The organism is Pectobacterium sp. A5351 (genome assembly GCF_028335745.1).
Taxonomy (GTDB): domain Bacteria; phylum Pseudomonadota; class Gammaproteobacteria; order Enterobacterales; family Enterobacteriaceae; genus Pectobacterium.
This window is the reverse complement of sequence record NZ_CP116477.1, coordinates 1-57,671: the sequence shown is the minus strand read 5'-3', so window position 1 is coordinate 57,671 and position 57,671 is coordinate 1. Positions and strand designations below refer to the sequence as shown.

Genomic DNA, 57,671 nt, shown 5'->3' with positions numbered 1-57,671 from the left:
ATATCACGTCGATTTCGATCACCTGTCGATTACCGATGATATCGGGCTGGTCTGCGTATCTCGCCCAACCAATCCGACCGGCAACGTGTTGACCGATGACGAGCTGATGCGTCTGGATAGTCTGGCGCAGCAGCACAAGGTTCCCTTGCTGATTGATAACGCCTATGGCGTGCCTTTCCCCGGCATCATCTTCAGTGATGCGACGCCGCTGTGGAACCCGAATATCATCCTATGCATGAGCCTGTCCAAACTGGGCCTGCCCGGTTCACGCTGCGGTATCGTGGTTGCGGATGAAAAGGTCATTTCCGCGATCGGCAACATGAACGGCATCATTAGCCTGTCTCCGGGAGCAGTTGGACCCGCTCTGGCACACGAGATGATTCAGCGTGGCGATCTGCTGCGCTTATCTAACGACATCATACGCCCGTTCTACCAGCAGCGCGTAACAGAGACTATCGCCATTATTCGCCGCTACCTGTCGCCCGAGCAGTGCCTGATTCATAAGCCGGAAGGCGCGATCTTCCTGTGGCTGTGGTTTAAGGATCTGCCTATCACGACGGAAACCCTGTACCAGCGCCTGAAAAAACGCGGTGTCCTCATGGTTCCAGGCCACTATTTCTTCCCCGGTCTGGATCAGGAATGGCCGCACGCCAACCAGTGCATGCGCATGAACTATGTGCCGGAGCCGGAGAAAATCGAACAGGGCATTGCGATTCTGGCGGAAGAAGTGGAAAAAGCGATGCAGGAAGCCTAATTCACCGCTATTGTCGCGGCAATATGGTGCTAACTAGCGGTGCAGCAGCGTTCAACCCTAGCCCCATTCACCTACGCTTGAACAGCGTAGGTGCATTGAAGGCAAACTAGGCGACAGCGGTACCCTGTTCGTCCTGATCGACAGCGAAGCAGGCGACCTGCTGTTCACCGTAGGTTTTCAGCTGTGGCTGGAACTGTGTGCAGGTGCTGAAGCAGCGCTGGCAGCGGGCGTTGAACGCGCAGCCTGGCGGTGGATTCAGCGGGCTGGGCAGCTCGCCCGTCAGCTTGATGCGCTCACGGCGTAAATCTGGATTCAGGCGCGGCGTCGCGGAAAGTAACGCCTGCGTATACGGGTGGCGCGGGTTGTTGAAAATGGCATCCTTACTGCCCTTCTCAACACAGCGGCCCAGATACATCACCATCACTTCATCAGCTATATGTTCGACGACGGACAGGTCATGAGAGATGAAGACATAAGACAGCCCCAAGTCCTGCTGTAAATCCATCATCAGGTTCAATACCTGCGCGCGCACCGATACGTCCAGCGCCGACACCGGTTCATCGGCAATCACCACGTCTGGGTCCAGCATTAACCCACGGGCGATAGCGATACGCTGACGCTGGCCACCGGAGAACATATGCGGATAGCGGTCATAATGTTCCGTTTTCAGCCCGACTTTCGCCATCATCGCCAGCGCTTTTTCACGGCGTTCGGCTTTTGACAGTTCCGTGTTGATCAGAAGCGGTTCTTCGAGGATCTGCCCAACTTTCTTACGCGGGTTCAGCGATCCATAAGGATTCTGGAACACGATCTGGATCTTCTGACGACGCAGTTTCTGCGCTTGCGGATCGGGCTTCAGCAGATCCTGCCCCTGATAGTAAAGCTCACCATCAGACGGAGTTTCGATCATCGTCAGCAGACGACCCAGTGTGGATTTCCCACAGCCAGACTCTCCCACCACCGCCAGCGTTTTACCGCGCTCCAGCGTAAAGGAAACACCGTCCAGCGCCTTCACCATCCGTTCTGGCGCAAAAAAGCCTTTCTTCACCGGGTAGTGTTTTTTCAAATCAATCGCATGCAGCAAATACGGCTGCGATGTGGCATTCAATTCACTCATAGGGTCGGTCTCCCCGCATCATCCAGCGGTGTATGACATTTCACCTGACGACCAGGAATATCGCGCAGTTCAGGTTCTTCCTGACGACAACGCGCCTGTGCATAAGGGCAGCGTGGGTTTAACAGACAGCCGTTCGGGCGATCGTATTTGCCCGGCACCACGCCCGGCAACGATGCCAACCGGGATTTGTCCGCCGCAAACTCTGGCAGCGCACGCAGCAGCGCCTGGGTATACGGATGGCGGGGCGCACTGAAAATGTCCGCCGCTTTACCTGATTCCACGACCTGCCCGGCATACATCACGATGATGTGATGTGCCGCTTCGGCCACCAGCGCCAAATCGTGCGTGATCAGGATCAGCGCCATGTTCTCGCGCTGCTGCAATTCAAGCAGCAATTCAATGATCTGCGCCTGAATGGTCACGTCGAGTGCGGTGGTGGGTTCATCGGCAATCAGCAGCTTCGGCCGACAGGCAATCGCCATCGCAATCATCACGCGCTGACTCATCCCGCCGGAAAGCTGGTGCGGATAGACATCGAGGCGCGAAGCCGGATCGGGAATCCCGACCAGCGTCAGTAGATCAATTGCACGCTGACGACGGGTTTTACGGTTACCGCCCTGATGCACCTTGATGGCTTCCATGATCTGGTAGCCCACGGTGTAGCACGGGTTCAGGCTGGTCATCGGGTCCTGGAAAATCATCGCGACTTCAGAACCCACCAGATTACGCCGTTCTTTCTCAGAAATTTTTGTTAAATCACGCTGGTTAAACTCCAGCTTGTCGGCCATCACTTTGCCGGGGTAATCAATCAGCCCCATAATCGCCAGCGAGCTGACGGACTTACCGGAGCCGGATTCCCCGACGATACCGACGACCTGACCTTGTTCAACCTGGTAGCTGATACGATCGACCGCACGAAACGGCAGATCCTCATCACCAAAGTGAACCGACAGTTTATCTACATTGAGCAACGCCATCTCTCTACCTCTACTACTGCTTGAGTTTGGGGTCGAGAGCGTCACGCAAACCGTCCCCCATCAGGTTAAACGCCAATACCGTCAGTAAGATTGCCAGACCGGGGAACGTCACCACCCACCAGGCGCTTTGCGCAAACTGCAAAACGTCCGACAGCATGGTGCCCCACTCTGGCGTTGGCGGCTGTGCGCCCATACCGAGGAAACCCAAAGCAGCCATATCGAGAATGGCATTAGAAAAGCCGAGAGAAGCCTGCACAATCAGCGGTGCCAGGCAGTTCGGAAGAATGTTAACGAACATCTGACGCGCCGAACTGGCTCCCGCCACGCGTGAGGCCGTGACGTAATCGCGATTGACTTCCACCAGCACCGCCGCGCGGGTTAAACGGACGTAGTGCGGCAATGCCACGAAGGTCAGCGCCAGCGAGGCATTCACAATCGAAGGCCCGAAGACGGCCACCAGCACCAGCGCCAGCAGCAGGCTTGGCAGCGCCAGCATGATATCGACGATACGCATGATGAGCGCATCGACCACACCGCCGAAATACCCGGCCAGCAGACCGAAGATCACCCCCAGCACCAGCGACAGGGCGACGACCAGACAGCCGACCAGCAGCGACAGGCGTGCGCCATACATCAGGCGGGACAGGACATCACGCCCGACATCATCGGTGCCCAGAATGAACTGCCAGCTCCCGCCCTCTTGCCAGACCGGCGGACGAAGCAGCGCATCGCGGAACTGCTCGGCAGGGGCATGTGGTGCCAACACGTTGGCGCCAATGGCGATAATCAGCATCAGCACGACATACACCATGCCAACGACCGCCCCTTTGTTACGTTTAAAATAGTGCCAGAATTCCTGTAGCGGGGTCATCGGCTTCGGTGCGCTATTTACAACAGGTTCAGTGACGTGTGTCATCTTAGCCTTCCCCTTATTTCTTGTGACGGATGCGTGGGTTAACCACGCCGTAGAGCACATCCACCAGCAGGTTCACCAGAATGATCATGGTTGCCACCAGCAGTACGCCGCCCTGAACCACCGGATAGTCACGACGCTGTAATGCATCGATCAACCACCGTCCCAGCCCCGGCCAGGAGAAAATGGTTTCCGTCAGGATCGCCCCGGCCAGCATGGTGCCGACCTGCAAACCAATGACTGTTACCACCGGCAGCATCGCATTACGCAACGCGTGCACAACAATCACACGCAGACGGCTCAGCCCTTTAGCGCGGGCGGTGCGGATGTAGTCCTCACCCAGCACTTCCAGCATGGCAGAGCGCGTCATACGCACAATCACCGCCAGTGGAATGGTGCCCAGCACGATGGCAGGCAGGATCATATGTTCAACCGCGTCGATAAAATCGCCTTCCTCGCCCCAGAACAGGGTATCGATCAGCATAAAACCGGTCAGCGGCATGCTGTCATCGAGGAAAATCGTGTCGCTGATACGCCCCGAAACGGGCGTAAGGTTGAGCTGAACGGAAACCAGCATGATCAGCATCATGCCCCACCAGAAGATAGGCATGGAGTAGCCCGTCAGCGCCAGGCCAACAGAGGTATGATCGAAAATAGAACCGCGTTTAACCGCAGCCAACACACCAACCGGGATCCCAACCGCGATAGCAAACAGCATCGCACAGATACCCAGTTCCAGCGTCGCTTTGAAGCGAGGCACGAATTCTTCCCACACGGGGATACGACTCTTGAGGGAGATTCCCAGATCGCCCTGCAACACACCGCCAATATAGTGGAGGTATTGCTGCCAAAGCGGCTTGTCCAGCCCCATTTCAGCCAGCAATTGCGCATGGCGCTCGGCGGAAATACCACGTTCCCCCGCCATGATCATCACCGGGTCGCCCGGAATCATGTGCACGAATGCGAAGGTCAACAGGGTGATACCAATAAACGTTGGGATAACGAGCCCCAAACGCCGGAGTATGAACTGCAACATATCCCGAACTCTCTATTTATGCCCGCTGGCTCGTTGACCATCGGGCTTCTCATTGCTCACAGCTAAAAAATCGCCAGGTGCGATTTTAAACGTCGTGTGCGACGGCCCGCAGGATAACGGGCAGGGAAGACAACCATAAATTTAACGGGCAAGAAACCCCGCCTACACGGCTCCTCTAACGAGAAACCGCAAGGTCGGGGTTTTCAATGTCCGTGAAAAACGAGTGGCTGACTTAATCCAACGTCACGTTGTTGAAGCTATGCACGCCACGCGGCTGAACCACATAACCTTTCACATTTTTACGTACTGGTTCATACACGGTGGAGTGCGCAACAATCAGTGCCGGAGCCTGATCGTGCATCACCACCTGTGCCTGCTTGTACAGCTCAATACGTTTTTCGTGATCGGAAACGGCGCGCGCTGGTTGGATCAAATCTTCAAACGGCTTGTAGCACCACTTGGAGTAGTTGGAACCATTTTTAGCCGCGTCGCAGCTGAACAGGGTCGCGAAGAAGTTATCTGGATCCCCATTGTCACCCGTCCAGCCCATCAGCACGGTCTGGTGCTCGCCATCTTTCGCACGCTTCAGATACTCGCCCCACTCGTAGGTGACAATCTTGGCTTTCACGCCAACTTTCGCCCAGTCGGACTGAATCATTTCCGCCATACGACGCGCGTTCGGGTTATACGGACGCTGTACCGGCATTGCCCACAGGTCGATAGAGAAACCGTCAGCCATACCCGCTTCTTTCAGCAGTGCTTTCGCTTTCTCAGGATCGTAGCTGTAGTCTTTAACGTCGTTGTTGTAGCCCCACATGGTCGGCGGGATCAGGTTAGTTGCGGCCTGGCCGGCTCCCTGATAGACCGCTTCGATAATGGCAGTCTTGTTAACCGCATAGTTCAGCGCCTGGCGAATCTTGACGTTATCCAGCGGTTTTTTCTCAACGTTGTAAGCCAGATAGCCAACGTTCAGGCCAGGCTGTTCCATCAACGTGATGTTCTTATCTTCTTTCATCTTCGCGAGATCGGCCGGATTTGGATACGGCATGATCTGGCATTCGTCTTTTTGCAGCTTGGCGTAACGCACAGACGCATCTGGCGTGATGGAGAAGACCAGACGGTCAACGCCCGGCTTAGTACCCCAGAAGCCTTCAAAGGCTTTGTACAGAATGCGGGAATCTTTCTGGTACTGCTGTAGCTGGAACGGGCCTGTACCGATTGGGTTCAGGTCGATTTTCTCCGGCGTACCGGCTTTCAGCATCTTATCAGCGTATTCCGCTGACAGGATGGAAGCAAAATCCATCGCCAAATCGGCAAGGAACGGCGCTTCAGGGCGAGTCAGCACAAAGCGGACGGTATAGTCATCGACTTTTTCAATTTTGCTGATCAGCTCTGGCATCCCCATACCCTGATAGTATTCATAGCTGCCGCCAGACACTTTGTGGTACGGATGGTTGGCATCCTGCTGACGCATGAAGGAGAAAATCACGTCATCGGCATTGAATTCACGGGAAGGTTTGAAATCTTTGCCGTCTTGCCATTTCACGCCTTTGCGCAGATGGAAAGTATAGGTTTTGCCGTCTTCGCTAATATCCCATTTTTCAGCCAGCGGTGTCCGTGGTGCCGTCTTTAAATTCCACTAGGCGGTTATAAATAGGAATAGAGCTGGCATCAAACGTCGTACCGGAGGTGAACAGCTGTGGGTTAAAACCTTCCGGGGAACCCTCTGAGCAGTAAACCAGCGTTTTTGCCTGAACGCCTGCGGCGACGGACAAAGCGAGCAAGCCAAGGCCTAACTTCAACACCCTTGATTTAACCAGGGATTTTTCCATTACTTGTGCTCCATTGTGGATGATGTTGTGTGCTATACCCGCCTTACTCCAAGCTGCACTCGCCTTAACACTGTTGCTAAAACACGATCGTTAAAAGCACAGTGGTTAACAGCGCTATATTCCGTCCTGCATCTCGAAATCAATTGGGTATGGTTGGCCAGACCTGTATTTTTACGAACTGTGGTCTGTACCCTGTCGCCCGAAGGCAAAATTAAAATAATGAGGGAGAAGAAAGGTGGTTACCAAAACCGATGGCCGTCACGCTGTTGGATAGAGTCATAATAACTACAACCTATACCTTGACGCGCCACAACCCGCTCACGGATGCTGGATGAAGACGTAGAATCATTCAGACAAGCCGCTGCTTTCCTCCTTATATCCCTATGACGCCCTCAATTTCTCAACAGATGGCGATGACGTCAATATAAGCTGTAAGGATTTACAAAATTTCCTTACATTTTCTTAAAAGAGAAAATACAAGCTCATCACCTTACAAAAGGTGGATGTTTTGTCTTTTTATGAAAAAACAGCGATAAAAACCGATACTTTGCAGACCTAAAGAAATTATCACCATTAAAAAAACTATAGTCATCTGGTCTTACATGTCCAAGATTTGAGCACTATTTTTTGTTAAAAACGTTAACGGCAGGTGAAAATCCTGATGGATAATAAGAAATTCTGATATTTACCACGGCACCATAAGTAGCCAAATGACTATCTACGCTACATAAAAAAACTCTATGCGGCATAAAAAGCGTTGTTTCCCCCCCTAATCCAACTTGCCGTTTCCTTCTTTGTTTACCTGTGGGGCAGAGATCGGTTGCTGGAGAGATTCGCTAGATAAAGCATAGATAAAAAGGCGGCTGGCGCAGAATTGATAACCCATTCTGTCCGCGGTTGCGTCATCAGGGCGATGACCCATGAGGCTATGATATTGCTCAATAATTAATTGGCTATTTTAGTTAAATAAATATTTTTACCAAAATAAAATCATGCTATTTACTTATTCCCATAAAGTGGTATTTTCACTCTGTGATTTACCTCACTCCCCTCTTTTAATTCCCCCAACACGCTAAATAAATTATTTTAATTACAAAAAAACAATATAAGTTATTTAAAATCGAGTTGCTGATAAGTTCACAAATACGTAATTAACGTATTATTTTTAACATTCCCTCATGCTAGATTACCCTCCAACATGATTCATTGTTAAATAACATCCATCATTCTTTATCTTTTTGTTACTAATTGATAAAAAACAAAAAAACGTATTTTTCTGCTTTTTGATAATACACATCCCGCCGCTATTGGCATTAGTAACGTTCGATAAGCACACAGATATCGAAGAGAAAATCGTCAATAATTCATGTCGATAACGATGCACTATCAATATCGCAACGGCATTACGCGGCAGGCATGTGATTTCTTTCTGTACCAACTGTCCTGGCAGGGTGAATATAATGAAAAAAATTGAAACTGATATTCTATGTGAGAACGATCTCACTCTGGAAAAACAGGCATCGTTTATCGGGGGCTTTTTCAAAAAGAAAATCGGCTCCGTTCCCGTTGCACTTTTTATGGCGATTGCCGCCATTGTCGCTATCGCTGCTTACGAGGGATATTTGCCTAAAAACATGATCGGTGGCTTCGCCGTCATCATGACGATGGGCTTTTTACTGGCGCACATTGGCAGCAATATCCCCGTGTTTAAAGATATCGGCGGCCCGGCAATTCTGTGCCTGATGGTGCCTTCCGTGATGGTGTATTTTAACCTGTTCAACGACAACACCATGAAAACCGTCCATCTGTTGATGAAAGAGGCTAACTTCCTGTATTTCGTCATCGCCTGTCTGGTGGTCGGCAGTATCTTGGGTATGAACCGCAAGATACTGATTCAGGGGATGATTCGTATGTTCGTCCCGCTGGTCATCGGCACCGCAACCGCACTGGCAACGGGTTTGCTGGTCGGTAAACTGTGCGGCTACAGCTTCTACCACACCTTCTTCTTCATCATCGTGCCCATCATCGGCGGCGGTATTGGTGAAGGCATCCTGCCATTGTCCCTCGCCTATTCTGCGATTTTGGGACAAAGCCCGGACGTGTATGTGGCTCAGTTAGCGCCTGCTGCTGTCGTCGGTAACATCTTCGCGATTCTGTGTGCTGGCGTGCTTTCCCGTCTGGGTATGCGCCGCAAAGATCTGAACGGTGAAGGCCGTCTGGTTCGCAGCGATGAAGACAACGCGATGTTTGCCGTAAACGACGCGCCAAAGCTGGTCGATTTTCACCTGATGGGCGGCGGATTGTTGATGATTTGCGCCTTCTTCATCGTCGGCGGCCTGTTTGAAAAACTGGTGCACATCCCTGGCCCCGTGCTGATGATTCTGATTGCGGTATTCTGCAAATACGGACGCGTTATCCCTGCCGTCATGGAGACCGGTGCGCACAGCGTTTACAAGTTCGTATCCAGCTCTCTGGTATGGCCGCTGATGATTGGGCTTGGCATGCTGTATATCCCGCTGGAGAGCGTCGTCGCGGTCTTCTCTGTGGGTTACGTTATCGTCTGCGGTTCTGTGGTGCTGTCCATGGCGCTGGTGAGCTTCCTGATTGCACCTTACCTGAACATGTATCCGATTGAGGCTTCCATCGTGACCACATGCCACAGCGGGCTGGGAGGTACAGGTGATGTTGCGATTCTGTCTGCCTCTAACCGTATGTCCCTGATGCCGTTTGCACAGATCGCCACCCGTATCGGCGGCGCGTCTACCGTTATCGCTGCAACACTGCTGCTGGGCTGGTTTGCTTAACCCAACCACAATTTGGTAATAACGAAAACGCCACGATCATTACCGTGGCGTTTTTATTTATTCATCGCTATTTACTCACTGCGTTTTATTCACAGTATTGGCGCAACGAATCCTGCTTTTCCGGCAGCAGACGATACAGGTAAACCGGTCGGCCGGTAGATCCGTACAGAATATTAGTGGTCAGGATATCGGTGTCAGACAGATAGATCAGGTACTTACGGCAAGAGACACGAGAAATACCAATCGCATTCGCCAGCATTTCGGTAGAGAACTCGATACCCTGATTGCCCTCAATCCACTCGCAGACGGTGCGCAGCGTCAGGCTGGTTAGCCCTTTCGGTAATTTCTTACGTTCACTGACGGTGCTACTGCTGGTACGACGGATCAGGTTATCAATATCCGATTGCCCAACAAAATCGCGGTGCTTGAACAAGTTCGCCTCTTCGCGATAGGCGGCCAGCGCCTGTTCGAAACGCGAGAACTGGAACGGCTTAATCAGATAGTCAACAACGCCGTAGTGCAGCGCTTTTTTGATGGTATACACATCGCTGGCAGAAGAGATGATGATAACGTCCGTCTTTTCACTGAACTCACGGATAGTCGGCAGCAGATCCAGTCCATTATCCTGCTGCATATAAATGTCCAGCAGTACCAAATCGATTTCCGAGTCAGGTTGCATCAACAGGTTTCGCGCCTGCTGCAACGTGGGCACGGTCGCATAGCAGCTAAATCCAGAAACCTGGTTCAGATAAGATTTGTTAAGCTCTGCAACCATGGCATCGTCATCAACAATCAGTACATTAATCATGGTCAAACAGCCTTGCTTGATAAGGAATAGTAACGAAAAACTGGGTGTACACCTCAGGTTCTGATTCAAACTCGATAGTGCCGCCAATCTTCTCCAGACTCTGTTTGGTCAGGTACAGGCCGATACCGCGCCCGCTGCCTTTGGTAGAGAATCCCTGTTCATAAATGCGCGCCTGACTCTCCGGCGCAATACCGGGGCCGTCATCCCCCACGGTACAGTGAAGGCGGCCATTCTGATGATGGAAACTCACGCTGATTTCGCAGTTTTCCTGCCCATCAATCGCATCCATCGCATTCTCAATCAAATTACCCAATACGGTAATCAATTCATTCGTGGCATCGACATCATCGGTATCCGGCAGCAAACTCTCCTCACTGATGGAGAGCGTGATGCCGAGATCGCGCGCGCGGTTGATTTTACCCAACAGGAAGCCGGCAATCACTGGCGATTTCACTTTACGAATAATCGAACCGATTTCCGCCTGATAATTATTGGCGGTCTTAAGAATATAATCTTCCAGTTGCGAGTAATACTTTAAGTGCAACATGCCCAGGATGACGTGCAGCTTGTTCATAAACTCGTGCGACTGCGCACGCAGCGCATCCGCGTAGTAGGACATCCCACTCAACCGTTGCAGCAGTTGGCTAATCTCTGTTTTATCACGGAACGTCGCAATCGCGCCGATAATATCGCCCTTCACAAAAACTGGAACGGTGTTGGTCAGCAGCAGGTGGCCGTTAAAGTTAATCTCTTCATCGCGCCGTGGCGTACCGCTCTCCAGCACCTGTTTCAGGTGTAGATGCTCAAGCCACTGTTCGCTGACGCGTTCGGCTGGCTTCGAGGACGGCGTTTCACTGCCCTGTGGTTTATTCTGCCGGAAAAGCCGTCGCGCCTCATCATTGATCACCGTAATCCGACCCTGTTGATCGACCGCGATGACGCCTTCTTTAATATGTTTGAGCATCGCGTTGCGCTGTTCAAACAGATTCGAGATCTCAAACGGCTCGAATCCCAGCATAATGCGCTTGAGCACCTTCACCAAAATCAACGTGCCCAGCCAGCCGACCAGCGCCCCTGCCAGCAGCGTCCAGGGAATCATCCAGCGGTTATCGCTGATCACCTTCTGCACGCTGGTTAAGGCAATCCCCAGCGCGACGACGCCAACCTGCTTATGGTTATTGTCGAAAACCGGCGTAAAAACCCGCAACGCAGGATCGAGCGTACCCCGGTTAATGGCGGTATTTTCCATACCCAGCAGCGCCGGGTAGATATCCCGGCCGGCAAAATGCTCGCCAATTCTTTCCGGTTCAGGGTGGCTATGGCGCACCGTATCCATGTCAGTCACCGTGACGAAGAGCAGTTGATTACGCTGGCGAATCGTCTCCGCAGCAATCTGCACTTCTTCTGGTCGGCCAATCCCTTTAAGTTCATCAATCACGACGGGAGAGGCGGCAAATGTGCGAGCAATGGCAAAGGCTTTTTCTCGCAGATGATCTTCTGAAAGCTGATTAATGCGAAAAAACAGCAAGGAATAGACCACCAGCAACACCGCACCGAGCACTACTGACACCATCAGAAACACCGAGGTTCCCAGCTTTAGCGGTGCCTTTTTCTTGCCCATGTCACTCTCCGAAACAAACATCATCACACCGTTATCTTATACTGTTTCGTCGCGTTTCGCGTGTCGTGATGCCTACGCCCCGTCACAGGGACAGGGCGTAGGCGTGAAGAAAGGAAATCAGGCTTAACGTGTTGCTCATCAGGAAAGCCAGTGCGTATCTACTTTTTTACCAGAAACCGAGCACTTTCCACCACATACTGCCAACACCCAGCCAGATAGGGATGATGACCAGGCTGATGGAGAAGCCGATCTTCCACCAGGTTCCCAGCGGCATGTAGCCTGTGCCGAACAGAATCGGTGCCGGGCCACTAGAATAGTGCGTCGTAGACATAAACAGGTTACTGAAGATACCGAACACCAGTACGGTGAGCATCGGCGGTGCACCCGCAGCCAGCGCGATAGAGACGAAAATCGCATACATGGCGCTGATGTGGGCAATCGCACTCGCCATCAGATAGTGGCTATAGTAGTAAACCAGCAGTAGCAGGCCCAGCATCGGCAGCCAGTGCATGCCACTCACCGCGCTGCCAGCCAGACCGCCCAGCCAGGCAATCAGACCCATTTTGTTGAGCTGTCCCGCCAGCGTCATCAGCACAGCAAACCACACCACGGTGTGCCAGGCTTCTTTCTCACCCACCACATCGTCCCAGCTCAGCGCACGACTGAGCAACAGCACGCTCAGGCCAGCCAGCGCGGTCAAGGTCGCGTCGATATTCAGCGTGGAGCCCAGCACCCAGAAGGTCACCAGCCCCAGGAACACGCCCAGCACCACCCACTCGTCGCGGGTCATTTTGCCCATTTCACGCAGTCTTTCGACGGCGATCGCACGCATTTCTGAGGTTTTCTTCAGTTCAGGCGGGTAGAAGCGGTAGATCAGGTAAGGAATCAGCGCCAAAGACAGGAAGCCCGGCAGCAGTGTCGCCAATGCCCAATCCGTCCAACTGATGTGAATACCGAACTGGGAAGCCAGTTTCGCCACCATCGGGTTACCCGCCATGGAGGTCATGAACATCGCAGACGTCACGGCATTACACTGGAAAATGGACTGCACCAAAAACGCACCAATGCGACGCTGTGTGCCTTTCTCCGGCGTGGAGTCGTAGGCTTCGGCAATAGAGCGGAACAGTGGCGTAATAATCCCACCGCAGCGCGCAGACGTGGAGGGCATCGCTGGGGCAAACAGCAGATCGGTAAATACCAAACCATACGCCAGACCGAGAGAGCTATTCCCCAGTTTGCTGATAAACAGCAGGCCAATGCGTCGCCCAAAACCGGTTTTGATGAAGCCGCGAGAAATAAAGAAGGCACAGGCGATCATCCAAATGGTGGGATCGCTAAAGCCCGCCAGCACATCTTTAATGGATAATAACCCTAATATGGCGACCGAGGTCAGGCTGAACATTGCCATCGCGCCAAGCGGGTACGGAGAGAGAATCAGACCGACAACCGTGGCAATGAAAATCGCCATCAGATGCCAGGCATCGGGTTTAACCCCATCAGGAACTGGTAATAACCATAAGCCGCCAGCAATACAAAGGATAACCAGAAGCTTTAGCAACCTGCTATTATTTGCAGACATAAGAACACCACTCTTCATTAAAACGGATTCTGTATTTCCCGTCATACTTCGAGCCGCATATACGTTGGCTTCCCTTACTCACCCCAGTCACTTACTGATGTAAGCTCCTGGAGATTCGTGCGGTTGCCGCCTTCCTGCGACTCGAATTATTTAGGGCATATCCCCGTCATACTTCGAGCCAAGTTTGTGCTGCTCTCGAATTATTCAGGAGATATTCACGACGGATGTCCCGTGCGGAGGAGTGGGTATTTCGTTATTCTTCCTTCGTCACCCTGCTGAAAACAACGCAACAGGAATCATCTGCGGAAAAAAAGACGAGAAAACAAGGGTTCTGGGTGCTTCTCTCGTCTTATCAAATCAAGTGATTAATGAAGAGATAGTATTATAATGCATCTGTAAAATAGCGTTACTTTAGTTACTAAAGGGGTTCATTAATTTATTTAAGAAACTATCACGTTTTTAATTTACCGATAAAAAAATCGTTTAAATTCAATAATATTTGACATTCATAGAACATAAAATTAACGTAATTAACGATAAGTAAATGATAAAAAAACTTATACCTAATAATGGTAATATAATTCTTTTCCAGACAGTCAGTTATCCATTCATTATTTATTTACTCAGGTATTCCCCTCTTCATAAATAAAAAAATAAATAGCCATTTTTCGGCGAAAAAATAGTAGTTTTTATCCAGCTGATAACATTTAGAGCGCCAGGAACAACACGGCTAATAGCTGCGGTGACATAATTCGCAGAAACATCGCCAGCGGATAAACCGTCGCATAAGACAACGCCGCTGCACCGCTGGTTGAGTGCAACCCATTGGCAAACGCCAACGCGGGCGGATCGGTCATGGAACCGGCCAGCATGCCGCACAGCGTCAGATAATTCATCTTACCCAGCGATCGCGCCAGTATGCCGACCAGCAGCAGCGGCACAATGGTAATCAGCGCACCGTAGCCAATCCACCACACGCCGTCACCGTTCAATAACGTATCAATGAAATCGCCGCCGGATTTCAGCCCCACCACCGACAGGAACAGCACAATGCCGAGCTCGCGCAGCGCCAGGTTCGCACTGGGCGGCATAAACCAGTGCAGCTTACCGATACCGCCGATACGCCCCAAAACCAGCGCCACCACCAGCGGCCCGCCAGCCAGCCCGAGCCGCAGCGCGACGGGAAAGCCGGGAATCATCAGCGGTACAGAGCCCAGTAATACGCCCAACCCAATGCCGATAAAGACGGGCAGCATCTGTACCTGCTGGAGCTTCTGCTGGGCGTTTCCCACGATATCCGCCACGGCATCGATCGCCGTTTTCCGCCCCACCAGATTCAGAATATCGCCAAATTGCAGGCTGGCCTGATTGCTGGCGATCAGCTCAACGCCCGCACGGTTCAGGCGCGAAATCACCACGTCATAGTTTTGCTTCAGATTCAGCTCGCGAATCTTGCGCCCCAGCACCTTCTCATTCGTCACCACCACGCGTTCAACGTGCAGATCGGTGCCCCGCGTCGAGAGCGACGTTTCCACTTCATTACCGATGACCAGCCGCGCCTGCTCCAAATCGCTTTTCGCACCAACCAGATGCAGATAGTCGCCCAGTTGGATGAGCGTCTGCGGCGATGGCACCATCAATTCATCACCGCGTTTCAGGCGGGAGCAGACAATGGTGTCACGGTTCAGAATCGGCACATCCTGAATCGCCAATCCTTGCAGATTGGTATTCGTCACCGACACATTCATCGTGTGCAGCTGTTCATGATTCAGGCCATTGCTGACTTCAAACTGCTTTGCCTCGTTCTCCACCGCCACGCGGAACAGGACGCGCATCAGCCACATCACCAGTAAAATGCCGCAGATCCCCAGCGGGTAAGCCATCGCGTAGCCTGTTCCCATCTGGTTCACCAATGCCGAACTCGACCCAAGATCGGTCAGAATCTGTTGACCCGCGCCGAGCGACGGCGTGTTGGTCACCGCACCGGAAAAAATACCGAGGATAATGGGCAAAGGAATATTGAGCAGTTTATGCAGCAGGACGGTCACGACACAGCCGAGGAACACCGTCAGCAGGGCGAACGCGTTCAGGCGCAGGCCCGATACGCGCAGAGAGGAAAAGAAACCCGGCCCGACCTGAATGCCAATGGTATAGACAAACAGAATCAGCCCGAACTCCTGAATGACGTGCAACATGTCATCATTCAGTTGAATTTGATACTGATGGGCAACATGCCCGACGATGATCCCACCGAACAGAACCCCGCCAATCCCTAAACCGACGCCATAAATCCGCCAGTTGCCGATCCATAACCCCAGAACCGCAACCAGCGCCAGCATACTCACGGTAAGTGCGATATCACTCATACCCGTATCCTTTGCGGACGTTTTTATTGGGAAATGCCACTGCCGCCATACTCTGTAATGAGTATATTTTGATTCTGGCAGAATGCTGGGTAAGGAAACGTGGCGGGCAACACAAAACCGCGCCCGTAATGAGACGGGCGCGGGAAATCATCAGGTTAATGACGCGGATGTCGCGTTATGACGCATCTTCAGCGGGCTGCTGGTTCAATGCCGGACGGCCACCGCCGATGGCGATGCGCTGGGGCTGCAAGGCTTCCGGTACATCACGCACCAGATCGATGTGCAGCAGGCCATTTTCAAAATGTGCATCAGACACATGCAGATGCTCGGCCAGCGTAAAGCTCAGCGTGAAAGGCTTAAACACCAGCCCCTGATGCAGATACTCCACGGCTTTCTGAGTCGGTGCCGGAGAACCTTTCACGGTCAGGCGCGGGCCTTCTACTTCGATATCCAGATCGCTCTGTCGGAAACCCGCCAGCGCGAGCGTGATGCGGTAGTGGTTGTCGTCTTTCTTCTCGATGTTGTACGGAGGAAAATCAACCGGTTCCTGGCTGCCTTGCATTGAGCTGGCTAATTTGTCGAAGCCGATCCACTGACGCAGTAAAGGCGATAAGTCGTAGTTACGCATGATATAACTCCTTCTAAGAAGCGAGATTAAGATGCCCATACGGGCGTACTTTATGCCAGCCGCGATTCAATGGCTGGCGTCGTCTCCATTCGGCAGACGAGATATTCATTCATGGCGCTGCCCTTTCAGACAATGCGCAATGGATTTGATAGTGATTTACTTGATTTCAATCCGACGCGGCTTCATCGCTTCCGGCACGATGCGCTCGAGATCGATGTACAGCAGCCCGTTTTCCAGATTGGCGCCTTTTACCTGAATATGTTCGGCCAGTTGGAATTTACGCTCGAAGTTGCGCTCGGCAATGCCTTGATACAGGTAGTTGCGGGCAACCTGCTCACCAGCGTGGGCGCCTTTTACAATCAATAAGTTGTCGTGCGCCGTGATGTCCAGTTCCTGCTCGGCGAAGCCAGCTACGGCAATCGCAATACGGTATTGGTTCTCGTCAACCAGCTCGACGTTGTAGGGAGGATAGCCGCCGTTACTCTGGGTCTGGCCGGTTTCTAATAGGTTGAACAGGCGATCAAAACCAATAGCGGAACGATACAGTGGGGAAAAATCGGGGTTACGCATAAAACAGCCTCCTAAACATGCAGCGAGGAGTTATTGTTACCTTCCCTAAGGACAGGCTCACAGCCGGAACAGATACCCTGACGGCGTATCGTTTTCTTCCGGCTTATTATCAATATGGTGACCCCCCTCAGACTTTCAAGAGGCAAAAAGGAAAAATCGCTACGTTTCATGCAATATTCACTCGCACTGCGGGCGTTATCACATACACTCAAGATAAGCAGGCTCTGGAACCCGCTCTGGCAGCAGGTTATTAATGGACAGGTAATATGACCTTACTGAAAAGCGCATTGTTCTCTTTCATCATTACCGGTAGCGGCGCGGTGGCGACCAGCGGCTGCTCCAGCGTGATGACGCACACTGGAAACGATCAGGGCTACTATTCCGGTACGCGCGCCAGTGTGGATATGCTGCGTGACGACGACACCAGTTGGGCCATGATGCCGCTGGTGGCGATTGACCTGCCGTTTTCGGCGGTTGCCGACACGCTGCTGCTGCCCTACGACTACTACCGTGCGGGCAGCGACAAGAACACGCTGTCAACACGCGAACGCATTTTACACAGCGAAGAGCAAAACCAAACCGCCAGTTCACAGCTTGCCACGATGCCTCATAGCAACACGGTGTCCCATAGCAACACGATGTCCCATAACAACAGCATGCCTAATAACACCACCATGTCTCACAACAACGCGCCGCATGATCAGCTTTGATAACAGCCGTGCTCGCCATGAACTCGCGTGTACCCGTTACGCTGTGGTCACCACAAAAAGCTGATTAAAGCCGTCAATCTCCCGCATATACGCAATGTGTTTCCCGTCAGGTGAAAAAACCACGGCATCCCCACTGGGTGGGCTGTCCGTTCGTGTCGTCAGTCGAACGAGTTCACCGCTTTGCGCATCACACAGCATGATGCTGTTGTCACACACAAACGCCAGAGAACGTCCGCTCGGGTGCCAGTTAAAGGCAGACTGTACGCCGTGTTCCGTACGCGTGACCTGCCTTGGCTCACCGCCATTCGGGGAAAGCGTCCACAGCTGCACCACACCCGCGTCATCGCGCATCAGGAAAGCAATCTCACTGCCGTCGGGCGAGGTTCGCAGCCAGTGGCGCGGCTGATTTACCAGCCCAGGATAACGCCGCGAGTGCGTAAAGGTTAAACGCCGCTGCTGCACGCCCGCTGGCGGCGCGGGCATTGACGTTGCCGTCCCTGCCAGTGGCACCTCCCCTTCTTTGGCGTAATCTTCCAGCGCGTCCGGCAAATCAACGATAAAGATCTCTGGAACCGTCGTCCCATCCACCGCACGCGTATCGCCGATAAACGCCAACGCCCAGCGCTGCCGCGCACCGTCCTGCTGGATATAGCCGGCCGTTCCTACCCAGCCTTCTTCATAGGCACGGTTGATTTCATCGCTGCCGGGCTGAGGCTGCGGCGTCGTTCTGCTGACCAGCACACAATAGTGGCTACCGTCATATTCACGCGGATGGCATTTCTCAACGGCGACGGCCTGTAACGGCACCGCCACGCCCACATTGCGCAAGTTCAATGTCGGATCGCACTCATGCAGCACATGGTCGTTATAGGTAAAGCTCAGGCGGCTGGCATCCGGACTGAAGACGTGGACATGCGTACCGCCACGCAGCGCGCCAGCCTGATAAGGCGGCGTAATAGAGAAGGCATCGAGCGTGATAGCCTCATCGCGCTGGCAATCCGCCACTATCGTTCCACGACGATGGTGAAAATCATACCGCCACTCGCTATCCGGGTTTTCCGGTCCGTGGATGAAAACATAGCGCAGCGGTTCCTGCGGACTACAGGTCACCACGCCCACATGCGCCCCCGCCGTCGCCCGGTAAATCACCTCGGTCTTCAGACTTTTCAGGTGTATTCGCTCAATGGTCAGCCCTGTGAATGAAGATCCATAAGGTCTGACGTCATAAATCAGCCACTTTCCATCACATGACCAGCAATTAATGTTGGTAAGTTGATGACCAGCAGCATTAAAAGTTAGTTTAACTTCAACAGACAAGTCATCACCCCGATTATTAAATATCATTCAGTGTTTTGTAAATAAATTTCAATTTTATGTATAACATGTTGTTTTATATTTAAAAAAACAAAAAAACAATCATTATTATCATTCAAAAAAATAGAAAGACTATCTCAATAACATCCGTTTTTTAATTCATTAGCATCGGCGTAACATTCTTCCTATCGAAAGGGCAGCCCCCTTTCACCTATCAAACAGAAAAGGATAAGACATCATGAAAAACGTAAAAACCATCGCCGCTGCTGTTGTTCTCGCTACCATGACTTTCGGTGCTTCTGCTGCTGAATATGTGTCTCCTTCACAGGCTCAGAACCTGGAAAAAGCAGGCGTCGTTACCGCTACCGCTCAAGACCTCAGCTCACTACAGGCTCAGCTCGCCGCGAAAGCAGAAAAAGCAGGCGCTAAAGCTTATACCATCACGTCTGCGACCGGTAACGATCAGCTGCGTGGCTCTGCGGTAATCTTCAACTAATCGTTGTTTACCCCGAGTTTTTATCCCAGTTAGCCATCCTGTAAGCATCACGTATTACCCTCTTTCCGGCTTGCCTCCTCATCAGGGCAAGCCGGTTTTTTTATGGCGAACATCAGACGTGAAAAACGGATAAAACCCACTATTGCAGCGCTTATCACGCTAAGTGCCCTGATTTCAGACATTTTCTACTTTTGGCTATAAAAACGACAAATTGAGATTTAAAAAGCCCGCTCCCCCCCTGTTATGTTTATCACCTGATGTTGTATTTCCTCGCTGTATTTTAATTTTTCGTTATAAGGGAGAAAGCATACGCATGCCATTGATAATGAAACAATCGGCCACGGAAGGACGTGGAGTACGAGCACGGCTATGGAACAACGTGACAAAGCGGCTGCGCCAGATCCCTGCTCTTCTGGCCGCGGGTGCCGTACTGCTTATGTCCACCGCTCATGCGCAAGACAGCGTGCCGACGCAGTTACGCGTCGGCTATCAGAAAGGCTCGGTTAGTCAGGTTCTGGCGAAATCACACCAACTGCTGGAAAAACAGTTCCCTGACACCAAAATCAGTTGGATTGAATTCCCTGCTGGCCCGCAGATGCTGGAAGCACTCAATGTTGGCAGCATCGATCTGGGCGGGACTGGTGATATCCCGCCGATTTTTGCGCAGGCCGCTGGCGCTGACCTACTGTATGTCGGCGTAGAACCGCCTAAACCCGAAGCCGAAGTGATTCTGGTGCGTGAAGACAGCCCGGTGAAAACCGTCGCCGATTTAAAAGGCCGCAAAGTCGCCTTCCAGAAAGGCTCCAGCGCGCACAACACACTGCTACGGGCGCTGCAACGCGAAGGGCTGAAATTCACCGATATCAAACCGACCTACCTGACTCCCGCTGACGCCCGCGCGGCGTTCCAGCAAGGTAATGTCGATGCCTGGGCAATCTGGGATCCCTACTATTCCGCCGCGCTACTGGAAGGTGGCGTCCGTGTACTGGTTGACAGTAGCGGGCTGGAGAAAACCGGTTCTTTCTACCTCGCTTCCCGCCCTTACACCGAAGCACACGGCTCCTTTATTCGTCAGGTACTGGACGTACTGACCAAGGCTGATGCGTTAACCATCAGCGAGCGAGCGCAAAGCGTCACGCTGTTGGCAAACGCGGTAGGGCTACCGGAAAAAGTGATTGAAACTGCGCTCGATCATCGCCCCCCCACCACTATCAAACCGCTGGATGCCGCCACGATCAAGGCACAGCAATCCACCGCCGACCTGTTCTATGAAAACCGTCTGATACCGGTGAAGGTCAATATCGCAGAGCGCGTCTGGCGTCCCAAGGCGAACTAATCCGCCTATCGCCCCCCCTTTTGTTTACCTCAAACAAGACTGTTTAAGGAGTTCACACCATGAGTCTTAACGTATTCTGGTTTCTGCCCACCCACGGAGACGGTCGCTATCTTGGTAGCACCGAGGGTGCACGTCATGTTGACTACGGCTATCTGCAACAGGTGGCGCAAGCCGCCGAGCGGCAAGGGTTTGGCGGTGTGCTGCTGCCGACGGGCCGCTCCTGCGAAGATTCCTGGCTGGTTGCGGCATCGCTCATTCCGGTGACACAGCGGCTAAAATTTCTCGTTGCCCTGCGCCCCGGCGTGATTTCCCCCACCATCGCCGCACGCCAGGCCGCGACGCTGGACAGGCTGTCCAACGGTCGAGCTCTGTTCAATCTGGTGACCGGCGGTGACCCGGAAGAATTGGCCGCCGAAGGGCTGTTCCTCAGTCATGAAGAACGCTACGAAGCTTCGGCGGAATTCACCCATATCTGGCGCAGGCTGCTGGAAGGCGAAACCGTCGATTTCGCAGGCAAACATATTCAGGTCAAAGACGCCAAACTGCTTTATCCGCCCGTGCAGCAGCCGCGCCCGCCGCTCTACTTTGGCGGATCTTCCGAGGCTGCGCAGAATCTGGCGGCAGAGCAGGTCGATCTCTACCTGACGTGGGGTGAGCCACCTGAGCAGGTTAAAGAAAAGCTGGCAGAAGTCCGCGCCAAAGCGGCGGCACAGGGGCGTGAGGTTCGCTTCGGTATTCGCCTGCACGTTATCGTGCGGGAAACCACCGAGGAAGCCTGGCAGGCTGCCGATCGGCTGATCTCTCATCTGGATGAAAAAACCATCGCCGATGCGCAGGCAGCGCTGGCGCGTTTCGACTCCGTCGGTCAGCAGCGCATGGCCGCCCTGCACGGCGGCAAAAAGGACAAGCTGGAGATCAGCCCCAATCTATGGGCAGGCATTGGTCTGGTACGCGGCGGCGCAGGCACAGCGCTGGTTGGCGATGGCCCAACGGTGGCCGAGCGTATTCAGGAATACGCCGACCTCGGGATTGACACCTTTATCCTGTCCGGCTACCCGCATCTGGAAGAGGCGTATCGCGTGGGTGAACTACTGTTCCCACACCTCGATCTGGCTCAGCAGCCCACGCCGCTGCATGCGGTGAGCAACGCGGGAGAAGTGGTGGCAAATCGCTATGTACCGCGCAAAGTCTCACAGAGCTGAGGGAACCGATCATGGCAAGAACGCTCTCTTCACTGGCACAGCGGTTTGCACCTTTCCTGCTCCCTGTGACACTGCTGGTCGCGTGGCAGGTATCCGTCGAGTTCGGTTGGTTATCCAACCGGATTCTGCCGGCCCCCAGTTCGGTGATTACCGCAGGTTGGTCGCTCATCTCCAGCGGCGAGCTGTGGCAGCACCTGGCGATTAGCGGCTGGCGCGCCCTGATCGGGTTTGCTATCGGCGGCAGTATCGGATTGGTGCTCGGTTTTATCACCGGGCTGTCGCGCTGGGGTGAGCGGCTGCTGGACAGCTCAGTGCAGATGATCCGCAACGTTCCGCATCTGGCACTGATTCCGCTGGTGATTCTGTGGTTTGGCATTGATGAGGCGGCCAAAATTTTTCTGGTCGCGCTGGGTACGCTGTTCCCGGTTTATCTCAACACCTATCACGGCATTAAAAACATCGATCGCGGCCTGCTGGAAATGGCGCGCAGTTATGGCCTTTCCGGTATTAGCCTGTTCTCTCAGGTCGTGCTGCCCGGCGCGCTGCCGTCCATCATGGTGGGTATCCGCTTTGCGTTAGGCTTTATGTGGCTGACGCTGATCGTCGCGGAAACCATTTCTGCCAACTCTGGCATCGGCTATCTCGCCATGAATGCTCGCGAGTTTCTGCAAACGGACGTCGTGGTGGTCGCCATTATCCTTTACGCCCTGCTTGGCAAGCTGGCCGATATCAGCGCACAGGGGCTGGAACGCGTTTGGCTACGCTGGAATCCGGCTTATCAAACCTCATCGGGGGACGCATCATGACCGCTTTTACCGATTCCACAACGCACGATCATTCACCGTCACCGCTCACCAAGGGGACACCGCTGGCGCTGGATGCCATCACCAAGCACTACGGCCAACGCACCGTACTGAATGAGGTGCAGTTGCGCATTCCGTCCGGGCAGTTTGTTGCCATCGTCGGCCGCAGCGGCTGCGGTAAAAGCACCCTGCTACGTCTGCTCGCTGGGTTGGAAGCGGCCAGCAGCGGTGAACTGCTGACGGGCACCGCGCCGCTCAGCAGCGCGAAAGACGACACGCGGCTAATGTTTCAGGAAGCGCGACTGCTGCCGTGGAAAAAGGTGATCGATAATGTCGGGCTGGGACTGCGCGGCAACTGGCGTGAAAAAGCACAGGAGGCTTTGGCCTCCGTCGGGCTGGCGGATCGCGCTAACGACTGGCCGGCGGCGCTGTCCGGCGGTCAGAAACAGCGCGTCGCGCTGGCGCGTGCTCTCATTCATCACCCACGTTTACTGCTGCTGGATGAACCGTTGGGGGCGCTGGATGCCTTAACCCGCATCGAGATGCAAAGCCTGATCGAAAATCTGTGGCTCCAACATGGGTTCACCGTGCTACTGGTGACGCACGATGTGTCCGAAGCCATTGCGCTGGCCGACCGGGTTATTCTGATTGAAGAAGGCCGCGTAGGGCTGGACATCACGGTCGATTTGCCCCGACCACGACGTCGCGGCTCGGCAAAGCTGGCGGAACTGGAAGCCCGCGTGCTGGAGCGCGTACTGGTACCCACCGCGCCTCCTTTACCTCATCAGGCGGCAATATAACCTTTGTTTTGGCGATCGGGACTGGGTATCTTATCGCCAAAATAAACATCAGTAATATTGACATACTTTCTCAAAACACTCCGTTTTTCCTTCTCACAGCATCGGCGTAATATCCTCTTCATCGAAAGGAAATGACCTTTCACTCCAAACAACATTGAACAGGATACATCACATGAAAAACGTAAAATTCTTCGCCGCTGCTGTCGTACTTTCTACTCTGTCTTTCGGTGCTTTCGCTGCCGAGCAGGTTTCCTCACAACAGGCACAAGGTCTGGAAAAAGTGGGGGTCGTTAGCGCTACTGCTCGTAGCCTGGATTCACTGCAAGCACAGTTGGCTCAGAAAGCAGAAAAAGCCGGTGCCAGCGCCTTCACTATCACGTCTGCAACAGGTGATAATCAACTGCGCGGCGTCGCCGTTATCTACAAATAATGGCTGCCGATAAACAATCAAAAAATTAAACGGACTTTCCTCACCAAAGAGGAAAGTCCGTTTTTTTATGGGATAATAATGCCAAATTCACTTTGAGACGATCCCGTAGGCCATTCGGTGGCGCAGCACGAAGTGTCTCCGCGAGTGTTTTAGCAAGTACGTAGTAGCCAGTACAAAAAAGTCTGGGATTACGACTTATCTAATTAATATCAAGCCTCATCAAGATTTCGTCATGATATTCACCATCAATGTATAGTGCAGCGGTATCTATTGCCCACTCTCTAAATCCAAAAGAACAATAAAGGGCTTGTGCCGATTTGTTTGTTGCAGCGACTGAAAGTTTCACTGTTTTCGCATTGCGAGATGCCTGTAATGCCGCTTCCAAAAGCGATCGAGACAGGCCAGTTCCTCTCATTTCAGCTCGGACATACATTCCCCAAATCATTGCCACATGACACAGTTTTAGCGCAGTGTTACCACTTACACCCACGATACCCTGCAGCCTATTTTGAAGGTCATATCCTCCAAAAACTAAGTTTAGACGGAGGCGTTCAGCAAAGAACGTTTCTGGCTTCTGGCTTTCCTCTTCAAAAGACGCACCGAATGCTTCTGGATGAAGCTTAAGTGCTTCGAGCCTTACTCGCCTGAACTCGTCTAGATCGCTATTGTTTATACGACGTACTGCAAAAGTCGCCATTCCTACAGCCCTCCTGCCACCTTGCCACCTTGCCACCTTGCCACCTTGCCACCTTGCCACCTTGCCACCTTGAAAAGACCCATAATACTATTGCGTTGTAAAATACAACGTTAGCTTAAAATCATCGTTGTCCATGCCGTCCACCAGATAATATTTTTCGTCCAAGCTAGGGATAGCTCACTTAGTCATATACCCACTATTGCTAACGAGGAACGCTTGCTAATATAGCCTTAAGGTTATATTGTACTTACAGAGTGCAGGACATGGAGGTTTACAGATTGGCATGGGAAATAGTCACACGGGCGCTATTCGATACGTGGTTTGATGAGCAAACCGAAACGGTACAGGAAGAGGTTTTGGCACACCTCGGTATACTCGAAGAAGATGGCCCACAGCTAGGGCGACCACAGGTTGATCAGATTAAAGGCTCACAATACAAAAATATGAAGGAGCTTCGAGTTCAGGTTGGCGACCACCCATTCCGAACATTCTTCGCGTTTGATCGGACACGTAAAGCGATTGTTTTATGTGCGGGAGATAAGAAAGGCGAAAATGAAAAATTGTTCTACGAACGTATGATTAAGATCGCAGACGCTGAGTTTACATCGCATCTGATATCACCGGAGGTAAAAGAAGATGGCGACATTTAAAGAAATGATGGCTAAACGTTCACCGGAGAGCCGCGCCCGCATTGAAGCGCGCACGGCTGAGATCCGTCAGGAAATCACTTTAGCGAAACTACGCGAAGAGCTGAACATGTCGCAGACTCAGCTTGCATTAGCTCTGGGCGTCAAGCAGCCATCTATTGTTAAGATGGAGAAGGTCGAGAATGACCCAAAACTGTCAACGCTGAAACGCTATGTCACTGCCCTAGGCGGCAAGCTTACGCTAGATGTGACCTTGCCTGATGGTAAGCGTATCGCGCTTACTTTGTAATTAAGTCGTTCTGGATTTTCAGTAAACGCGATTCGTTCACTCAAGAACAAAATGTCCCTCCCCGACTTGCTTATAGCGACGTACGGGAGGATGGAAATCAGGGGCACGTACCGGACTGCGCAGCTCATCATTGGTGATATTGCGCACCGGACGGGTGTCCGGGTCAGGCACGGGTACCGCAGAAATCAGACGTCGGGTGTAATCATGCTGCGGATTGTCGAAGATCGCCGAACGTGGGCCGATCTCCACAATTTCACCAAGATACATCACCGCCACACGATGGCTGATACGCTCGACAACCGCCATATCGTGCGAGATAAACAGGAATGACAGCCCCAGCTTCTGCTGGAGATCCAGCATCAGGTTGATCACCTGCGCTTTGACGGACACATCCAGCGCCGATACCGATTCATCGGCAATAATCACTTTCGGCTCCAGCGCCAGCGCACGCGCAATACACACTCGCTGCCGCTGCCCGCCGGAGAACTGGTGCGGGAAACGCGAAGCCATATCGCCGGATAACCCTACCTGTTCCAGCAGTTCGCTCACTCGCGCACTCACATTCTGGCGGGTCGCCAGACCGTGCAGCAGCATCGGTTCGGCGATGGCTTCCCCTATCCGCATCCGCGGATTCAGGCTTTCATACGGATCCTGAAACACCATTTGAATCTGCCGCCGCGACTCGGTCAGCTCACGCTTATCCGCCGTCAGGATATTTTTTCCCAGCAGTTGAATGTCGCCGCTGACGGCGTCGTTGAGGCGAATAATCGACCGTCCGGTGGTGGATTTACCGCAGCCCGATTCCCCAACCAGCGCGAGCGTTTCGCCCGGCCAGAGATCGAACGAGACATTTTCCACCGCATGAACCCGCCCGGACAGCCGACGGAAAAATCCTGATCGGATATCAAATCGGGTGACCAGATTTTTTACCGTCAGCACCGGTTCCTCGCCCGACACGGTATTCACCGCCTCCGGCACCGACTGGCGTTCGCCCGTTTTGAGATCGATCAGCGGAAAGCGCTGTGGCCATGCGCTGCCGGACATCGAGCCTAATTTGGGCACCGCAGACAGCAGCATGCGGGTATAGGGCTGTTGCGGATGATGAAAGATTTCTCGCGTGACGGCATTTTCTACCATTTCACCCTGATACATCACCAGCGTGCGGTCGGACACTTCCGCCACCACGCCCATGTCGTGGGTGATAAACAGCACCGACATCCCTTCTTCTTCCTGAAGGGTTTTTATCAGCGTCAAAATTTGTGCCTGAATCGTGACGTCCAGCGCCGTCGTCGGTTCATCGGCAATCAGCAGCTTCGGGTGGCAGGCCAGCGCAATCGCAATCACCACGCGCTGACGCATCCCGCCAGAGAAGCTCTGTGGGTACTCGTTCAGCCGCGATTTGGCCGCCGGAATGCGTACTTTTTCCAGCAGTCGTACCGCTTCGGCACGCGCTTCAGCTTTCCCCATGCCGCGATGGCGACGCAGTACTTCCGTAATCTGGTAGCCAATCGGCAAGACCGGATTCAGGCTGGTCATCGGCTCCTGAAAAATCATGCCGATACGGTTGCCACGCACATCCTGCATCGCCTTATTGGGGAGCGACAGCAGTTCGGTATCGCCGAAATGAATCTTCCCATCAATGCGGCTTTGGCCGGGCGGCAGCAAGCGCATGATGGATTTCGCCATCACGCTTTTCCCTGAACCGGATTCCCCCACTACGGCGACCGTCTCTTTCTCGCCAATCGTGAAGGATAAATCCCGCACCACGTTCATCCACTCGCCGTTCACCTGAAAGGCGGTGGTCAGATGCGAAACGGACATAATCGGCGCTGTCATGTGTTCGTTACCCCTTATTCCCATGGGCGTTCCCACGGCTTAATTCCGCGGGTTGAGGATGTCGCGTAGCGCATCCCCGACCAGATTGATCGCCACAATCAGCAGCAGCAGTGTCAGCCCCGGAAAGAAGCTGATCCAATAGTCGCCCGACATCAGGTATTCAAAACCGTTCGAGATAAGTAGCCCCAGCGACGGTTCCGTCACGGGCAGCCCAATCCCCAGAAACGAGAGCGTGGCTTCCAGCATGATGGCGTAGGCAATGCGCATCGTTGCCACCACGATCAGCGGTGCCAGACAGTTGGGTAAAATATGGCGAAACAGAATGCGACGGTTGGACAGCGCCATGCTGCGCGCCGCGTCCACGTAGCTGCGGCGACGTTCCACCAACGCCGAACCGCGAATCGTGCGCGCGTAGTAAGCCCACTGGGTTACCACCAGCGCCATAATGATCTTATCAACCCCTTGCCCCAGCACCGCCAGCAGGATCAGCGCGATCAGGATGGGCGGGAAACTGAGCTGGATATCGACGATACGCATGATCGTCGCGTCCGTTTTTCCGCCGACGTAGGCGCTGATCAGGCCCAGCGAAGCGCCAATCAGCAGCGCAAACACCGCGCTGGTGAATCCCACCATCAGGCTGATGCGGGTACCGTACAGAATGGCGCTGAACAGATCGCGCCCCTGGTCGTCCGTTCCCAGCCAATACGTCATGCCCGCCATGCTCTGCGCACCCGGTGCGAGTCGGCCATCCATGATGTCGAGCTGCATCAGATCGTAGGGGTTCTGCGGCGACAGAAGCGGGGCAAGCAGCGCGAGCAGCACGAAAACCGCCAGCATAATGAGTCCGCACAGCGCCAGCCGATCGTTGATCAGCGCCATCACCACGCGCATCACCGGATGGGCGTTTTTTTGCACCACAGCGGGCTGGTGTATCGTATTACCCGTCATCCCTTGTCTCCTCCCAGCCGCACGCGCGGATCGACCAGCACATACAGCAAATCGACCAGCAGGTTAATCACGCTGAACATCACGACGGTAATCATCAGATAAGCCAGGATAACTGGGCGGTCGAGCACGGCAATCGAGTCGATAATCAGCTTGCCCATGCCCGGCCAGGCATAAATGGTTTCCGTGACCACGGCGAATGCGATCAGCGACCCCAGTTCCAGCCCCAGCACGGTAATCAGTGGAATCAGCGTGTTGCGCAGCACATGAACCAGTACGATGCGGGTTTCCGACAGCCCTTTCGCGCGGGCAAACTGCACATAATCCTGTTGCAGACACTCCATCACACCCGCGCGCATCAGGCGGATAACCAGCGAGATTTTAAACAGCGCGAGGTTAAACGCGGGCAGGAGAAGATGTTCAAGGCCATCGCGGGTCAGAAAACTAAACGGGATGCCGAACAGCTCATGGACATCGCCCCGACCTGATGACGGCAGCCAGCCCAGCTTCACACTGAACAGCATGATCATCACCAGCCCGATCCAGAACGTGGGCAGGCTAAAGCCGAGGATGGAGAAGGTCATGATAGATTTGGACACCGCGCTATCCGGCTTCAGGCCGGCATAAATCCCCAGCGGAATACCGACAACCAGCGCCATGACGAACGCCACCATCGCCAGTTCTAGCGTGGCGGGCATGCGCTGGAAAATCAGCGTCAGCGCGGGTTGATTAAAGATAAAAGAGTTGCCCATGTCGCCTTGCAAGGCGTTCCAGACAAATAGCCCGTACTGTTCCCAGATGGGCTTATCCAGACCGAAAGACTGAATCACCGCCAGCCGTTCCGCTGGCGTAGCCGTCGCACCCAACAGCATATCGACCGGATTACCGACCAGATAGACCCCCACAAACACCAACACCGACATCACAGCCAGCGTCAGTAGCGTTTGTCCGATTCGGCTCAGCAGGTAGGCTATCATTAGCGCCCCCCGGAACCGTTTAGGTCTTCAGAAGCGTTTATTTCTTTAGAAGAATAGTGGCGGAGGCGGTCGGTAAGCAGCCCGAGAAACCCTTGTTCGTCGATTTCCCGCATGACCAGCGCATTTTCCGGTTCATCCAATTTGTGATAGAAATCGGCAAACGCGTAACCCGCCGTCTTACCGGCAACTTCTACGCCTACGTGAGCACGTTTTGACGTGAAGAGCGCTGGCTTCAGCAACCACGCAATAACGGTCGCATCATGAATCGGTCCGCCTTCACGGCCAAAGCGTTCCACTTCGCTACGGTCAAACGTACGCAACAGCGCCGCCATCGCCTTGCCCGGCGCACCACCGCTACGTTCGATCTCATCCACCTGTTCCGTCTGAATCAGTGCCTGAAAGGTCATATCCAGCGGCATGATGATAACGGGAACACCGGAAGAAAAAACAATTTCCGCCGCATGGGGATCGGCATAGACGTTGAAATCAGCCCACGGTACACGATTCCCCATTGCGGTAAAGGCACAGCTCATGGACACAATCTGTTTGATGCCGCGCGCGACATCAGGATGGAAGCACAATGCCAACGCCAGATTGGTCATCGGGCCAAGTGCGCAAAGGGTGATTGGATTATTGTCGGCTGCGGCCTGGTGCGTCATCCGTACCAGAAAATCAACGGCGTGTTCCTGTTCTGGTGACAGCGTGCTCTCCGGTACCCAGTCAGCAGAAAATTTGCCGATATGGGCGTATTTACCAAAAACCTGATCGCGGATGAGCGGGCGTGATGCGCCAGCAAAAATGGGCACATCGGTTCTGCCCGTCAGGGCAACCACGTTGCAGGCGTTCTGTAGCGTGGCAGCAAGCGGCACATTACCAGCCACAGCGGTGATACCGAGAACGTCCAGTTCAGGCGAAGCTAATGCCAGCCAGATGGCTATCGCATCGTCAACGCCGGGATCGGTATCAATAATAATGCGTTCTCGAACCATGTCAGACACCCTCTCCATAGCGGCTCAATAGGTCAGCAAACAGCTCGACAACCTGTTTGGCATCAACCCCCGTCACCACATCCACATTCGGCTGACGGTTAGTTTTTCCGTACCAGTCGGCAACGGTCTGCCCCATGCACAGCTCGCTTTCCTGCTCAATGTAAACGCTGGCTTTTTCCGTCGTAAAGCAGTGCGGTGCCAGCACCCAGGCGATGACCATAGGATCGTGTAGCGGACCGCCGCGTGAACCATAGCGACGGATATCATTGCGATCCCAGAACGCCATCATTTCCCCCAACGGCGCGGAAATCCGCCCAGATAGCGCGATGAAACGCGCCACCAATTCCGGCGTCAAAATCACCTGATGCGTGACATCCAGCGGTAGCGCAACAAGGGCAATCGACGAATCAAACACCACCTTCGCCGCCTGTGGGTCGGCAAGCATGTTAAATTCAGACGTCAGGCTGCGGTTGCCTGCTTCCCGGTAGGCCCCGCCCATCATCACAATGCGCGCAATACCGTCAGCAATCTCAGGGGCCATACGCAGCGCCATGGCCACGTTAGTTAACGGCCCTAACGTACAGAGCGTGATCGGCGTGCCGTCAGCTATCGCCTGCTTGCACTGTTCGATAATAAAATTCACCGCATGCTGCGCTTCGGCCTGCTTTTGCGGCGCAGGCAGCACCGTCTGGCCCAATCCGCTTTCGCCGTGGAACTGCCCGTGGATCGGTGCACGCAACAGCGGCCGATGGCAACCGGCAAAAACGGGGATATCCGTCCGCTGACCTAATTCAACAATTTGCAACGCATTACGCACCGTCTTCTCCAACGGTTGGTTACCGCACACCGTGCAAATACCGCGAATATCCAACTCTGGCGCCACAAATGCGCTTAATAGCGCAATTGCATCATCTATCCCCGGATCACAATCAATAATAATAGGTAACGCACTCATCCCTCGGTGATTCCTTTTCTCTTTTTAATAGGTACAGCAAAACGTCAAGGTGCAGAAAGCCCCACACCTCTACAGCATGAAAAATAACAAATGTGTGTTTATCAGAGAGAATCGACAGATGCCAGAACGTCAGCGATCTCCTTACGCGCCTTTTCATCCAGCGGCAGTTGAGGCGGCAACGGATCGCCTACCGCAAACCCCTGCAATTGCAGCGCCGCTTTAATACAGCCAGCAATGGAATAACGGGCAAAGATTTCATTGATGCGCCATAGCGGGCGCTGAAGCTCCATTGCTTTGTTCCAGTCACCCGCGCGGGCGGCTTCATACAAAGCAATACTCTGTTTGGGAACGATACAGGCCGGGCCAGCCATCCAACCCACGCCGCCAATCAGCATGACGCAGGCGGGAATATGGGCAGAGGCGGAGAACACGTCCATTCGGCCACGGGTACGTTCAATGATGGAAAGCAAGCGCCCGGTATTGGTCGAGGCGTCTTTGATATAGCGGATATTGCTGACATGGCTCAGGCGCTCGATGACGGGCAAACTCAAATCGGAACGCTGGAACTGAGGATTGGTATAAAGCACCACCGGTTTACCCTGTGCGGCTTCGGCAATGGCGCGGAAATACTGTTCGACGCCCTCGTCTTTCAGGGGGAAATAGGCTTCCAGTACCGCCAGAATGCCATCCGCACCCAGTTCGACGTAGCGTTTCGTTTGCTCAACGGCATCCTGAATCGTTGTCGATGCAACACCGGCGATAACCGGCACGCGGCCTGCCGTTGTCTCGATCACCGTTTTGACCACATCCAGACGTTGAGCCGCAGAGAGATAGGCGAATTCACCGGTGCTGCCTAACGGCACGACGCCATGTACACCGCATTGAATCAGATGTTCAGTGAGCTGCGCCAAAACGGGCTTATCAACCTGACCATCGGGCCTGACGGGTGACACCAGATAGGGAAAAACACCGCTAAACGTATTCACACCGCTCTCCTTGTTATCGGTAAGAAGGGGTGAAAACCTCACCCCTTTTCGGTCATGGCTGAAAGGTAACTATTTTGCGGAACGGACGAAGTACGGCAGCGTGTAGGCATCGGAACGGCCCACGTAGGTATACTGCTTTTTCATCGCCCAGGTGTTGGACAGGAACATGACCGGAATGACACCCAGATCGTTCATGCCAATGTTCATCGCCTCAGCCAGCAGCGCATCACGTTTGGTTTCATCCAGCGTGAGACGCGCTTCGCTCAACGTTTTATCAAAGACAGGATTGGAATAGCGACCACGATTACCCTGCCCTGCATTGGGGCCAAAGGTTTCCAACAATGGCCCCAATACACCAGAAGCTTCCCCGGTTTCAATCGCGGCCCCGCCCATAATCAAACTGAATTCGAGACGAGACGCACGTGAGAAGTACACACTGCCAGGCATCGTAACGACTTCGGTTTTGATGCCGGCGCGTGTGAACATTTGGCCAATGGCCTGAGCAATTTTAGAATCATTAGGATAACGATCGTTCGACGCGTGGAAGGTCAGCGTGAAGCCGTCGGGGTAACCCGCCGCCGCCAGCTCCTGTTTGGCTTTCTCCGGATTGTAAACCGGCGCAGGAATGGATGCGGAATAGCCTGGGTACCCCTTCGGTACAAGCTGAGAGGCGACAACAGCCTGCCCCTCCATCACACGGTCGACGATTGCCTGGCGATTGATCGCTAAAGACATCGCCTGGCGTACTTCTTTTTTTAGTAATGGGTTTTTACCATCAGGACCTTTGGCGAACGGTGATTCCTCTCGCTGCTGGTCCATATGAAGGTAAATAACACGATTCCCTGGTGTTGAAATCGTTTTTAACTGCTGATTTTTTTCAATATTACTGCTGTCGGCTGTTGGAACGTTTTCAATCATGTCCACATCACCGGATAATACGGCTGCTACACGTGCACTACTGTTTTTAAATACACGGACAGTAACGTTGTCCCACTCTGCTTTTCCTCCCCAGTAATCGTCATTACGACTAAGGACTACCCGGTCGTCCGGCACCCAGGAAACAAATTTGAATGGCCCTGTACCAATCACATCTTTTCCTGAATTCAACGTTTCCGTCGGGACGTTTTCAAGTCGGGCCGGTAAAATGGAAATCCGACTTAAATTATTCAGCAGCAGCGGCGAAGCCTCTTTTGTCTTAATCCGCACCGTTAGTGGATTAACTTCTATTACTTCAGCAATGTCGCTGACGTAAGGTACGTAAGAGCTAGGGCTATTTTTTGATGCCAGCGCAACACGCTTAATGCTGGCAATCACATCTTTAGCCGTAAAATCACTGCCGTCGTGAAACTTAACGCCAGGACGCAATACAAATTCCCACGTCTTGTCGTCAATCACTTTCCAACTGGTTGCCAGGGCAGGTGCAATCTGCTGTTTTTCATCCTGTACAACCAAACCGTCAAAAATGTTGCGCGCCATTGCGCTATTCGCCCCACTCACATAAAACTGCGGATCCATTGATGTGGTGGAGGAAGCCAAACCGATATTCAGGTCCGCGCTATAAACCAAAGGTGAAGATGAAAATAAAACGGTAAACAATAACGCTAGCGTTGACTTCTTCATTCACTAACCCTCTATTCCATGATTGAGTACTAATGAAGTGTATTAAATCTTATGATTGTGAGTCTATGCGCCAGATTGGATAATGAAAAATTGCATTTTGTGTTAAATTGATAACTAAATGTTATGTTTTAAGGTGACGAGCATGCGTATCAATCCCCGCCAGGTTGAAGCCTTTCATAAAGTCATCCTCACCGGAGGCATCACTGCCGCCGCCAACATGATGTACATCACCCAGCCCGCGGTCAGTCGGCTCATTAAAGACTTTGAAGACGCGTTGAATCTGAAGCTGTTTGACAGAGACGGACGTGGCCTGATTCCACGCGCCGAGGCGATGAAGCTATATCGGGAAGTCGAACGTCTTTACTTAGGGTTGGATCAAATCGGGCTGATTGCCGATGAAATTCGCCACGCCAAAGGCAGCGTACTGCGTATCGCCGCCGTTCAGGCGCTCTCGTTTCTTTGTTCTGATCAGGTTGTCCCTACCTTACTCAAGAAGTACCCCGACCTTTCCCTGTTTTTAGACATCGAAAGCAGCAGTCGTATTACGGACGCAATTGCGGAAAACCACTATGACGTGGGTTTTATTTTTGGCCAGCCCGGCATCAAAGGGCTGGAAGCCGAACCGCTGGCAGACGCCAGCGCTGTCGCGGTGTTAGCGATGGATCACCCGCTTGCGACGGTGGATGAAATTACACTCGCCGATCTGGCCGGCACACGCGCTATTTTGCCCGGTAGAACCACACCGCTGCGGGCACAGATCGATATCTCCGCCAGAAAAGAACAAATCTATTTGCATAACCCCATCGAAACCTCGATGGCTAACTGCTGCGTGCTGGCGTCAAGAAACGTCGGCATCGGCGTGGTGGATTTCATTACCGCGCTAAACAGCCAGTCCCCCGTCATCGTTAAGCCTTTCAATCCTGATATAAAAATGGCGTATTGCGCGGTTTACCCACCCCAAATCCCCCGCAGCCAGGTAGTAAATCACATCACTCAGGTTATGAAAGAAAAAATAGCGGATAGTCTGGAATTAAAATAATTTCCAGCCAAAGTCGTTATTTTTATTAATGTATTTATTAAATAATGACGGTCAGGGAATAGGTTTATAAAAAATAAATATCATGGTTATTATTTTAAATAAAAATAGCCATCATTGATGGCTATTCGGCGTTATTTGTAAATAATCAGGCATTCAGCACAAACTTCTCGATCGCATAAGCGACGCCGTCTTCCATATTGGTTTTAGTGACAAACTGGCTGGCTTCTTTCACTTCATCGATGGCATTGCCCATCGCGACGCCGATGCCCGCATAGCGAATCATCGCCAGATCGTTCTGCTGGTCGCCCAGTGTCATGACGCTTTCGCGTGGAATGCCGAGGTGCTCCGCCAGCATCTTCACGCCTTCACCTTTGTTGACGCGCTTATCCAGGATTTCCAGATAGTATTCGGCGCTCTTCATGATGGTGTAGCGTTCAAAGGCTTCCGCTGGAATCTGGCTGATGGCGCGATCCAATATCTCTGGTTCATCAATCATCATCACTTTCGGGAACGTCAGGCTGCGATCCATTTCCTCAACCGCACGATACTTCAACGGCATCCCGGTCAGGTGGGATTCATGAATGGTGTAAGGGCTGATGTCTTTATTGGCGGTATAGACGAAATTGAAGTCCAACGCGTGGAAATGGACGCCAAGTTTGCAGGCCAGCGCTTCAAAATAGAGATAATCGTCGAAGCTCAACGCGGTTTGCGCTACGCAGTCACCGTTGACCGTACGCTGCACCAACGCACCGTTGTTGGTGATGCAGTAACAGCCTTCCTGCTGCAAATCCAGCTCCATCAAATAACGCTCAACGCCGATGTAGGGGCGGCCGGTAGCCAGCACCACCTGCACGCCTTTCTCTCTGGCAGCGGCAATCGCGGCTTTTACCGCAGGTGAAATTTGATTTTGGGGCGTCAGCAACGTCCCGTCCATATCAATCGCGATCAGTTTTACAGGCATAGTTTTTCCAGCATCAAGTTATCTGCTTTCATGCTAACGCGATTCAGCGATGAAGTCGTTAGTGAAATACGTCAGGGTGACAGGCGTATGACGCACAACGTAAAAAGCCGTGCGATTAAGCACGGCTGAGGTTGCTGACAAAGTCCGTAGAGCGGGAGTAACGGATAGATCGTAAAGACGCTGCAAGTACGTCCCTGTAAGCTCGGATTGCGCCATCCATGGCGCAAACGCTTTACTCTTCTATTCCGTTAATCCCGTTTCCGTTCTACAGATAGGTTTGACATATAGCCGTTATAGTTCTGCGCCGTTGCTGGAGATCACCTTCTTATACCAGTCAAAGCTCTTTTTCTTCGAGCGCTTGAACGTACCGGTGCCATCGTCGTGTTTATCCACATAGATGAAACCATAGCGTTTGCTGTACTGACCGGTGGTGAACGACACGCAGTCGATGCAGCCCCACGGGGTATAGCCCATTAGCTCCACGCCATCTTCCACGACGGCTTTTTTCATCTGCTCGATATGCGCTTTGAGGTATTCGATGCGGTAATCGTCGTTAATGCTGCCGTCGGCTTCCACCTTGTCCACCGCGCCAAAGCCGTTTTCGACGATGAACATCGGTTTCTGATAACGCTCGTAGAAGCTGTTCAGCGTATAGCGCAGACCAACCGGATCAATCTGCCAGCCCCACTCCGATGCCTTCACATGCGGGTTTTTCACGCCTCCGTCAAGGCCCGTAATCGCATCTTCTTTTTTCTGGCCTTTCGCCGACAGTTGCACCGCGCTGCTCATGTAGTAGCTGAAGCCCAGATAATCCGTGCAACCTTCACGCAGTGTCTGTTCGTCTTCCGGCTGCATGTCAATCTGATAACCTTTGCGCGCCCACTCTTTCAGGATGTAAGACGGATAGTAACCACGCAGTTGCACATCACCGAACAGGTGGCGTTCACGCATCGCTTCCTGTGCAAACATCACGTCATCCGGGTGGCATGACCACGGATAGATCGGCACCAGCGCCAGCATGCAGCCAATTTTGAAGTTCGGGTTAATCTCATGACCCAGCTTCACAACTTTCGCACTGGCGACAAACTGATGGTGCAGCGTTTGGTACATCGCCTGCTCCGGCTTGTCGTGATCGGTAAAAATCACGCCGGAACAGCAGTAGCCAAACAGCGGATACTGCCAGTTACGCTGGTTGTTGATCTCATTGAAGGTCATCCAGTATTTCACTTTGGCCTGGTAACGCTTCATGACCACTTCGCTGTAGCGCACAAAGCAATCCACCACTTTACGGTTCAACCAGCCGCCGTACTGCTTAACCAGATGATGCGGCATCTCGAAGTGGGACAGCGTAATCACGGGCTCGATGTTGTATTTCAGTAGTTCATCGAACAGGTCGTCATAGAATTGCAGACCCGCTTCATTCGGCTCCAGCTCATCGCCATTGGGGAAAATACGCGTCCAGGCAATCGAGGTACGGAAGCATTTGAAGCCCATTTCGGCGAACAGGGCAACGTCCTGCTTATAGTGGGAATAGAACTCCACCGCCTGATGATTCGGATAACTAACACCAGGCTGTACACCATCGGTAATCACACGGTCAACGCCGTGGGCACCGCCGGACAGGACATCGCAAATGCTGACGCCTTTGCCACCTTGATCCCAACCACCTTCAACTTGATGCGCCGCTACCGCGCCGCCCCACAGAAAGTCTTTCGGTAATTGTTCAGCAGACATCTTGTTTCCTTTTCGTTAGTTCAGATTTACATGTTGTTAATTTATAAGCGGTTTAATGGATAGCGTGTTTAATGAATAGACTGTTTCAGGGTGGCGATTTCCCGATGCAGCTGAATCAGCTCCTCCACCAGTTCACGGCATAGCATGGCGTTCATTAGGTGATCTTGCGCGTGAACCAGAATCAGGTTGACCGGGATTTTCCCGCTGCCCTCATCGGCACCAATCAAGGCCGTCTGGATTTGATGGGCTTTGCGCGCCGCAACGGAAGCCGTATTCAGCAGTTCGTCGGCCTTGTCCCAGTCATATTTTCTGGCAGCGCTCAGCGCCTCCATTGAGCTGGAGCGAGCCTCTCCCGCATAGATAATCAGTTCCATGACTGTCGTTTCATCAAGCATGGTTTTATCGAGCATCACTCACGGCCTCCTCTGCTGTACCCACTTCTTGTTCGATCAACTGACGTTCATACATTTTGAAGAAGGGGTAATAGATTAGGGACGAAACAACAATTAGTACCCCCACCAGCACTACCGCACGCCAGTCCCACCCCGTAGACCAGGCTGCGCCAATCGGGCCCGGCGTTGTCCAGGGCGCAAGAGAAATGACGCGATGCACTAAATCGGTTTTTAACGCGATATAGGCAAGGGTGGCGTTCACCAACGGCGCAGTAATAAACGGGATGAACAGCAGCGGGTTCATCACGACGGGTGAACCAAAAATCACCGGTTCGTTGATGTTGAACATGCTCGGCACCACGGCCAGTTTGCCGATGGAGCGCAGGTGAGCAGAACGGCTGCGCAGATAGAGAAAGACCAGTCCCATGGTCGCTCCCGAGCCGCCTATCGTGATGAAAAACTGCCAGAAGGGTTCAATAAAGATTTTGGTGATCGGTGCGCCCGCGTTAAATGCTTCCTGATTGATCCCTAAGTTGGTCAGCCAGAACGCCTGCAAGATTCCGCCGACAATAACAGCGCCGTGAATCCCGGCAAACCACAGCAGGTGACAGAGCAGTACCGCGATCAGGATGGCGGGTAACGAGTCAGATGCCGAAATAATCGGCGCAAAGACGGCCATGATCGCCTGCGGTAGCAGCATGCCGAACTGGCTCTGCATAAACAGGCTAAGCGGGAAGAGCGTCAGGAAGATAGCAAGAATCGGGATCAGTAAATCGAAAGACTGGCGGATTTTCGGCGGTACTTGTTCCGGCAGGCGGATGCCAATATTGTGCTTCTGCAAAAAATGCATCAGCTCCGTCGAATAGATCGCCACGATAATCGCGGTGAAAATCCCTTCGCCGCCCAGCGACCCAACCGGCAGGCTTTTGTCGATTTGCGGCGCCGCCACGACCATAAACGACATCAGTGCCAGGCTGGCCGCCATAAAACCGTTCATTTTATAGCTCTGCGCCAGGTTATAAGCGATGGCACTGGTGATATACACCGCCATAATGCCCATCGTCATATTGTAGGGCATCATGATCTGTTCGCCGTGGCGTTCCACCATCCCCAGCCACCACTGCGCAAACGCCCATTCACTATTCGGGCTAAAAGGCGGATGAGCGAATAACATCATAAAAGAGCCGACAATTAAGAAAGGCATGGAGGCAATGAACCCATCCTTAATTGCCACAACATGACGCTGGCTGGAAAGTTTCGCCGCAATCGGGCTAATACGGTTTTCGATAACGCTGAATAATGACTCGGTTAATTTACTCATTATTCCTCCCGTTATATTACGCGATCATCGCCAGGGCATCGTTAAGGACTTTCTCCCCATTCATCATGCCGTAATCAACCATATTAATAACTGCAATCGGCTTTGCTTTTTCGTCAGCTATCGCTTTGAATTCAGGAAGTTTATACTTAATTTGTGGACCAAGAAGGCAGCAATCATATTGCTCAATGAGTTCATTAAACTCTTCAAAACCTACGGCTTTTATCTCAACAGCGATCGCTTTTTGCTCGGCGACCTTTTCCATCCGCTGTACCAGCATGCTGGTAGACATTCCTGCTGCGCAACAGAGTAAAATCTTATTCATACTGCACCTCACCGTCCGTTTTTTTATTATTCAAGCAAGACGAAAAATAATATGCAACCGGTTTCATATTGTTTTTACTATTTTTTGAGGGCGATCATAAATAGCGCAAGCGGGGGCTATTTTTATCCCTATACTCGTTATTGGTGATAAAAAAGGAGGATTTTTCCCTATAATGACGGCATAAAGCGGCGCAAAAGGAGAACGGGAAAGTACGATGGTAACCATGCTTGATGTAGCGAAAAAAGCCGGTGTCTCCAAAGCCACCGTATCACGCGTGCTGACAGGGAATAACTACGTCAGTAAAACCACGCGGGATCGGGTATTCCGGGCGATTGAAGAGATTGGCTACCGGCCCAACCTGCTGGCGCGCCAGCTCGCCACGAGCAAATCGCAAATCATTGGTTTGGTCGTGACCAACACGTTGTACAGCGGCCCCTATTTCAGCGAATTGCTGTTCCAAACAGCGACGATGACGGAAAAATACGGGCGGCAGCTCATCATGGCAGATGGCAAACACAGTGCCGAAGAAGAACGGGAAGCGATTCAGTTCCTGCTCGATTTACGCTGCGATGCCGTCATTATCTATCCGCGCTTTCTTTCTATCGATACGCTGGAAAGCATTATCGAACAGCACGAACAGCCGATCATGGTCGTCAACCGCACACTGCATCGGCACGGTGACAACGGCATCTGCGCTGACCACCAGCAACATTGCCATGATGCCGTCAATTACCTGATTGCGCGGGGTCACCGTGATATTGCGTTTATCTGCGGATCGGCGAATTCTCCCACCGGTACGAGCCGACTAGCGGGCTACCAGCAAGCGCTGGAGGAAAATGGAATTTCCTATAGCGACAAGCGGGTTGCACCTGGCGACTGGACCCATGACAGCGGCTATACGGCAGCAAAAATCCTGCTGCAACAGGCGACCACCTTCAGTGCACTGGTCGCCAGCAATGACGATATGGCGATTGGCGCAGCAAAAGCGTTGCGCGAACACGGCATGACGATTCCGCAGGACGTTTCGCTGTTGGGGTTCGACGATTTACCGATGGCTTCATGGTTCTACCCGCCGCTCACTACCGTGCACGTCCCCGTCGCCGAGATGATTAACTATACCCTTGAGAAGCTGCTGTGTCGGCTTGAAGGTGAAAGCGTCGTGCCTGCGCCTGACTTCAAGGGAGAATTGATTATCCGCGACTCCGTCAGCAAAGGCCCCGCCGCTTAACCCATCGCTCACTCGATGAGGTGTCATGCCTCACCTCGCATCCGCTATCACACTGATGCCGGTTTATGGCCGCGCTGATTTGTGACATTTTCGTGAACAGCCTAAAGAGATGCTGTTTTCCGCCGATAATTTAGTTGTGATTTCCATCACAAAAATACGAGTCATATAAGGGAATGCCCCATAAAAAATAAAGGACAGCAATGTATTGATTCTTTTATGAAAAAGCACCCTCATACCCTAAATTGACGGGTATCGGCGCTCATATCCCAGGGGATATTACGCATATGTCTACAACACAATTACCGGTTAACCGCAGCAACTTATCCATCCACTCCTCGCCAAGCGCGTCAAAAAGAAAACTCAGCACACGGATGCTGATGCTCCTGGCGGGCGTCATCACTATCGCCCTCGGTTTTATTGTCACTATCGGCCTGCTGATCTGGCAATCCGGCCAGCAGCAAAAGACCATCGCACAGCGGTATCTTGAGCAAACAGCGTATACCAACAGCTACCTGATTCAGCAGAAACTGGATGTCGCGCTACATGCAGCACGCAATCTGGTGCAGAGCGTTGTCAGTCTGCAAGAAGCAGGCAATGCCGATCGGAAAACCGCAGAAACGCTGCTGAAGAATGCGCTGAAGAGCCACCCCGATTTCCTTTCGATGTCGCTGGCATGGGAACCTGATGCGTTCGACGGCAAAGATCGGGAGTACGCTGGTCAGCCCGATCAGGACCCGCAAGGTCGCTTCGTCCGTTATGTCGACCGCGATACCGCAGGCAACGTTGCTCTGCATAATCTGGTGGATTATGAAACGCCCGGCAGCGGCGATTACTACCTGCTGCCGAAGAAGCTCCAGAAAGAAGTGATTTTGGAACCGTATAGCTACCCTTATAACGGTGTTGATGTCCTGCTGACCTCCATTGCCGTGCCCATCATCATCAACAACAAATTTTACGGCTCCGTTACGGCGGATTTTTCGCTGGATACGCTGCAGCAGCTGACCAACAACATAAAACCCTATGAGGGCGCGGGCTACGCCCAATTGCTGTCCCACACTGGTGCCTACATTTCCCACCCCGACAAAACCCAGGTGACCAAAAAAATTGAAAACGATCCAACGCTGCTAGAGCATGTCACCGCAGGGCGGTCTTATCAGATTGAACGTGACAATGCCGTGCTGAACACGCCAGCGTTTAACGTGTATATGCCAGTTACCATCGGCAATACTGGCACGCCCTGGATGCTCGGCCTGTCCGCCCCCGTTAATATGGTGATGGCGGAAACGGTGCGGCAGCGCAACATAGGGCTACTGCTTATGGTACTGAGTATCGTGGTGGTTTCTGGCGTACTAGGCATCATCTTTAACCGCAAAGTCGCTCGGCCTATCGGTGGGGAACCGGCTCAGGCTGCACAGATCGCGCTGTCCGTCGCACAGGGGGATTTAACGCAGACCATTCCTGTGCAGCCAAAAGACGATAGCAGTATTTTTTACGCTATGAACGCTATGCAGTCACAGCTGCGAGACATCGCCGAACAGTTGATTAGCACCAGCGAATCCGTCAGCCACGGTGCAACAGAAATTGCGGCAGGCAACACCGATCTAGCCTCCCGTACCGAGCAACAAGCGGCGGCGCTTGAAGAAACCGCCGCCAGCATGGAACAGATTACGGCGACGGTGAAACAGAATGCGGATAACGCCCATAACGCCACAACGCTGGCGCAGAACGCGGCCCACATCGCTCAGAAAGGTGACAAGATTGTTGGCCAGGTTGTTCACATTATGAGTGAGATCGACGACAGTTCTAAGAAAATTGCCGACATTACCAGCATCATCAACGGTATTGCGTTTCAGACCAATATTCTGGCACTCAACGCGGCAGTAGAAGCGGCCAGAGCGGGCGAACAAGGGCGTGGTTTTGCCGTTGTTGCCAACGAGGTGCGCAACCTCGCGCAGCGTAGCGCCAGTGCCGTAAAAGATATCACCGCGCTGATAACGGAATCCGCCAGCCGCGTCGACAGCGGCGTCACGCTGGTTCAGAGCGCCGGTGAGACCATGCAGGACATGCTGCGGGCTGTAACGTCGGTAAAAGACATCATGGATGAGATCGTCTCCGCATCGGATGAACAATCACGCGGGATCAGCCAGGTGACACAGGCCGTTCACGAGATGGACGGCGTCACCCAGCAGAATGCCGCACTGGTGCAGGAAGCGACGGCTGCCGCCGCATCACTGGAAGAACAGGCCAGGCAGCTCGCCCAGACAGTGCTGGTATTCAAGCTCTCGTAGTCCCCCTTCTTCACCCATTCCCCCGCACGGGCCGGAAACGGCCCGTGCATTATTCCCAGCGCGGGCAGCAGTCCTCGAACGAATGTGACGTTGGCTTCAGCTCCAGGCTGTTTTTCTCATCAAAATTCCCAATCGTCAGCGCAATGGTCGGTTCATCATCAATCGCCCCCAGTGTGCTGCCACAGTGCGGGCAAAAAGCCCGGCTGGAGTAATCGGACGAACGATAGCGCGCGGGCTCTCCACCTTCACCAATCCACTCAACTACTGACCGGGGAAACTCAACCCATAACAACGTTGACGCACCGGAATGCTGCTGACAAGAGGTGCAGGAACAGGCGTGCGGATTGCCCGGCTCCCCCGTGGCTCTGAACCGAATCTGACCACATAAACACCCGCCAAAATATGATTTGATCGTCACGCTACTCTCTCCCTATTCTGCCGAAAAGGCGGGTATCAATATTCGCCATCGATGATATAAGTAATATGCTAACCTTATGATCCCTTTGCCAGGGAGTGACGCCCTGTCCCTGCGCCAGCTCTCATGAGAATAAAATCTACAGACCCGTAAGCTGCAAATATATATGAAATTCATAAAATTACCGCTACTGGCACAAATCTCATCAGCGCATTTGGTGAGTCACTTCCATATGATGGTGCTGCCTGCTCTTATTCCGCTGCTGTCAGCCCAACGTGATATCAGTTTTGTCGAACTCGGGTTTGCGCTTAGCGTATTCAACATTGTCTCCGCCTGTGTGCAGACGCCGATTGGCTTTATGGTGGATCGTATCGGCGCACGTCGCACATTAACCGCGGGCTTAGCGCTCGGAAGTCTCTGTTTTCTCTCGCTCGGCTTCTCAGGCAGCTATGCTTGGCTGGTCGCCGCGATGGGGTTGGCTGGCGTGGCAAACGCGGTTTATCACCCAGCAGATTACGCCTTACTGTCGCGCGGTATTGATGAAAAACGTATGGGCAGCGCATTCTCGGTACATACCTTCTCCGGTTTTCTGGGCACAGCCATTGCGCCCGGCATTTTGCTGTCCATCGCCGCCTTTTCTGGCATCAATAGCGCCTTCATCGTTTCCGGCATCATCGGCTTACTGACAATACCGCTGCTTCTGACCGATCGCGATGAACCTAGCCGAGTAAAGCCTACGGCGGCAACAGGCACCCAGCCGGGAAAATCACGCGTGCCCGTGTTTACGCTGCCGGTTCTGGCGCTGCTGATTCTGTTTCTGCTGCTGAATTTAAGTACGGGTTCAATCCAGAACTTCTCGGTGACGGCACTAGTAACGGGCTACGATTTGTCGCTATCACAGGCTAACGTGGCGCTTACCGCATTCCTGTTCGCCAGCGCCTTTGGCGTACTGGCTGGCGGCGCACTGGCGGATAAAACCAAGCGCCACGGGCTGGTGGCAACGGCGGCGCTGGCCGTGACCGCCGTGCTGGTCAGTATCGTTGCCCTGTATTCCTTACCGACTCTCGTGCTGGTGCCGTTGCTGGCTGCTGCTGGTTTCCTCTCCGGCATGATTGCCCCTTCTCGGGATATGCTGGTACGTGCCGCCTCACCGCCAGGTGCAGAAGGACGGGTGTTTGGAATTGTCTCCACCGGTTTCAACATCGGCGGGGCGGCGGGGCCGGTGCTGTTCGGCTGGCTGCTGGATCACGGCCATCCTCACGCCATTTTCTGGTCTGCCGTCATCTTTATGCTCATCACAGCGTTTATCACGCTGCTACAGGAAATGCGCAGCGCCAAACGACGTGCATCAGTCTGATAAAAGCATAAAAAACGTAGGGAACGTTTTTCAGCGTCGCTTGTGACAGCCCCAAAGGTGGCGAGCAGGACGCTCGCCATAAAAAAACCCGCTCCGCAGGGAGTAATGCTGATCAGTTAAGGATCAGTTGAACGATCCAATAGCTGTGTAAGAATCCGGAAATGTTCTTCATTTCCGGATTTTTTTATGCGTATTTCTCAGGCCATCGACCTCGTTTCACGTTACGACTCGACCCGTAACCCTTTGACTTCTCTTGGCGACTTTCTTGACCCAGAACTTATTGCTCGTTGCCTTGCTGAGTCCGGCGTGGTCACCCTGCGTAAACGCCGTCTTCCTCTCGAAATGATGGTCTGGTGCATTGTCGGCATGGCGCTTGAACGTAAGGAGCCGCTTCATCAGATTGTCAATCGGCTGGATATTATGCTGCCCGGTAACCGTCCCTTTGTTGCTCCCAGCGCGGTTATCCAGGCCCGCCAGCGACTCGGAAGTGATGCCGTTCGACGGGTGTTCACGCACACTGCTCACTTGTGGCACAACGCTGTGGCACATCCTCACTGGTGTGGATTGACGTTACTGGCGATGGATGGCGTCGTCTGGCGCACACAGGAAACACCTGAAAATGATGCCGCCTTCCCGCGCCAGACTTACTGCGGCCAACCTGGCCCCTACCCGCAGGTCAAAATGGTCTGTCAGATGGAGCTGACCAGCCATCTGATAACCGCCGCAGCCTTCGGTACGATGAAAGACAGCGAATATACCCTGGCTGAGCAACTGATAGACCAGACCGCAGATAATACGCTGACGCTGCTCGATAAAGGGTATTACTCATTAGGGTTACTGAATGCCTGGAAGCGTGCGGGAGAACACCGACACTGGATGATACCGCTTAAGAAAGGTACCCGTTACGAGGAGGTCCGGAAACTGGGAAAAGGCGATCATCTGGTACAGTTGAAAACGACGCCACAATCCCGCAAAAAATGGCCGGGACTGAGTACAGAAGTGACAGCCCGATTACTGACCTATAGCCGTAAAGGCAAAACCTATCAGTTACTGACCTCGATGACCGATGGCATGCGTTATCCGGGAGGTGAAATGGTTGAGCTTTACAGTCACCGTTGGGAAATCGAGTTGGGTTACCGTGAAATCAAACAGACAATGCAACTGAGCAGGCTGGCACTGAGAAGCAAAAAACCGGAACTTGTGGAGCAGGAGTTATGGGGTGTGCTGCTGGCGTATAATCTGGTGCGTTATCAGATGATTAAAATGGCCAGTCAACTGAAAGGTTACTGGCCAAATCAGCTGAGCTTCTCAGAATCCTGCGGGCTGGTCATGAGAATGTTGATGACGCTTCAGGGCGCATCGCCGGGTCGTATCCCTGAGCTACTGCGAGATCTGGAAAGTATGGGGCAGATGGTGAAACTGCCGATAAGAAGGGAAAGAGCCTTTCCGAGAGTGGTGAAAGAGAGACCTTATAAATATCGAAAAGCTGAGAAAAAATGCCAGTCAGTTGCTTAACTGACTGGCATTACTCCGCAGGGAGCTGGCTCAGATAACCATTGATCAAATAAAAACATAAAAAAATCAATCAGAGATCAGCATTCATTGCCTTTAGAACACTTTCTCCTGCTTGTTGTGATTTTTCATACCTGCCGTTAGTCGCTTCAACATCTGCTGTGCCGCAGTCTGAATTTCTGGTTCCAACACTGCCAGCATTTCATGCCGATGAGTCATCATGGCTTCAAACGCTAATAGCAACGGACGAGCATATTTTTCGTAACCTAACGTCTGCATTGCACCCAAGACCAATGCAGATTTTCCTTCATCCTGTAACACTAATGCCAGAAAGCCCTCTACAAAGGAGGTCGAAACCAGTGCACTGGCACTATCGCTGCTACACTCGGACAACAACAACGATAAAGTGTGTTCCAGCCCAGCGCTATCGTATGCAGCCAGCGCTTGCTGGGCCGACTGAATAAGCGGACGTATCTGAAGATTAATGTAGCGCTGCTGCCAGAATGGCGAAAGTTCCCCCTGTAGCGCTTTCCCTTTTTCATAGGCCTGGAGTGCTTCATCCAGCCGCTGTTGCTTGTCCAGCAAATTTCCTAAATTCAGCCAGACTAACCCATAGTCAGGATCTCGCACCAACGCCTCACGGTAGATCGCCTCCGCCTCATCAAAGCGCTGCAATTTGTTCGCCAGCAGATTGCCTAAATTGTTCCAGGTAGCAAGATAGCTAGAATCCAAAGTTAACGCCTTACGATAGGCTTTCTCCGCCTCATCAAAACGTTGCAATTTGTTCGCCAGCAGATTACCCAGACTCGTCCAGGCACTGACGTAATTGGGATCTGACGCCAGCACCTCACGATAAGTGGCCTCAGCCTCATCAAAGCGCTGTAACTTATTCGCCAACAGCAACCCAAGATTACGCCGTGCCAAATTGTAATCAGGATCGAGCCTTAATGCTTCCCGATAGGCCAACTCCGCATCACCGAAATTAGCCAATTTATCCGTTAGCAGGCATCCCAGATCATTCCAGAGCGCTTTATCGTCTGGCTTCAGCTTCAATGCCTCACGGTAAGCTGCCTCCGCCTCATTCAAACGATCCTGTCTGTCAGTCAACAACGTCCCAAGCCTACGCCAGGATGTAACTTGAGTAGAATCAATATCCAGCGCTTTACGATAGGCTTTTTCCGCTTCATCAAAACGCTGCAATTTGTTCGCCAGTAGCAGCCCAAGATTACGCCAGATCATGGCATAGCCAGGAGCCAATGCCAGCGCACGACGGTAAGCGGTTTCCGCTTCATCGAAACGGTTCAGATGCTCATTCAACAAATTTCCCAACGCATTCCAGGAGTCTGCATTATCGGGATCCGATTCGATAGCGCTGCGGTAAGCGCGCTCCGCTGCGCTGAAGTCCTGGCGCTGATTCAGCAACACAGACGCTAATTCATACCAACTTGTCGCATCTGCTGGATTAAGTTCAATAGCTGAATGGAACAACATTTCGGCTTCGTCATAACGCTTTTGGTTAGCAGCCCAGACTGCCTGCTCGTAACATATACTGAATGAATGTCCCAACGTCATGGCATGTTTCAGCGTTCGACCTGCAATCACCCACTGCTTAGAGCGACGCATATTTCCTGCCACTCTGGCCCACTCACCGGCATCCCCCTGGCTGATATGTTGCATCCCCCAGTTAAACCACGCCTCAGCCGTCCGGGCATCAAATTTCACGGCATTCCTCACCCCCAGCAGACGCCAGACCAGCTCCCGCATCACCGATTTACTCACACCACATTTCGCAACTTGCGGTATGTTTTCGGGGGCAAGATGGGGTAAAGGCAGATAGCCACGCATGCGCACACTGTATAGCTGAGAAGCGTCATTTTCAGTGAATCCGCTACGTAAAAGACTGCCTAGCTCACGTTGCAGAAGATGACGAAGCTCGGTGACAACCATCGACGCATCAGACAAGGAACAAAGTTGTGCTATATAGTTCTGCTTTTGTTCTATGGATAAGGTCGTGGAACCGATTAATGCGGCCTGTTCAGAAGAGGAGAGCGTGTTCGGATGCTCGCGTAGCTTATTTCTTAGCGTAAGAATCGCGTTTAAATCTTCAGGAAGATCGTCAGGAGATAAATACTCCTTAATATCCCCCCCCTGCGACTCCAGGTGCTGAAAGAGATGATCGACACCGTCAGTTTCCATTTCACGACGTAGCGATTCCTCACTCTGGGTTTCCGCCAATGCAAAGGCGAAGCGTGCGTGCGCCAGCGCTTCAACGTCATTAGCGCCCTGTAATATCGCGGGCAGGTCATCCAACTCGAACAGTGCCTCAAGGAACTCAGCAAGGCCGATAACATTTTGCCTGATACGTCGATTGGCACGCATCTGTAGCCACAAGCGAAACAACTGTTCCATGATGCGATATTGCATACGGCCATAATCTGCGCATTTTTCTACCAGCCCTTCACGTCCGAGAACATCCAACTGAGTCGACACGGTATTGGTTGGTAGACCACAATAGTCGCCGATTTCTGATGCAGTATGCCCGAACCTCAGACCATCTTTACCGGGACGCCGTACCGCCAGCGCATGCATCACCACCTGCGCCTGTTCTGATAACTCCTCAAAACGTGCCTTGTAATAAGGGGTTGTCATATCCATCAAACGAATAAAATCATTAAGTGCGCGACTATTCGGGCCTTGACGTAACAGTTCAAAGATAAAACTCAACGCGCGCGGGTTTCCCCCGGTCAGTTCATGTAGCGTCTCAATACGCCCCGTTGATGCCGTAAGTTGTTTTTCTACCTGTGGTAAATTGCGCGATCTCGCCAACTGCTCCAGTACCTGCTGTGCTTCCTTCAGGCTTAATTTTCCCAGGCGGCGTGGAATAAAGAAGTCATAAAACGCTTTGTCATAATCGGTAAAAGGCTCGGATAGCCTGGTTGAACCACCGATGACAATCGGAGAACGTTGGGTTGACAGCGCTTCGCGGAGCGCCCAGTAAGCAGGCGAATTATCATCCTTGAGTTTACGGCCTTTCTTATCAATACGTTGGAAAATGAAATCCAGGTTATCCACCAGCAGCACCGGTCTGCGAGCCAGACCATCGCAGCTTTCTTGCAATAGCTGGAGCCCATCATCCGCCAGAGGATTATCGTTGTCATGTTTCCGGCGAGCAATTTGTGCTTCCAGATGGTTGGCATCGGTGTCCTTATTCTGGCGATCCAGTTCGTCCACTAACGCATCGCAGGCAGCCCACCAAAAATCGGACAGATTCTTCACCTGATACAGTTCTTCGGGAAAAGAAAGGGCAATAAGGTGATTCTTGATATCCTCATCCTGCCGGATGGCGACCGCTAGACGCTTCAGTAGCGTCGTTTTACCCGCCCCTCGCAGGCCAACCAGTAGATAGTGCTGGATGCTACCGTGTAAGGGCATATGTGCCAATTCATCACGTAGAAAGCCAAAATCGGTCTGGCGAGCAACAAAATTGCTCACCAGTTCCTCATCGCTCAACCAGTCAGGGTTGTAATGGTGCATGTTCATTAGAGAGTATTCTTCCTTTTCCACCAACGACGGAGAGGTTCAAGGTGGAAACGGTAACGCCGTTCCCCACCTCGTTCATCTAGCCACCAGTAGGCATCACGTAGCAGGATATCGCGCAACCTTATAAACGTCTGTTTTACCTCATGTTGCGTAGCGTTATCCATGTGCGCCAGCAAGACCGTCTGTAGCACCTGAACGGTGGCGCCTTCCCGACTCTGCGACGCCGCCGTAAGCATTTCCTGAGCATAAAGGGCATCAGTGGACTTAAGCTGAATGCTTAAACGAGCTTCCCAGTGGTGAAAATCATTGTCCTGACTCGGCTCTATCAGGCTATCAATAACCTGTTCAATCAACTCTTCCATCGCAACTTGCATATTGGCATTCAGACAAGCTCGCAGTTCGTTGAACGCCTTCTGCAAATAGTAGGGCTGAGGCCACTGCACGGCATCAACCAGACATCTCGCAGCCTCTGGGCTGAAGGCAATCTCATAATTTTTAGCCAGTTCCAACAGCATCTCAACGGCGACCCCAGGAGAAAAAGCAGCAAGGTTTTCATGTTTAAGGCTGTTGATGGTGTCCGCCATGCCATGCTCTTGCACCAACGTATCCAGCCCAACCGATCCCGTAATCAACCAGTGGATATGACGATTTTCGGGCAGAGCACGAACATCATTACGGAACCAGTCGAGGAAACGCCGTACACGTACCACCCCGTGAATTGGATCCTGTTTAATTATGTTAAACAGAAAAATTGGTAATTCATCGATATAAATCAGCCACGTCTCCCGTGTTTGGCCAATCAGATGCAACAGGCTATTGGCAATTTTCATCCAATCATCCTGTTCGCTGCCCGCCAGATCCACACCAAGCGAACCTGCACCAGGGATAGAGAGACTCACTTTTTTAATGCGCTTGCTCAGTGAGGCCAGAGTATCGCCGATCGCCGTTGTAATTTTTCGGGTCGTAGAGTTCATCAACGGGCTTAACGCAGACTTTAACTTATCGAGAAAATCAACTTCGTTTTGACAGGAAGCAACATTGATTTCCAGCACTTGCCAATTCTGTTGCTGTAAATCAATCATTACCTTTCGGGCAATCGAGGTTTTACCAATACGACGCGGCCCCAGTAGCAGCACATCATGATCCGCTAACGACTCACATAGACGTTTTGTTTCCGCCTCCCGCCCAAAGAAATTATCCCCTTCTACGGGAGAACCTGCGATATTTCTCATCTTGTTCATCCTGCCTCGTTGAGTAATTCAGTCACCGCGCCACCGTACAAATAAAAATTAGCACAAAGAAAATTTAGTGCAAATTTTTATTTGTATTGCTGCAAACACGTTCATGGATAGAAAGAGGGGGGATATGGCAGGCCAGGATGAAGACTAAATACATGAAAACCGCCACAGCAAAACACTCTGTGGCGGTTTGAATAGAGAAGTAAACTGCGTCAGATATCGATATTCATCGCTTTCAAGGCGTTTTCTTCGATAAACGCCCGGCGTGGTTCAACGGCATCACCCATTAGAGTCGTGAACAACTCATCAGCAGCAATAGCATCTTTCACCGTTACGCGCAGCATACGGCGGCTGGTCGGATCCATCGTGGTTTCCCACAGTTGATCAGGGTTCATTTCCCCCAGTCCTTTATAACGCTGTACAGTCAGACCACGGCGAGATTCTTTCACCAGCCACTCCAGCGCCTGCTCAAAGCTGGCAACCGGTTGACGACGCTCACCACGTTCGATGTACGCATCTTCTTCGATTAGGCCGCGCAGTTTTTCACCCAGTTGATTCAATTTGCGATATTCGCTACCCGCGACGAAGCCTGCGCCCAGCGGATAATCGGTATCCACACCGTGCGTACGCACGCGCAGCGCTGGTTCAAATACGCCGCGTTCTTCATCATGGTGAATGACAAAGCTGTATGTGCTGCCGTGCACTTCATTTTCGTTCAGGCTGCTAACCAGCGATTCCGCCCACGCCTGCACCTTTTCACGCTCGCTCAAATCCGCTTCGGACAGCGTCGGTTGATAGATCAGACGGTTCAGTAATGCACGCGGGAAGCGACGCTCCATACGACCGATTTGCTTCTGTACGGCATAGTGTTCAGCAACCAGTTTCTCCAGCGGTTCACCCGCCAGCGCAGGGGCCTGCGCATTGGTGTGCAGCGTCGCACCGTCCAGTGCCAGCATAATCTGGTACTGATCCATCGCTTCATCATCTTTGATGTACTGTTCCTGCTTACCTTTTTTCACCTTGTACAGCGGCGGCTGCGCAATATAAACGTGGCCACGCTCAACGATTTCAGGCAGTTGACGATAGAAGAAGGTCAACAGCAGGGTACGGATGTGCGAACCATCCACATCCGCATCGGTCATGATGATGATGTTGTGGTAGCGCAGTTTGTCCGGGTTGTACTCATCGCGGCCAATGCCGCAGCCCAGCGCGGTGATCAGCGTCGCCACTTCCTGTGAGGACAGCATCTTGTCAAAGCGCGCTTTCTCAACGTTCAGGATCTTACCCTTCAACGGCAGAATCGCCTGGTTCTTACGGTTACGCCCCTGCTTAGCAGAGCCGCCCGCTGAGTCCCCTTCCACCAGGTACAGTTCAGACAGCGCCGGATCACGTTCCTGACAGTCCGCCAGTTTGCCCGGCAGGCCAGCCAGATCGAGCGCGCCTTTACGGCGTGTCATATCACGCGCTTTACGCGCCGCTTCACGGGCACGTGCGGCATCGATGATTTTGCCGACCACGATTTTGGCGTCTGACGGGTTTTCCATCAGGTAATCCACCAGCTTCTCGTTCATCAGGGATTCAACCGCAGTTTTCACTTCGGAAGAAACCAGCTTGTCTTTGGTCTGCGAGGAGAATTTCGGATCCGGCACTTTCACAGAAACCACGGCAATCAGCCCTTCACGCGCATCGTCACCGGTGGCGCTGACTTTAGCTTTCTTGCTGTAGCCTTCTTTATCCATGTAAGTATTCAGCGTACGGGTCATCGCGGCACGGAAACCGGCCAAGTGCGTACCACCGTCACGCTGCGGAATGTTGTTGGTAAAGCAGTAAATGTTTTCCTGGAAACCATCGTTCCACTGCAATGCCACTTCCACGCCGATGTCATCTTTCACCGTCGAAAAGTAAAACACGTTCGGATGAATTGGCGTTTTGTTGCGGTTCAGGTAATCAACGAACGCCTTGATACCGCCGTCATAATGGTAATGATCCGCTTTATCTTTCTCACGCTCGTCAATCAGGCGAATGGAAACACCGGAGTTCAGGAACGACAGCTCGCGCAGGCGCTTGGCCAGAATTTCATACTCGAACTCCACCACGTTGGTGAACGTCTCGTGGCTCGGCCAGAAGCGCACCGTGGTACCGGTTCTGTTGGTGTCACCCGTCACGGCCAGCGGTGCCTGTGGCACGCCGTGTTTATAGGTCTGCTCGTGAAGTTTTCCCTCGCGGTGAATAACCAGCGTCAGTTTTTCCGACAGGGCGTTAACCACGGAAACCCCTACGCCGTGCAGGCCGCCGGAGACTTTATACGAGTTATCATCGAACTTCCCGCCCGCGTGCAGCACGGTCATGATCACTTCAGCCGCAGACACGCCCTCTTCCGGGTGAATCCCCGTCGGAATACCACGGCCATCATCCTGCACCGATACCGAGTTATCGGCATGGATGGTGATGATAATGTCTTTACAATAGCCAGCGAGCGCTTCGTCGATAGCGTTGTCCACAACCTCGAATACCATGTGATGCAGGCCGGTACCGTCGTCCGTATCGCCGATATACATACCTGGGCGTTTACGTACCGCATCCAGCCCTTTCAATACCTTGATACTTGAGGAGTCATAAGAATTCGACATCAACGTTTCTCGCTCATTTTAGTCCTGTGATTGAACCGTTATTTTACCCTGTTCCACGCGGAACATCTTGCCCTTTTCACCGACCATGTCTTCTATCTGTTCAGCGCTGACCGCGCTGACAAAAACCTGTGCATGGGTGGCTTTCAACCGTTCGGCTAACAAACGGCGGCGGGTACTATCCAGTTCGGAAGCAAAATCATCGATCAGATACAGACAGCGCAGTCCGTTCTGACGGGTGAGAAATTCACCCTGAGCCAGCCTCAGCGCGCACATCAGCAGCTTGAGCTGGCCACGGGACAGCATATCCTCAACCGCCACGCCGCTGGCGCGGATGCGGAAGTCGGCTTTATGCGGCCCCAGCGCCGTATAACCTAATATACGGTCGCGTTCGAACTGCCGTTCCAGCAGTTCGGCATACTCACTTTCTTTATCCCAGCCGCGCTGGAAAGAGAAACTGAGAGAAAATTCAGGTAAAAATTGCGTACAGGTCATGGCGATATCATTGGCAATCGCCGCGCTGTATTGCGCACGCCATTCGCTGATACGTTCCGCCAGCGGTACCAGTTCCTGATCCCAGGCTCTGAGCTGCCCATAGTGACTCACCTGACGCAGCGCTGCATTACGCTGGCGCAACAAACGCTTCATGTTGCTCCAGGCCGCGAAAAAGCCGGGCTCGTTATGGAAACAGCCCCAGTCGAGAAAGGCACGGCGATACTTTGGCCCACCGTTGAGCAGGGTAAACCCTTCAGGGGTGATCAGCTGTATCGGTAGCAGTTGCGCCAGTTCAGCGACTTTATGGCCGTCACTGCCGTCAATCCGCACCTTACTGTCACCCTGACGGTTTTTGCTTAACCCGACAGATCGCTCCGTTTCCGTACCGTCAATACGGCCATGCAGCACAAATTCCGGCTGCTCGTGACGAATCACGCGCCCCGCTTGGATGCTACGAAACGCCCGTCCGTGCCCCAGCGTATAAATCGCTTCCAGCACGCTGGTTTTACCGCTGCCGTTGGTGCCGACCAAAAAATTAAAGCCGGGAACCAGCGCCAGATCGGCCGCCTCGATGTTACGGAAATCTTTGATGAGAAGACGAGTGAGAGCCATACGACGCTATTCGAGTGAGTAAAGGTGGGCCGGATAAGCCCACCTATTTGCTAGAGGCGCATTGGCATGACGACATAGGCCGCCGCACGGCTGGCGCTATCTTCGATCTGCACGCTGGAAACGGAATCGGTCAGCAGTAAACGCACCCCTTCGCACTTCAGCGCGTTCAGCACATCCAGCACATAGCTGACGTTAAAGCCGATTTCCATTTCAGTGCCGTCGTACTGCACATCCAGAATCTCTTCCGCTTCTTCCTGCTCTGGGTTGTTGGCAGTAATTTTGAGCTGGTTCTGAATCAGATGCAGGCGTACGCCGCGGAATTTCTCATTCGATAAAATCGCCGCACGAGAGAAAGCCTGCTTGAGTAGATCGCAGCTGGCTTCCAACGTTTTATCCGGGTTTTTCGGCAATACGCGGCGATAATCAGGGAAACGCCCATCGACCAGCTTCGACGTGAAAATAAAGTCGCCGACATGCGCGCGAATATTGTTGCTACCGATTTGCAGCTGTAACGGTGTATCGCCGCCATCCAGCAAACGCACCAGTTCCATCACGCCTTTACGTGGCACGATCACCGAATGCGACGGTAAAGATTGACCAACCGGCATGGAGCAGACCGCCAGACGGTGGCCATCGGTCGCGACTGTACGCAGCTCTTCGCCTTCGGTTTCAAACAGCATACCGTTGAGGTAGTAGCGTACGTCCTGATGCGCCATCGAAAACTGCGTCGCTTCGATCAAACGCTTCATCGTCGCCTGCGGCAACGAGAATTCAACGTCGCTCTGCCAGTCGTCCAGATTAGGGAAATCCGCTGCAGGTAGCGTAGACAGCGAGAAACGGCTGCGGCCAGAGCGCACCAGCATGCGATCGCCATCCAGCATAATGGTGATTTCCGCGCCTTCCGGCAGCCCCCGGCAAATATCAAACAGCTTGCGGGCTGGGACGGTCGTGGCACCCGGCTCATGCGGCTGCGTCAGCGCCACTTTCGCCACCATTTCCATTTCCAGATCGGTACCGGTCAGCGACAGTGCATCTTCCGTCACCTGAATCAGCAGGTTGCCCAGAATCGGTAAAGTCGGTCGGCCGCCCAGCGGGCTGCTGACCTGTTGTAATGGCTTTAACAGACGTTCGCGTTCAACAATAAATTTCATAGTGTTATGACGATAGAGTTCTGATTAAATTGGAAAAATCTTCTTTGATGTCGTGGCTTTCTTCACGCAACTGCTCAATCTTGCGGCAGGCATGCAACACCGTCGTATGGTCACGCCCGCCAAAGGCATCGCCGATTTCCGGCAGGCTGTGATTCGTCAGTTCTTTCGCCAACGCCATCGCCATCTGGCGCGGACGCGCCACCGAGCGGGAACGACGTTTAGACAGTAGGTCGGCTACCTTGATTTTATAGTATTCCGCCACCGTCTTTTGAATATTGTCGATAGTAACCAGTTTTTCCTGCAACGCCAGCAAATCGCGCAGCGCCTCGCGCACAAAATCGATGGTGATGGAGCGGCCGGTAAAATTGGCGTTCGCGATGACGCGGTTCAGTGCGCCTTCCAGCTCACGTACGTTAGAACGCAGGCGCTTAGCAATAAAGAACGCGACTTCACCAGGCAGGCGAATATCGTTTTCATCTGCCTTTTTCATCAGAATCGCCACGCGGGTTTCCAGCTCTGGCGGTTCAATTGCGACCGTTAACCCCCAGCCGAAGCGGGATTTCAGACGATCTTCCACACCGTTGATCTCTTTCGGGTAGCGGTCAGACGTCAGAATAATTTGCTGGTTGCCTTCCAGCAGCGCGTTGAAGGTATGGAAGAATTCTTCCTGCGAACGCTCTTTATTAGCAAAGAATTGAATATCATCGATGAGCAACGCATCAACAGAACGGTAGTAGCGTTTGAATTCTTCAATCGCATTGTTCTGCAACGCTTTAACCATATCCTGCACGAAACGCTCGGAGTGCATGTAAACCACTTTCGCGTTGGGCTTGCGGGCAATGATGCCATTCCCCACCGCGTGCAATAAGTGCGTTTTACCCAAGCCGGTGCCGCCATAAAGAAACAGCGGGTTATACGCGCCGCCAGGGTTGTCGGCCACCTGACGCGCCGCTGCACGGGCTAACTGGTTCGATTTACCCTCAACGAAGTTATCAAACGTATGCTTGGGGTTCACATTGGAACGGTAGGTATGCTCCGCCTGTACCGGTGAGTTATCCCAGCTTGGACGTACCGGTGCTGAGCGTACCTGCTGCTGAGGCGCAGCGCTGACTTGCTTATGATGCGGCTGCGCGGGCTGGCTGATGGCCTGAACCAGCGGTTTACTCCCCACCTCGAAACGCAGTAAAGGGGCATCCATCCCGCAGAAATCATTCAGCAGACCATTGATGTTATTTAAATATTTATCACGAACCCAATCCAGCACAAAGCGATTAGGGGCGTAGAGCGCCAGAGTGTTATCACTCAGCTCCGCCTGCAACGGGCGTATCCACATACTGAATTCTGTGGCAGGTAACTCATCCTGCAAACGGGCAAGACACTGCTGCCAAAGCGAAAGCGACAC

47 protein-coding genes and 1 pseudogene (1 of these 48 running past the window's edge) are annotated in these 57,671 nt (G+C 52.8%); 16 read left to right on the top strand and 32 right to left on the bottom strand.

The features are described 5' to 3' along the window. Positions 1–754: the 3' portion of a valine--pyruvate transaminase gene (locus tag O1Q74_RS00300; protein WP_271875419.1), read on the top strand. It extends 497 nt beyond the left edge of the window; the window shows 754 of its 1,251 coding nt (coding positions 498–1,251); the start codon falls outside the window, past its left edge; its stop codon occupies positions 752–754. Positions 755–860: 106 nt separating this feature from the next. On the opposite strand, the gene dppF is transcribed toward O1Q74_RS00300, so the two are convergent. From dppF to dppA, 5 genes and pseudogenes are all read right to left on the bottom strand, one after another. Beyond that, a complete protein-coding gene (dppF, locus tag O1Q74_RS00295; protein ID WP_271875417.1) occupies positions 861–1,871 on the bottom strand; it encodes a dipeptide ABC transporter ATP-binding subunit DppF in 1,011 nt (336 codons plus the stop codon). After that, positions 1,868–2,848 (bottom strand): dipeptide ABC transporter ATP-binding protein, encoded by a 981-nt coding sequence (gene dppD / locus O1Q74_RS00290; RefSeq protein ID WP_271875415.1) that lies wholly within the window; start codon positions 2,846–2,848, stop codon positions 1,868–1,870. Before dppD ends, dppF begins: the two co-directional genes overlap by 4 nt. A 13-nt stretch (positions 2,849–2,861) precedes the next feature. Further along, positions 2,862–3,764: a dipeptide ABC transporter permease DppC gene (gene dppC / locus O1Q74_RS00285; RefSeq protein WP_039363567.1), complete on the bottom strand. Its 903-nt coding sequence runs from the start codon at positions 3,762–3,764 to the stop codon at positions 2,862–2,864. 13 nt (positions 3,765–3,777) lie between these two features. Then, complete coding sequence (dppB, locus tag O1Q74_RS00280) at positions 3,778–4,797, bottom strand: dipeptide ABC transporter permease DppB (RefSeq protein WP_261847437.1); 1,020 nt, start codon at positions 4,795–4,797, stop codon at positions 3,778–3,780. A 232-nt stretch (positions 4,798–5,029) separates the two neighbouring features. Continuing rightward, positions 5,030–6,629, bottom strand: a pseudogene (gene dppA / locus O1Q74_RS00275) (dipeptide ABC transporter periplasmic-binding protein DppA). A 1,460-nt stretch (positions 6,630–8,089) separates the two neighbouring features. On the opposite strand from dppA, the gene O1Q74_RS00270 reads away from it, so the two are divergent. Beyond that, positions 8,090–9,433 carry a 2-hydroxycarboxylate transporter family protein gene (locus tag O1Q74_RS00270; RefSeq protein ID WP_271875411.1) on the top strand — a complete coding sequence of 448 codons (1,344 nt, stop codon included), beginning with the start codon at positions 8,090–8,092 and terminating at the stop codon, positions 9,431–9,433. Positions 9,434–9,518: 85 nt separating this feature from the next. Here O1Q74_RS00270 and dcuR read toward each other — a convergent pair whose 3' ends face one another. The 6 genes from dcuR to ibpA form a co-directional block, all read right to left on the bottom strand. Continuing rightward, positions 9,519–10,241, bottom strand: a complete 723-nt coding sequence (dcuR, locus tag O1Q74_RS00265; protein WP_271875409.1) for a two-component system response regulator DcuR — start codon at positions 10,239–10,241, stop codon at positions 9,519–9,521. Next, a complete protein-coding gene (locus tag O1Q74_RS00260) occupies positions 10,234–11,862 on the bottom strand; it encodes a sensor histidine kinase (RefSeq protein ID WP_271875407.1) in 1,629 nt (542 codons plus the stop codon). Before O1Q74_RS00260 ends, dcuR begins: the two co-directional genes overlap by 8 nt. Before the next feature lie 166 nt (positions 11,863–12,028). Then, complete coding sequence (locus tag O1Q74_RS00255; protein ID WP_225086399.1) at positions 12,029–13,441, bottom strand: anion permease; 1,413 nt, start codon at positions 13,439–13,441, stop codon at positions 12,029–12,031. A 707-nt stretch (positions 13,442–14,148) separates the two neighbouring features. Then, positions 14,149–15,807, bottom strand: coding sequence for a putative transporter (locus O1Q74_RS00250; RefSeq protein WP_271875405.1), 1,659 nt, complete (start codon positions 15,805–15,807; stop codon positions 14,149–14,151). Between the two features lie 175 nt (positions 15,808–15,982). Beyond that, the gene (ibpB, locus tag O1Q74_RS00245; RefSeq protein WP_271875404.1) at positions 15,983–16,435 is read right to left on the bottom strand and encodes a small heat shock chaperone IbpB; all 453 of its coding nucleotides are present in this window, start codon (positions 16,433–16,435) and stop codon (positions 15,983–15,985) included. 156 nt (positions 16,436–16,591) lie between these two features. Next, a complete protein-coding gene (ibpA, locus tag O1Q74_RS00240; RefSeq protein ID WP_005976748.1) occupies positions 16,592–17,005 on the bottom strand; it encodes a small heat shock chaperone IbpA in 414 nt (137 codons plus the stop codon). A gap of 266 nt (positions 17,006–17,271) precedes the next feature. On the opposite strand from ibpA, the gene O1Q74_RS00235 reads away from it, so the two are divergent. Beyond that, complete coding sequence (locus O1Q74_RS00235) at positions 17,272–17,715, top strand: YceK/YidQ family lipoprotein (protein WP_271875397.1); 444 nt, start codon at positions 17,272–17,274, stop codon at positions 17,713–17,715. Positions 17,716–17,751: 36 nt separating this feature from the next. On the opposite strand, the gene O1Q74_RS00230 is transcribed toward O1Q74_RS00235, so the two are convergent. After that, positions 17,752–19,059: a DUF3748 domain-containing protein gene (locus O1Q74_RS00230; protein WP_442953111.1), complete on the bottom strand. Its 1,308-nt coding sequence runs from the start codon at positions 19,057–19,059 to the stop codon at positions 17,752–17,754. Positions 19,060–19,267: 208 nt separating this feature from the next. Here O1Q74_RS00230 and bhsA (O1Q74_RS00225) point away from each other — a divergent pair, with 208 nt between their 5' ends. The 6 genes from bhsA (O1Q74_RS00225) (at position 19,268) to bhsA (O1Q74_RS00200) (ending at position 24,096) form a co-directional block, all read left to right on the top strand. Next, positions 19,268–19,525 carry a multiple stress resistance protein BhsA gene (gene bhsA, locus O1Q74_RS00225; protein ID WP_271875393.1) on the top strand — a complete coding sequence of 86 codons (258 nt, stop codon included), beginning with the start codon at positions 19,268–19,270 and terminating at the stop codon, positions 19,523–19,525. A 313-nt stretch (positions 19,526–19,838) separates the two neighbouring features. Then, positions 19,839–20,861, top strand: coding sequence for a sulfonate ABC transporter substrate-binding protein (locus O1Q74_RS00220; protein ID WP_271875391.1), 1,023 nt, complete (start codon positions 19,839–19,841; stop codon positions 20,859–20,861). Between the two features lie 59 nt (positions 20,862–20,920). Further along, on the top strand, positions 20,921–22,063 hold the full coding sequence (gene ssuD, locus O1Q74_RS00215) for an FMNH2-dependent alkanesulfonate monooxygenase (RefSeq protein ID WP_271875389.1): 1,143 nt from the start codon (positions 20,921–20,923) through the stop codon (positions 22,061–22,063). Between the two features lie 11 nt (positions 22,064–22,074). Beyond that, positions 22,075–22,869 (top strand): aliphatic sulfonate ABC transporter permease SsuC, encoded by a 795-nt coding sequence (ssuC, locus tag O1Q74_RS00210; RefSeq protein ID WP_271875387.1) that lies wholly within the window; start codon positions 22,075–22,077, stop codon positions 22,867–22,869. Beyond that, the gene (gene ssuB, locus O1Q74_RS00205) at positions 22,866–23,666 is read left to right on the top strand and encodes an aliphatic sulfonates ABC transporter ATP-binding protein (protein WP_271875385.1); all 801 of its coding nucleotides are present in this window, start codon (positions 22,866–22,868) and stop codon (positions 23,664–23,666) included. Before ssuC ends, ssuB begins: the two co-directional genes overlap by 4 nt. Before the next feature lie 172 nt (positions 23,667–23,838). Next, positions 23,839–24,096, top strand: coding sequence for a multiple stress resistance protein BhsA (bhsA, locus tag O1Q74_RS00200; protein ID WP_012772768.1), 258 nt, complete (start codon positions 23,839–23,841; stop codon positions 24,094–24,096). A 199-nt stretch (positions 24,097–24,295) separates the two neighbouring features. On the opposite strand, the gene O1Q74_RS00195 is transcribed toward bhsA (O1Q74_RS00200), so the two are convergent. Beyond that, positions 24,296–24,793 (bottom strand): GNAT family N-acetyltransferase, encoded by a 498-nt coding sequence (locus tag O1Q74_RS00195; RefSeq protein ID WP_271875382.1) that lies wholly within the window; start codon positions 24,791–24,793, stop codon positions 24,296–24,298. 263 nt (positions 24,794–25,056) lie between these two features. Here O1Q74_RS00195 and O1Q74_RS00190 point away from each other — a divergent pair, with 263 nt between their 5' ends. Both O1Q74_RS00190 and O1Q74_RS00185 read left to right on the top strand, forming a co-directional pair. Next, the gene (locus O1Q74_RS00190) at positions 25,057–25,443 is read left to right on the top strand and encodes a type II toxin-antitoxin system RelE/ParE family toxin (RefSeq protein WP_271875380.1); all 387 of its coding nucleotides are present in this window, start codon (positions 25,057–25,059) and stop codon (positions 25,441–25,443) included. Continuing rightward, the gene (locus tag O1Q74_RS00185) at positions 25,430–25,729 is read left to right on the top strand and encodes a helix-turn-helix domain-containing protein (RefSeq protein ID WP_180779427.1); all 300 of its coding nucleotides are present in this window, start codon (positions 25,430–25,432) and stop codon (positions 25,727–25,729) included. Before O1Q74_RS00190 ends, O1Q74_RS00185 begins: the two co-directional genes overlap by 14 nt. Before the next feature lie 36 nt (positions 25,730–25,765). Here O1Q74_RS00185 and O1Q74_RS00180 read toward each other — a convergent pair whose 3' ends face one another. From O1Q74_RS00180 to O1Q74_RS00150, 7 genes are all read right to left on the bottom strand, one after another. After that, positions 25,766–27,565 (bottom strand): ABC transporter ATP-binding protein, encoded by a 1,800-nt coding sequence (locus O1Q74_RS00180; RefSeq protein WP_271875376.1) that lies wholly within the window; start codon positions 27,563–27,565, stop codon positions 25,766–25,768. Between the two features lie 39 nt (positions 27,566–27,604). Beyond that, positions 27,605–28,513 carry an ABC transporter permease gene (locus O1Q74_RS00175; protein WP_271875375.1) on the bottom strand — a complete coding sequence of 303 codons (909 nt, stop codon included), beginning with the start codon at positions 28,511–28,513 and terminating at the stop codon, positions 27,605–27,607. Continuing rightward, a complete protein-coding gene (locus O1Q74_RS00170; RefSeq protein WP_271875373.1) occupies positions 28,510–29,487 on the bottom strand; it encodes an ABC transporter permease in 978 nt (325 codons plus the stop codon). The genes O1Q74_RS00175 and O1Q74_RS00170 overlap by 4 nt, the downstream gene beginning before the upstream one ends. After that, complete coding sequence (locus O1Q74_RS00165; RefSeq protein WP_271875371.1) at positions 29,487–30,476, bottom strand: nucleoside hydrolase; 990 nt, start codon at positions 30,474–30,476, stop codon at positions 29,487–29,489. The genes O1Q74_RS00170 and O1Q74_RS00165 overlap by 1 nt, the downstream gene beginning before the upstream one ends. 1 nt (position 30,477) lies before the next feature. Further along, complete coding sequence (locus O1Q74_RS00160; RefSeq protein WP_271875369.1) at positions 30,478–31,431, bottom strand: nucleoside hydrolase; 954 nt, start codon at positions 31,429–31,431, stop codon at positions 30,478–30,480. Positions 31,432–31,532: 101 nt separating this feature from the next. Then, positions 31,533–32,417, bottom strand: coding sequence for a dihydrodipicolinate synthase family protein (locus tag O1Q74_RS00155; RefSeq protein ID WP_012772762.1), 885 nt, complete (start codon positions 32,415–32,417; stop codon positions 31,533–31,535). 69 nt (positions 32,418–32,486) lie between these two features. Next, on the bottom strand, positions 32,487–34,037 hold the full coding sequence (locus O1Q74_RS00150; RefSeq protein ID WP_271875367.1) for an ABC transporter substrate-binding protein: 1,551 nt from the start codon (positions 34,035–34,037) through the stop codon (positions 32,487–32,489). A gap of 142 nt (positions 34,038–34,179) precedes the next feature. Between O1Q74_RS00150 and O1Q74_RS00145 the strand changes: the two genes are divergently transcribed. After that, the gene (locus O1Q74_RS00145; protein WP_271875365.1) at positions 34,180–35,076 is read left to right on the top strand and encodes a LysR family transcriptional regulator; all 897 of its coding nucleotides are present in this window, start codon (positions 34,180–34,182) and stop codon (positions 35,074–35,076) included. 145 nt (positions 35,077–35,221) lie between these two features. Here O1Q74_RS00145 and yidA read toward each other — a convergent pair whose 3' ends face one another. The 5 genes from yidA to O1Q74_RS00120 all read right to left on the bottom strand — a co-directional run bounded on the left by yidA (position 35,222) and on the right by O1Q74_RS00120 (position 39,806). Continuing rightward, the gene (yidA, locus tag O1Q74_RS00140; protein WP_271875363.1) at positions 35,222–36,037 is read right to left on the bottom strand and encodes a sugar-phosphatase; all 816 of its coding nucleotides are present in this window, start codon (positions 36,035–36,037) and stop codon (positions 35,222–35,224) included. Between the two features lie 291 nt (positions 36,038–36,328). Next, a complete protein-coding gene (locus O1Q74_RS00135) occupies positions 36,329–37,771 on the bottom strand; it encodes a 6-phospho-beta-glucosidase (protein WP_271875361.1) in 1,443 nt (480 codons plus the stop codon). 68 nt (positions 37,772–37,839) lie between these two features. Next, a complete protein-coding gene (locus O1Q74_RS00130; protein WP_442953110.1) occupies positions 37,840–38,181 on the bottom strand; it encodes a PTS lactose/cellobiose transporter subunit IIA in 342 nt (113 codons plus the stop codon). Next, positions 38,171–39,484 (bottom strand): PTS sugar transporter subunit IIC, encoded by a 1,314-nt coding sequence (locus tag O1Q74_RS00125; RefSeq protein ID WP_271875360.1) that lies wholly within the window; start codon positions 39,482–39,484, stop codon positions 38,171–38,173. The genes O1Q74_RS00130 and O1Q74_RS00125 overlap by 11 nt, the downstream gene beginning before the upstream one ends. 16 nt (positions 39,485–39,500) lie before the next feature. After that, positions 39,501–39,806, bottom strand: a complete 306-nt coding sequence (locus O1Q74_RS00120) for a PTS sugar transporter subunit IIB (RefSeq protein ID WP_180743490.1) — start codon at positions 39,804–39,806, stop codon at positions 39,501–39,503. A 214-nt stretch (positions 39,807–40,020) separates the two neighbouring features. Here O1Q74_RS00120 and O1Q74_RS00115 point away from each other — a divergent pair, with 214 nt between their 5' ends. Both O1Q74_RS00115 and O1Q74_RS00110 read left to right on the top strand, forming a co-directional pair. Then, the gene (locus tag O1Q74_RS00115; RefSeq protein ID WP_271875357.1) at positions 40,021–41,034 is read left to right on the top strand and encodes a LacI family DNA-binding transcriptional regulator; all 1,014 of its coding nucleotides are present in this window, start codon (positions 40,021–40,023) and stop codon (positions 41,032–41,034) included. Between the two features lie 284 nt (positions 41,035–41,318). Continuing rightward, entirely contained in the window at positions 41,319–43,322 is a 2,004-nt protein-coding gene (locus O1Q74_RS00110; protein WP_271875355.1) for a methyl-accepting chemotaxis protein, read from the top strand. Positions 43,323–43,371: 49 nt separating this feature from the next. Here O1Q74_RS00110 and O1Q74_RS00105 read toward each other — a convergent pair whose 3' ends face one another. Then, the gene (locus tag O1Q74_RS00105) at positions 43,372–43,740 is read right to left on the bottom strand and encodes a GFA family protein (protein WP_271875353.1); all 369 of its coding nucleotides are present in this window, start codon (positions 43,738–43,740) and stop codon (positions 43,372–43,374) included. Between the two features lie 163 nt (positions 43,741–43,903). On the opposite strand from O1Q74_RS00105, the gene O1Q74_RS00100 reads away from it, so the two are divergent. Further along, entirely contained in the window at positions 43,904–45,094 is a 1,191-nt protein-coding gene (locus tag O1Q74_RS00100; RefSeq protein ID WP_271875351.1) for an MFS transporter, read from the top strand. Between the two features lie 186 nt (positions 45,095–45,280). After that, on the top strand, positions 45,281–46,609 hold the full coding sequence (locus tag O1Q74_RS00095) for an IS4 family transposase (RefSeq protein ID WP_271875281.1): 1,329 nt from the start codon (positions 45,281–45,283) through the stop codon (positions 46,607–46,609). 93 nt (positions 46,610–46,702) lie between these two features. Here the strand turns inward: O1Q74_RS00095 and O1Q74_RS00090 are convergent, their stop codons facing one another. The 6 genes from O1Q74_RS00090 to dnaA all read right to left on the bottom strand — a co-directional run bounded on the left by O1Q74_RS00090 (position 46,703) and on the right by dnaA (position 57,671). Further along, the gene (locus tag O1Q74_RS00090; protein ID WP_271875349.1) at positions 46,703–50,146 is read right to left on the bottom strand and encodes a tetratricopeptide repeat protein; all 3,444 of its coding nucleotides are present in this window, start codon (positions 50,144–50,146) and stop codon (positions 46,703–46,705) included. After that, positions 50,146–51,378, bottom strand: a complete 1,233-nt coding sequence (locus O1Q74_RS00085; RefSeq protein ID WP_271875348.1) for an AAA family ATPase — start codon at positions 51,376–51,378, stop codon at positions 50,146–50,148. Before O1Q74_RS00085 ends, O1Q74_RS00090 begins: the two co-directional genes overlap by 1 nt. A gap of 218 nt (positions 51,379–51,596) precedes the next feature. Then, positions 51,597–54,014 carry a DNA topoisomerase (ATP-hydrolyzing) subunit B gene (gene gyrB / locus O1Q74_RS00080; protein WP_271875346.1) on the bottom strand — a complete coding sequence of 806 codons (2,418 nt, stop codon included), beginning with the start codon at positions 54,012–54,014 and terminating at the stop codon, positions 51,597–51,599. Positions 54,015–54,032: 18 nt separating this feature from the next. After that, positions 54,033–55,118, bottom strand: coding sequence for a DNA replication/repair protein RecF (gene recF / locus O1Q74_RS00075; protein ID WP_271875344.1), 1,086 nt, complete (start codon positions 55,116–55,118; stop codon positions 54,033–54,035). A gap of 50 nt (positions 55,119–55,168) precedes the next feature. Then, positions 55,169–56,269: a DNA polymerase III subunit beta gene (gene dnaN / locus O1Q74_RS00070; protein ID WP_012772749.1), complete on the bottom strand. Its 1,101-nt coding sequence runs from the start codon at positions 56,267–56,269 to the stop codon at positions 55,169–55,171. Positions 56,270–56,273: 4 nt separating this feature from the next. Next, complete coding sequence (gene dnaA, locus O1Q74_RS00065) at positions 56,274–57,671, bottom strand: chromosomal replication initiator protein DnaA (protein WP_271875340.1); 1,398 nt, start codon at positions 57,669–57,671, stop codon at positions 56,274–56,276.

Coding starts and splice junctions, on each gene's coding strand:
- ssuC (WP_271875387.1), top strand. CDS start 22,075: ATGGCAAGAACGCTCTCTTCACTGGCACAGCGGTTTGCACCTTTCCTG.
- dnaN (WP_012772749.1), bottom strand. CDS start 56,269: ATGAAATTTATTGTTGAACGCGAACGTCTGTTAAAGCCATTACAACAG.
- O1Q74_RS00120 (WP_180743490.1), bottom strand. CDS start 39,806: ATGAATAAGATTTTACTCTGTTGCGCAGCAGGAATGTCTACCAGCATG.
- dppC (WP_039363567.1), bottom strand. CDS start 3,764: ATGACACACGTCACTGAACCTGTTGTAAATAGCGCACCGAAGCCGATG.
- dcuR (WP_271875409.1), bottom strand. CDS start 10,241: ATGATTAATGTACTGATTGTTGATGACGATGCCATGGTTGCAGAGCTT.
- O1Q74_RS00195 (WP_271875382.1), bottom strand. CDS start 24,793: ATGGCGACTTTTGCAGTACGTCGTATAAACAATAGCGATCTAGACGAG.
- O1Q74_RS00150 (WP_271875367.1), bottom strand. CDS start 34,037: ATGAAGAAGTCAACGCTAGCGTTATTGTTTACCGTTTTATTTTCATCT.
- O1Q74_RS00095 (WP_271875281.1), top strand. CDS start 45,281: ATGCGTATTTCTCAGGCCATCGACCTCGTTTCACGTTACGACTCGACC.
- O1Q74_RS00145 (WP_271875365.1), top strand. CDS start 34,180: ATGCGTATCAATCCCCGCCAGGTTGAAGCCTTTCATAAAGTCATCCTC.
- O1Q74_RS00135 (WP_271875361.1), bottom strand. CDS start 37,771: ATGTCTGCTGAACAATTACCGAAAGACTTTCTGTGGGGCGGCGCGGTA.
- O1Q74_RS00110 (WP_271875355.1), top strand. CDS start 41,319: ATGTCTACAACACAATTACCGGTTAACCGCAGCAACTTATCCATCCAC.
- O1Q74_RS00130 (WP_442953110.1), bottom strand. CDS start 38,181: ATGCTCGATAAAACCATGCTTGATGAAACGACAGTCATGGAACTGATT.
- ssuB (WP_271875385.1), top strand. CDS start 22,866: ATGACCGCTTTTACCGATTCCACAACGCACGATCATTCACCGTCACCG.
- O1Q74_RS00180 (WP_271875376.1), bottom strand. CDS start 27,565: ATGACAGCGCCGATTATGTCCGTTTCGCATCTGACCACCGCCTTTCAG.
- O1Q74_RS00220 (WP_271875391.1), top strand. CDS start 19,839: ATGCCATTGATAATGAAACAATCGGCCACGGAAGGACGTGGAGTACGA.
- O1Q74_RS00260 (WP_271875407.1), bottom strand. CDS start 11,862: ATGGGCAAGAAAAAGGCACCGCTAAAGCTGGGAACCTCGGTGTTTCTG.
- dppB (WP_261847437.1), bottom strand. CDS start 4,797: ATGTTGCAGTTCATACTCCGGCGTTTGGGGCTCGTTATCCCAACGTTT.
- O1Q74_RS00175 (WP_271875375.1), bottom strand. CDS start 28,513: ATGACGGGTAATACGATACACCAGCCCGCTGTGGTGCAAAAAAACGCC.
- O1Q74_RS00090 (WP_271875349.1), bottom strand. CDS start 50,146: ATGAACATGCACCATTACAACCCTGACTGGTTGAGCGATGAGGAACTG.
- ssuD (WP_271875389.1), top strand. CDS start 20,921: ATGAGTCTTAACGTATTCTGGTTTCTGCCCACCCACGGAGACGGTCGC.
- O1Q74_RS00190 (WP_271875380.1), top strand. CDS start 25,057: ATGGAGGTTTACAGATTGGCATGGGAAATAGTCACACGGGCGCTATTC.
- bhsA (WP_012772768.1), top strand. CDS start 23,839: ATGAAAAACGTAAAATTCTTCGCCGCTGCTGTCGTACTTTCTACTCTG.
- dppF (WP_271875417.1), bottom strand. CDS start 1,871: ATGAGTGAATTGAATGCCACATCGCAGCCGTATTTGCTGCATGCGATT.
- dppD (WP_271875415.1), bottom strand. CDS start 2,848: ATGGCGTTGCTCAATGTAGATAAACTGTCGGTTCACTTTGGTGATGAG.
- O1Q74_RS00255 (WP_225086399.1), bottom strand. CDS start 13,441: ATGTCTGCAAATAATAGCAGGTTGCTAAAGCTTCTGGTTATCCTTTGT.
- bhsA (WP_271875393.1), top strand. CDS start 19,268: ATGAAAAACGTAAAAACCATCGCCGCTGCTGTTGTTCTCGCTACCATG.
- O1Q74_RS00170 (WP_271875373.1), bottom strand. CDS start 29,487: ATGATAGCCTACCTGCTGAGCCGAATCGGACAAACGCTACTGACGCTG.
- O1Q74_RS00100 (WP_271875351.1), top strand. CDS start 43,904: ATGAAATTCATAAAATTACCGCTACTGGCACAAATCTCATCAGCGCAT.
- O1Q74_RS00270 (WP_271875411.1), top strand. CDS start 8,090: ATGAAAAAAATTGAAACTGATATTCTATGTGAGAACGATCTCACTCTG.
- O1Q74_RS00235 (WP_271875397.1), top strand. CDS start 17,272: ATGACCTTACTGAAAAGCGCATTGTTCTCTTTCATCATTACCGGTAGC.
- O1Q74_RS00085 (WP_271875348.1), bottom strand. CDS start 51,378: ATGAGAAATATCGCAGGTTCTCCCGTAGAAGGGGATAATTTCTTTGGG.
- O1Q74_RS00165 (WP_271875371.1), bottom strand. CDS start 30,476: ATGGTTCGAGAACGCATTATTATTGATACCGATCCCGGCGTTGACGAT.
- O1Q74_RS00115 (WP_271875357.1), top strand. CDS start 40,021: ATGGTAACCATGCTTGATGTAGCGAAAAAAGCCGGTGTCTCCAAAGCC.
- O1Q74_RS00230 (WP_442953111.1), bottom strand. CDS start 19,059: ATGATATTTAATAATCGGGGTGATGACTTGTCTGTTGAAGTTAAACTA.
- O1Q74_RS00185 (WP_180779427.1), top strand. CDS start 25,430: ATGGCGACATTTAAAGAAATGATGGCTAAACGTTCACCGGAGAGCCGC.
- O1Q74_RS00125 (WP_271875360.1), bottom strand. CDS start 39,484: ATGAGTAAATTAACCGAGTCATTATTCAGCGTTATCGAAAACCGTATT.
- ibpA (WP_005976748.1), bottom strand. CDS start 17,005: ATGCGTAACCCCGATTTTTCCCCACTGTATCGTTCCGCTATTGGTTTT.
- ibpB (WP_271875404.1), bottom strand. CDS start 16,435: ATGCGTAACTACGACTTATCGCCTTTACTGCGTCAGTGGATCGGCTTC.
- O1Q74_RS00250 (WP_271875405.1), bottom strand. CDS start 15,807: ATGAGTGATATCGCACTTACCGTGAGTATGCTGGCGCTGGTTGCGGTT.
- gyrB (WP_271875346.1), bottom strand. CDS start 54,014: ATGTCGAATTCTTATGACTCCTCAAGTATCAAGGTATTGAAAGGGCTG.
- recF (WP_271875344.1), bottom strand. CDS start 55,118: ATGGCTCTCACTCGTCTTCTCATCAAAGATTTCCGTAACATCGAGGCG.
- O1Q74_RS00160 (WP_271875369.1), bottom strand. CDS start 31,431: ATGAGTGCGTTACCTATTATTATTGATTGTGATCCGGGGATAGATGAT.
- yidA (WP_271875363.1), bottom strand. CDS start 36,037: ATGCCTGTAAAACTGATCGCGATTGATATGGACGGGACGTTGCTGACG.